Source organism: Akkermansia sp. UBA7090 (assembly GCF_002493465.1).
GTDB classification, from domain to species: domain Bacteria; phylum Verrucomicrobiota; class Verrucomicrobiia; order Verrucomicrobiales; family Akkermansiaceae; genus Akkermansia; species Akkermansia muciniphila_A.
Genome location: NZ_DKYW01000017.1, coordinates 91,703 through 149,373 on the forward strand (window position 1 = coordinate 91,703; position 57,671 = coordinate 149,373).

Sequence of the window (57,671 nt, forward strand, 5' to 3'; positions counted from 1 at the left end):
ACGATGAACCCGCCGGGGCACATGCAGAAGGAGTGGACGCCGCGGTCCTGAATGGTGGTCGTCACGGAATAACGGGCCGCCGGAAGCTGCTCCGGACGCTTCTGCTCCGGATTCAGGTGGTACTGACGCGCGTCCACAAACGCCTGGGGGTGCTCAATGCGTACCCCCACGGCAAAGGATTTCTGTTCCAGAGCCAGCCCCTCCGCCAGCATCATGCGGTACACGTCCCGTGCGCTGTGCCCGGTAGCCAGCAAAACGGAATCCGCCGCGAATTCCCGGCCATCCGCACAGGCCACGCCGCGTATGCGGCGGCCGTCCGCAGAACGGAGCAGATGCTCTACACGGGTATTGAAATGAACTTCCCCGCCCGCGCGAAGAATGGATTCCCTGATGGCTTTGACGACATTGGGCAGCAGGTTGGAGCCGATATGCGGATGAGCGTCCGTTAAAATTTCCCGTGGCGCCCCGTGGGCTACAAAAATCTCGTAAACCTCCCGCACGGGGCCTCTCTTGGTCGCGCGCGTAAACAGCTTTCCGTCGGAAAACGTGCCTGCCCCTCCCTCTCCAAAACAGTAATTGGAATCCTCCATCACCGTGCCGCGGCGCAGGATGGGAGCCAGGTCAAACCGGCGGGAAGAAACGTCCTTTCCCCGTTCCAGCACCACAGGCTTTATGCCCAGCTCCAAACAGCGGAGCGCGGCGAACATTCCGGCCGGTCCGAACCCGATGATCAGCGCCACAGGGGAGCCGGGACGGACGGGCGGATAGTCCCGGGAAGGAAGACGTTCCGGCGGCAGCTGTTCATCCACCCCGACCAGCAGGCGAAGCTGGAAGAGAATTTTTTTCTGCCGGGAATCAATAGATTCCTTCACCAGCCGCAAATCCCTGATACGGGAGGGGGAAATACCCAGCTTCCGCGCCACGGCGGCGCGGCGCGCGCGCTCGCTGCCGGCCTTTTCCATCGGCAGAATCACATCCACCGTTATTCCTTCCCCTCCGCTCACAGTCCCTCCTTCCCCGGCCGGGGCTGCTGCTGGGTGATGCAGTGGATGGCGCCGCCTTCCAGCACCAGCTTGCGGGCATCCACCCCTATTACCTGTTTTCCGCTGAAACACTCACGCAGAATTCCCAGGGCGCGATCGTCATTCCGGGGCTGGTTGAATACGGGAACAATGACGGCCTCATTCACAATGAGGAAATTGGCGTAACTGGCAGGAAGCTGGTCCAGCCGCCAGTCCTCCGCATGAAGGGGGTCCGGCATCGGCAGGGGGATCACCTCCACGCCGGAGCCGTCCACGCATCTCAAATCCTGAAGGCGTTCATTATTCTCCGCCAGAGCGCGGTAATGGGGAGAGGAAGAATCCGTCTCCACAATGGAAACTACGGCATCCCGGCACACAAAACGCACCATGTCGTCAATATGGCCGTCCGTATCATCCCCTTCAATGCCGGAACCGAGCCAGAAAACGGCTCTGACGCCCAGCATGCGCCTCAATTCCTCTTCAATCATGGCCCGGCTCCAATCCGGATTGCGGTTGGGATTCAGCAGCACGGACTCCGTCGTCACCAGCAAGCCGTCCCCATTGCCCTCAATCGCCCCCCCTTCCAGAATCATGGAAGAACTGCGCAAGGGAAGCCCCAGCGCCGCTCCAATCAGGGAGGGAACTCCGTTGTCCAGATCCCACGGAGCAAATTTGCCGCCCCATGCATTAAATTGCCAATCCGCCAGCATCAGGGAACCGTCCTTCACATCCTGAACGAAAACGGGGCCGTGGTCCCGGCACCACACGTCGTTGGTCGGGTGGTCGAACAGGCGGAATTGCTCCTCCCGCACTCCGGCAGCCTGCATCGCCCGCCTGATGCCGGGATGAAGGGGCGCCGCGGCATTCACGCACACAAGGGCATGCGGGGCAATGGCAGCGGCCACGCTCCCATAAGTCCTCTGCAATTCATCCAGCCCTCCTTGCCACAAATCCCTGCGGTGGGGCCAGGACAGCCAGACAGCATCCTGGGGCTCCCATTCAGCGGGCCAGCGTACATCGGGTTCCTTGTTCATGGCGGTATCGGGCGGTTTAACTGGGCTGGTCCTGAAATTCATAAGGCTCTTCAAAAGCTCTGCGGAAATTCATGAACCCCTTGAAATCATCCAGAGAGTCCTCCGGCTGTTTGGAAAAAACGTCTTCCTCAATCAGTAAAAAAACCATTTCCCCCACATTCTTTCCGTTCCTAATCCCCCATTCCTTCATCACGGTGGAAGCCATAGGCCCGAACTGGGCGAGAGCGTAATCCCGAAATCCTTCCAGCAGTTCCTGTCCGCTGACATGCCTCTGAGAGCCGTTTTCCCGCTCTTCAACACGCTGCATGGTAAAATCCAGCGCATCTTTCAGAAAGGAATACGCCCGTTCCGCAAAACGGGGATCCTTCCGTACAATACGGCTCACGGCATCTTCAAACGTAGGGGCGGTCATAGCGGCTCGCCGCTACCCTATACGGCTCCTTGTGAAAATCAAGATTTTTGGGAGCGCGCCGGCTTCAGAACCGCCCTCAGGGAAAGCATGGGAAAACGAAGGCGGCCGCACCTCCGCAGGAGCTGAAACGCCAGACGCCGCAGACGGAAAAACGCCCAGCCATGTTACAAAACCTTAAAAAACGCACGCGCCCGCATCCTGAATATCATGCTTTTGTACGGGATGCTCTCCGGCTGGCGGCAGATTTCACATGCTGATGCCGTCAAAAAGCCCTGTAAGCAGGAAGGAAACCTTGCCAGCTTCTGGTCCGTTTGTTATGAACGAAATACTTTATGTTCCGTTCCTCCATCATGCTTCTGGCAACCATGCTGTGCGTTTCCTGCGTATCGCACCGGCCTATCCAGGACAGCAGTTCCCCGCCCATTGACGCGGCCAATCCCCTGGACGGCACCCCCGTGGCGCTGGCGTGGAGTTCCGGAACGCAATTAATGATGGGCGTGGACACGGGAGCAGTCCAGACCTCCCTGCTTTTCTCCCCCGCAGTGGAATCCATCGGCGCCCGCCTTCGCGGCAGGGGAGCCATGCGCACGGCCAACGTGCCCGTTTCCCTGAAAGATGACGAAGAACCCATTTCCCGGAAACAGGACGTGGTGATGGCGGACCAGGCTCCGTATGACGGTTTGCTGGGCTGGGAATGCATCCGGAAATATGTGTGGAACATCAACTACCCCAAACGCTCCCACCGTTTTTTCAATAAACTTCCCTCCAGGATAAAAAACTGGAACAAGCTTTCCCTGATCCCCGGGTCCGACTACCCGCAAATCGCGGACAAGCACGGAAGACGCATCATTCTGGACACGGGAGCCCCCCACGCCGTCTATATCTCCAAAAAACGCTGGAACGCCATTAAGCAGGCCTATCCGGACGCGTTCGTCAGCGTCTATTCCGGCTACAGCCCCGCCGCCGGCGGTTTTTACGCCCATGAATGCATGCATGTAAGCTCCTTTCAGCTGGGCCCCCTGGAATTAAAAAACATCCTGCTCTGCGAAAGCTTCGCCAACCCGGAAGTAATGGGCATCCCCGATGACATCGACATTATCCTGGGCTACGGCGCTCTGGCCGCGCGCCAGTTCTGGCTGGACGGCCCGGGGAACGCCCTTTATTTCAGCTCCACCAGCCACCGGATGCCCGCCCCCGCCTCCTTCAACCTGATGGGAGGAACCTTCATCCAGGACCGCAACGGAAACGGCCCCATGAAAGCTTACGTGGCTGAATGGTCGCCCGCATGGGACGCCGGCCTCAGAACGGGGGACGTGCTTATTTCCATTAATGGAAGAAAGAATCCCTATCCGGACCTCGTAGAATACGTTACCACCCAGCGGGGGGCCCAGGCCAGCGTGGTGGTCCAGCGCAGGAACAGGCTGGTGCGCATCCAATGGGAAGTTCCGGCCGCCCCCCCCGCAGGGGACTATTACCCCACGCCCCAGGCCATTACGGAACAGGAATTCGAAAAACACGTCAGGCAGCAGGAAAAAAAAGAACAGACCCAGCCACCCGCAGACGGCCAGCAGCCCCCGGCTACAGCCGGAGAAACTCCGGATGAAGCCGCTCCCGCACCTGACGGGAAAACGGACAAAGCCTCCGCTGCCTGAGCCAGACCAGCAACCAGCCCTTTCTCCACACCGACATGAACAACGCGCAACACCAGAATATCCAGCCTTCCGCCGTCCCCGCCATTCCCTCCCCCTTCCAGAAAAAAACCTGCTGGCATGCCCTGACAGGCGCCTCCATTCTGGTGATGCTGTGCATCGCGGCTTTCGTCATTTTTGAAGTAGTGGAAGTTCTGGGGTTCCTGGAACCGGTGCTCCTGCCCATCCTGATTGCCGCCGTCGTGGCGTATCTGCTGGAACCTATCGTTTCCTGGCTGGTGCATTTCAAATTCTCCCGCCCCTGGGCCGTAGTCACGGTCATGTTTGCGGCTCTGGCTGTCCTGGTAGGCTTTGGAGCCACGATTCTTCCTCCCCTGATCAGGCAAACGGACGAACTGATCGACAACCGGATGGAGCTATGGAACAAAACCTCCGAACTGATTGACTCCACCATTGAAATACCTTTCATTTCCCGCACCATTGACAGTGTTTACAGAACCAGTCTGCGGGAACTGAATACCAGCCATTATACGGAGGCGGAAATCCATGACCTGAGAAACGCCCGGACCGCCCGGGAAAAACTGGGAGCCTACATGACCATCAATTCCTCCTTTTACCAGGACAAGCTGATGAGCTGGCTCACTTCCGGAGGGAGAGCCCTGTACAGCACCATAGGAATCATGGTCAGTATCCTGATCACGCCCATCTTCGCTTTTTATTTTCTGCTGGAGGCGGACAAAATCAAAGAAAAATGGCCCAGCATCCTGCCCCTGAAAGTCTCCAAATTCAGAAAAGACGTGGTGGAGACCATGGAGGAAATCAACGGCTACCTGATTTCCTTCTTCCGCGGACAGATGCTGGTGAGCATCATTGAAGGCATTCTGATCGCCATCTGCCTGAAACTGCTCGGTCTGCCATACGCCATCACCATCGGCGCCGCGGTCTGCGTGCTGGGCATTGTTCCCTACCTGGGCATTATCACCGCCTTTATCCCTGCGGTGCTGCTGGCCTGGTTCACATGGGGAGATTTCCAGCACGTGCTGATTGTTTCCGGCATCTTCCTGGCCGTCAACCAATTTGACGGATGGGTCATTCAGCCGAAAATCGTGGGGGATTCCGTAGAACTCCACCCGCTCACGGTCATGTTTTCCGTGCTGATCTGGACGCTCATTCTGGGCGGCCTGGTCGGCGCCCTGCTGGCTGTCCCCCTGACGGCAGCCATCAAGGTCCTCTACAAGCGGTACATCTGGCAGAATGCCAGCATGCGCCCCATGACGGAACCCGTGCTTCCGCCGGAACAGCCCGGCGAACAGCCTCCGGACAATCCCGAAGGTCCGGCCCGCGCCTGAACAGCCGCATCCTTCCAACCGCCTTTTCCAGAAAATATCATCACACACACCTGGCAACATGAATAAACCCGCATTACACCTGATGCTTGCCCTGGCAGCGGCGGCGGCCTGCCCGGCCGCAGTCACGCCCAAGGTCAAGCCTCCCAGGGCCATCGTCATGATTTACGCTGACGACCTTGGCTACGGAGACGTAGGCTGCTATGGAGCCAAAGGGATTCCCACCCCCTCTATCGACAGGCTTGCCGAGCAGGGCTGCCGCTTCACGGACGCCTATTCCACCACATCCGTCTGCACCCCTTCCCGCTATGCCCTGTTCACCGGGGAATACCCGTGGCGCAAGGAAGGCACGGGCATCCTGCCGGGAGACGCCGCCCTCATTATCGATACCAAGAAACCCACCCTGCCCAGGATGCTCCAATCCCACGGCTACAAAACCTACATGGTGGGCAAATGGCACCTGGGCCTGGGGGAAAAGGGGAAGAAAATTGACTGGAACAGGCATATCTCTCCCAGCCCGAACGAAATCGGATTTGACGAAAGCTTTATCTTCGCCGCTACGGGCGACCGCGTTCCCTGCGTGATTCTGGAAAACGGCAATGTCCGCAATCTGGACCCGAACGACCCCATTGAAGTATCCTACAAGCACAACTTCCCCGGGCTTCCCAATGGCAAGGACAATAAGGACCAGCTCAAACTCATGTGGAGCCACGGGCATAATCAGGCCATTATCAACGGAATTGGACGCATCGGCTTCATGAAGGGAGGCAAAAGCGCCTTGTGGAAGGATGAGGAAAACGCCGATGTAATTACGGATAAAGCCATTGAATACATCCAGAAGAGCGCCAAAGCCAAGGAACCGTTTTTCCTGATGTTCGCCACGCATGACATCCACGTGCCGCGCTGCCCGGAAAAACGCTTTGTAGGCAAAAGCCGGCACGGCGTGCGCGGTGACGTGACCGTGGAACTGGACGACTGCGTGCGCCGCATCACGGACGCTCTGCAACAGGCCGGTCTGGAAAAAGACGCCCTGGTGATCTTCTCCAGCGACAACGGCCCCGTGCTGGATGACGGCTACAGGGATTTCGCCGTCCGGGACAATGCCGCCCATTCCCCCGCCGGCCCCTTCCGCGCAGGCAAATACAGCATTCTGGAAGGAGGTTCCCGTATTCCGTTCATCGTCAAATGGCCCGACGTGGTCTCCCCCGGAACCACAAGCAAAGCCCTGCTCAACCAGATGGATCTGGGAGCTTCCCTGGAACAACTGCTGGCCCCCGGCAAGGCCAATTCCTTCCGTGACTCTGAAAACGTGATGCCCGCCCTTCTGGGCAAATCCGCCAAGGGCCGTGACTACCACGTCATCAACAGCACCGGCAAAGCGTTGGCGATCCGCCACGGCAAATGGAAGTTCATTCCCGCCGGCGTTGCCATCCGCGACGGCATCAACGGAGCCTCCGCGAAAATGAGCAAGTCCCCGGAAGGAGGAAGCCTCTTTGACCTGGAAAAAGACCCGAAGGAACTTGACAACGTAGCCGCCCGGCATCCGGACATTTGCGAGCAGATGAAAGCCAAGCTTGAGGAAATCCGCCAGAGACCCGAAACCAAGGCTGACCGGGAGGATCTGCTCCCCTTGGACGACTAACATCTATCCGAGCCAGACCATGAGAGAATCCGCCACATGCTCCCAATGCGGCCACGGGTACACCTACCCGGCCAGGCTGGACGCCAAAACCGGCATGCGCTGCACGGCGTGCGGCGTTCTGATTCACGTCACAACGGGGCTTCCCTTCGGGGAAGCCCCCTCTTCACTATCCGGCCGCAAACCGGAAAACGCCATGAAAACGCAGTCCTCCCTGCCTCCCGTCAAGAAAAAGCGGCCGTCCTTCTCCGGACGCGATACTGACGAGCGCGGCATCCGGCAGGAACGTCTGCCGCAGCTGCCACCCGCGGCCCCCGAAGGCCGGATTCCGCTGCATCATGGCTGGCGTGGGGGCTGTCCCTGATCGCGTTGATTCTGGCCTTTATCTTCCCCTCCTACGGGAACGATTCCACAGATCCGCTGTACATGCTTCAACTCCTGCCCTCCATGATCTTCGGCTGCTCTGCGGCCATCCTTTTCATCCAGGGCCTGGCGGCCTTGCGCCGCTGAAAAGAGGCAACACCTCTGAAATCATCCGGCTCAATACATCAGCGATCCATCCCTAAAACAGTCTGCCGGAACCCATACTTCTTTCCGCAAAACCGGGCTTTTAGACTTGCCTGTCAAATTGACAGATTTTAAGTTACGTTCCGGTAAACGTTATGGAACGGGAAACAGAGGCAAAGGAAAACCTGTGGAGAACCAGACTGGATGCCGTCCTGATGCACAGAATATGGGGGTCCCTTATTTTCCTGGGCATTGTTTATATTATTTTCTTTCTAAGCTTCGCTATCGGGGATCCGCTGGTCAGGCTCATCCAGACGGGCACCCAGCTGTTCAGCGTCTGGGCCTGCCGCATGCTGGAACCGTGGCCCCGCCTGCAATCCCTGCTGGGGGAAGGCGTGGTAGGCGGCGTGGGCGGAGTACTGGCCTTTCTGCCCAACGTGGTTCTCCTCTTCGGGGCCATTACTGTGTTGGAAAACAGCGGATACATGATGAGGGTTTCCCGCCTGATGGGCCGCATCATGAAAATCATGGGATTGAACGGCAGCAGCTTTGCCCCCCTCCTGCTGGGATTCGGCTGCTCGGTTCCCGCCATCCTGTCCACCAGGAGAATTGAAACGCGCAGCGACCGTCTGGTCACCATCGCCGTGCTGCCCATGATGAGCTGTGCGGGCCGCCTGCCGATCTACATGATGTTCGTCTCCGCCCTGTTTCCCTCCCGCCTGCAGGCCCCCGTTCTGTTCGGGATTTACGCCAGCGGCGTCCTGCTGGCGCTATGCTGCGCCCGGCTTCTGAAAAACACGCTTTTCAAGGCGCCCCAGAGGGATTCCCTCCACCACATGAAACGCCTGCGCCTCCCCTCCCTGCGGAAGGTGGGCATCCTGATGTGGTCGCGGGCCTTCATGTATGTCCGGAAAGCGGGCACCTTCATCCTTGGGGCCTCCATCATCCTGTGGTTCCTGAACACCTACCCCAGGCCGGAAGAAGACACGGCGCCGACAAACGCAGCGGCCATGGAACGTTCCTACGCCGGACAAATAGGCCATTGGATGGAACCCGTCACGCAGGTGGCCGGATTTGACTGGAAAATCAATTCCGCCCTGGTGGGAGCCTTTGCCGCCAAGGAAATCTTCGTCACCCAGATGGGCATCCTCTATGCGGTGGAAGACGGGAATTCGGGCCCGGCGGCCCAGCAGACATTGAACGCCCGCCTTAAAGCCAGCTACACCCCTCTCCAGGGCATCAGCATCATGATATTCTGCCTGATCGCCCTGCCTTGCATCGGCACCGTTACCGTCGCCAAAAGGGAAGCGGGCACCTGGTGGTTCGCTCTGGCGCAATTCGGCGGATTGACCCTCCTGGGTTTTGCAACGGCCACGATGATCTACCAGACAGGTCTCCTTCTGTAAGGGCCAGCCATAAAAAACCGGGAGCAGGACGCGCCGCTGGAACCTTCCCTGTTTTTGCAAGTCGCCCGGGTATCCTTTTCCGTTTCTCCCCGGGAATCCCTCAGGCAGCCCCGCACTCCTCCGCGGGCCGGAAGGACGGTATTCATTTCATCCCATAGCATAGCCGGCCTTTCACCGGGTCCTTCTCCGTCAATCACCGTACCGTATTCTTTCCTGTCCGTGGCAGCGTCCTCAATGTGGAAGATAACGTGGCCGCCTTTGGGGGCTGGATTGACATTGGAGGCTTGCCTCCCCCCCCTGTCCTGTTGATGGTTGGCCTCGTCATCTCCTGCCGCTGCCAGCTTTCAGACTCTTTAACCCCTAATTCACCCTATTTCAACCATACTGCCCCCTTTCATCATCACGGTTATCACTTCCACACATAAAAAAACCGGAGGGATTATTTTCCCTCCGGTTTGCGGATGCGATTGATGAAACCTCTTAAATGGTCTTAATCACGGAAGACTCGTCATCTTCCCTGTCCTCGGCAGAAGCGGCCTTCTTGGCGGGAACAGGCGTCTTCTTGACCTTTTCCAGAGCCTTTTCCACCGCCGTAATCACCTTGTCTTCCCCGGTTTTCTGGCTGGACAACTCATTATAAATCTTTTCCTTGGCCTCATAATCAGCCTTGGCGGCAGCATCGCCGGGGTTGGCCTTGAACTTGTCCTCCGCCTTGAACAAAGCTTCCTCCGCAGCCTGGAATTTTGGTTCCACCGCGTTTCTCTGATCTTCCGCCGTCTGCTTGATGCGGCCCAGCAGGCGAATCACGTACGGGCGGTTGCTGAGCCTCTTGAATGCGGAAACCAGAAACTGGCGGCGTTCGCTCGTTTTGGCATCCGCAATAAGGGGATCAAACAACTTGAGCGTGGCGTTGTCATCCCGGTCACGGTCCACGGAAAGTACGCGGAGAATGGAATCATGAGCCTGAGAACGCACCCGTTCATGCAGGGATTCGTCTTTCCATGCCTTGAACAGGTACGGCACGGCGTCATCCGTATTCCAGTCCCCCCAGGCCGTAATGATGGCAAGCGCCTTTTTGGGATCCTCCTTATAGCTCTGTTCCATCATGTCCAGCACCTTGGAATCCCCGGTGCGGGCCAGCAGCTTGTAGAGCATTTTAACATTTTCCTCCGGCATGTTTTTCTGATGCTGGAGCAGTTTGGAAGAAAGAGCCTTGCGCTTGGCCGGAGGAGCTCCGTCAATCAGGTAGCGGGCCGTACGGAAAGCGGAAGAAATCAAATCCGGGGAAGCATCCTTCTTCTGAAGGATTTCCATAACGTCGTCAAGGTCGTCCAGCTTCATGGCAAAACGCATGTATTTGAGCACTACGGCCTGCTTGTCCTGGATCTTCTTGTTCTTGCTGTTGCTGATGGAAGCGTACAGGTCTTTCAGCATATCGCGCATGGCGGGGCTGGAAGACTTGGCCAAGAGGGTCACCATCATGGAATATTTTTCCTTGCTGTACCTGCCGACATTTTTTTTCATGTCTTCCACCACCTGGCGGGCAATATTGTCATCCATCTGGGCCATGATGGAAACCAGGTGGGCGGCTCCGGGCCAGTTTTCCCTGTTGCCCTTGACTCCCCTCACATTGGCGAGCAGCAAAGCGGCATCCTCGGCATCGGGAACGACTTTCACATCCGGAACGCGGCTGAGATTCTTGGAATCAAACAGACGGCTGCGGCCCAGTTTCCCGCCTTCCACTACCAGCGCATTCAGTCGGGCGTTCTCTCCTTCCACCTTTTCTTTCTTGCTGTTGGTGCTCCAGGCATAAATTCCTACGCCGGCAGCGATGACAACCAGGGCGCATACCCCATAAATAACACCCCGCAGCAGGGACCTGGATTTATCCACGGAATCGGCCATATCCCGGGCAGATTCCGTTCCGGCGGGAGGCTGAATACCGCCGTCGCCCGCCAGAGGGGTGTCGGCGGCAGGGGAAACTTCTGCGGTATTGACAGGCTGGGGAACCGCGGCGGGAGACACGGAAGAAACGGGAGCGGCCCCCACAGGGGTTTTCAACACTTTCAACTTGGGAACGGCGCTTTCCGGAGCGGCTACTGGCGGTTTCTCCGCCGCAGCGGGAGCGGCGGCCGTCTTGAAAACTTTCAGTTTGGGAGCGGTGCCCGCTGGAGCGGGTTCCGGAACAGACGGTTCCGGAGTCTGCACAGCCGCGGGCGCTACCCCTGCGGCCTGGGACAGGGCAGCGGCCTGGGCCTCCGCCAGGGCTTTCTGGGCCTCCGCCACCTTGGCGAGGGCATCCTGAATCTGGGCATCCACGGACGGGTCAGGCAAGGGGGCGGAAACGGCTTCCTTTTTCTCCTGTTCCGCCGCAAGGCGCGCTCTTTCCTCTTCAGCGGCTACACGGGCTGCTTCCTTTTCCGCGGCAATGCGCGCGGCTTCGGCAGCCTCCTGTTCCGCCCTGATTCTGGCGGCTTCCTCCTCGGCAGCTATTCTTGCCGCCTCCTTTTCTGCGGCGATACGGGCGGCCTCCTGCTCGGCGGCCGCTTTTTCCGCAGCAATCCTGTCCGCCTCCGCCTGTTCCGCTGCACGGCGGGCGGCTTCCTCCTGTTCCTGAGCCAGCTTGGCCTGCAACTCAGGAGTGAGAAAACGCGGCTTGACAACCTCCACGCCTTCCGCGGCGGGAGAAACAAATTTTACCTTGGGCCCAGCTGCGGGGGCTGCCGTTACCAAACGGCGCCGCAGCTTGGGAGGTTCTGGCGAAGACGGAGTTCCTGTCTGATCGGTCATCATGATAAAATGGCTGGGAAATTGGGATGATTTTATACGATTCCGCTTCTCCCTGCAACCTCAAAATCCCGGCTGGAGAACGGGCGCGGGAACAGCGGCCGCATCCGGATCAACAGGAAAATTGCGGAAAAGGCTTCACCTGGGATATAACATGGAAACGCGTTTAAATATCCCTCAATTTCTCCTGCAAAATCATCAAAAAATCAATCCGTTAGCAATAAAAATCAGGAATAAAGTAAAGAGAACGCGACAGAACTTCAACAACATGCGCCCGTCACTTAAACATCCTCTTAAAAGATATTAAAATATATATACTTTTTTCTTGCCAGACCAAAAATAATTGGTTAAGTAAATAATCACTCGTCAACATCATGAATTCCAACGACAGTACCAAAAACAGGAGGCGCTACACGCCCGAAGAAAAACAATCCGTTCTTGATTTCATTGCTGAACGGAAAACTCAAAACAAAAGGGGCGCCCAGAAAGAAGCCTCCGAACGGTTCGGCATCAGCACGGTGACCATCTCAAGCTGGATGAAGGCATCCAAGGTCAAGCGCGGCCGCAAACCCGGCACCAAAAATACAGCCGCACCCAAAGCGCAGCCTCTCGCAGCCGCCCAGCCCGCCGACCTGCGCCGCCTGGCGGCCGTTCTGGAAGAAATCGCCGAACTTGAAGCCCAGACAGCCAAACTCGACACCCTGCGCGCTGAAGCGGAGGAACTCAGAAACAGGCTGACTGCCAAGCAGGCCTGATTGCTTTTACCGCTTTCTTTCTCCGGAAAACCGGCTTTCCCCAAAACGGGAAGCCGGTTATTTTCTTTATGGAGATCGCGCTTGCCCCCCCGGAACAATTCCTTTAATATCCGCCGTTGTGACTCAACCCGCCCACATCGTTCCCGCGAGTCAGTCTGTGGAAGGCATGTATGCCGACTACTTTCTGGATTACGCCTCGTACGTCATTCTGGAACGGGCCGTACCCAAGATTAATGACGGGTTTAAACCTGTGCAGCGCCGTATTCTGCACGCCATGGACCGCCTGGACGACGGGCGTTATAATAAAGTGGCTAACATCGTGGGAGACACGATGAAATTCCACCCGCACGGCGACCGTTCCATTGCAGACGCGCTGGTGGGGCTGGGACAAAAAGGGCTGCTTATCGACACGCAGGGAAACTGGGGCAATATTCTGACAGGAGACCCCGCAGCGGCCTCCCGCTATATTGAAGCCCGCTTCACCTCCTTTGCGCGTGACGTAGTATTCAGCCCCAAAGTCACGGAATGGCAGCTTTCCTACGACGGCAGGAACAAGGAACCGGTCAGCCTCCCCGTCAAATTCCCCCTCCTTCTCGCTCAGGGGGCGGAAGGCATTGCTGTGGGACTTTCCAGTAAAATTCTCCCCCACAATTTCAATGAACTGATTGAAGCCTCCATCGCCTACCTGCGCGGCCAGCCCTTCCAGCTTCTGCCGGACTTCCCGACCGGAGGCGTGATGGACGCCACCAACTACCGTGACGGGGAACGCGGCACGGGCCGCGTCCGCATCAGGGCGCGCATCCTTACGGAATCGAAAAAACTTCTCCGCATCACGGAAATCCCGTTCGGCGTCACCACGGAAATTTTAATTGATTCCATTGTCTCCGCTGCGGAAAAGGGAAAAATTAAAATCGCCCGCATTGAGGACAATACGGCCCAGCATGTGGACATTCTGGTCCATCTCCCGGCCGGGACGGACCCGGAGCAGACGAGGAAAGCCCTGTTCGCCTTCTCCGCCTGTGAAGTCAGCATCTCCCCGAATGCCTGCGTCATTGTGGAGGAAAAACCCAGGTTCATGTGCGTCAGCGACATCCTGCGCTACAACACGGACTCCACCAAGGAAATCCTGCGCCAGGAGCAGGAAATACGCCTCAGGGAACTGAACGAGGCGTGGCACCAGGCAAGCCTGGAAAAAATATTCATTGAAAACCGCATCTACCTCTCCATTGAAGATTCCGAAACGTGGGAAGACGTGCTCGGCACCATTGACCGGGAATTGCAGCCGTTTGCATCCCAACTGCGCGCGCCCATTACCAGGGATGACCTGGTAAGGCTGACGGAAATTAAAATCAAGCGCATTTCCAAATTTGACGCCTTCAAGGCGGACCAGCACATCCGCCAGCTTGAAGAGGACATCGAACAAACGCAGAAGAACCTCAACCAGCTTACCAAATTCACTATCCGCTGGTTTGAAGCCCTGCGTAAAAAATACGGCGCCGCCTATCCGCGGAAAACGGAAATTTCCTCCTTCGGTTCCGTAAACCGCGCACAGGTGGCCGTGGCCAATGAAACGTTGTATATTGATGAAGAAGGCTTCGCCGGCTACGGCGTCAAGAAGGGGAATCCCGTCTGCAAATGCTCTACGCTGGATGACGTGTTGATCATTGACAATGCAGGGGTGCTCAAAATCGTGCGGATTCAGGACAAATTTTTCGCCGGTAAAAATCCCCTTTATATTTCCGTCATCAAAAAAGGGGATGACCCCGTGTTCAACCTGATCTACCGGGACGGAAAAGACGGCCCCGTGTACGCCAAGCGCTTCCGCATAGGAGGGTTCACCAGGGACAAGGAATATCCGCTCACCCGGGGCGCGAAGGGAACGCGCATCTTCCATTTCTCCGTGCATGAAACGGAAGAAAACAGTTCCCAGATAAGCGTAAACGTTTACCTGAAAGCCGTTCTGAAACTCCGTAACCTGATCAGGCCCTTCCACTTCGCGGACCTGAGAATCAAGAACCGCGGAGCCCAGGGAAATATCATTACCAGGCATCCTGTGGAACGCGTCTCCCGCATCATGCCTCCGCCCAGATCCGGAAATGAGGAAACGGAGGGACAAACAACCGCTCCTTCCGCAACAGCGGAACGCCCGGAAAGCCCCCCCTCCACGGAAACGCTGCATACGGAAACAGCCCCCCATTTGGAGGAACCGCCAGCCGATCCGCCGCTGGAACAGGGCTCCCTGTTTGACTCCTGAAGCGTGGTGAATCGCTAAAATGGAGACATCCATGCCTGCCGATCCATTTTCGGCTTGCCACAACGGGCCATCTTCTGTAGATATGGGCACCTCATTACCATGCCGCTTTAGCTCAGTGGTAGAGCACCCGCCTTGTAAGCGGACGGTCGTCAGTTCAAATCTGACAAGCGGCTCCATCATAACCCGCTCAAGGTCAACCCTTGAGCGGGTTGCTTGTTGTCAGACGGGCGTCATTGGCCGTTCCCGCGAATTCCGGCGTGCCGCTTTTTAACGTTCATTATTCGTTAATATTTCCAGCGGAATGCAGCAGCCGACGGAAATAAAGCAGATGCAACATCTGACAAGAGCATCATTCCACTCACGGCCATATCCGTCAGCTTCCAGCAGCGAAGGGTCACTCCACTTTTGGAGCGGTAAGGAGGTTCCGTTGGCAACAACGCTGCCTCAGGAAGCCGTTTTCCCCCTTGAATACGCCTTTATTGCCGTTCCGCCCAACTGAAACCATGATTCGACCCAATGAACACTACAGAAAGAACCATGGCTGCGGCCACCCTGCGCCTGGAAGACGCCCGCGTCACCGGGCCGGATTCCCTGCGCGTTTCCCGCCTTCCCGCCGCCGACAAGGGCGGCAAGTGGGAGATTTGCGGCATTTGCGACGGCATTGAACCGGCCGCGTTTAACAGATTGAAGGCCCTGCTGGATGCCGGGAAACGTGAAGAGGCCTGGGAAGGTTGTCTCCAGTACGTGCTGGATAACACCGCCGCCGTGCGTTCCTGGCTGGGTTCCGACGCTTTTCCGGGCGTTGAATTCATCCTGCGGGATCATTTTTTCAATTCCGGGAGCAGGAATACCGGGAAGATTTTGCAGCGCGCTCTGAATGTCCACGGAGCCGGTCTCACGGTGGACGGAATTCCGGGAAAACAAACCCGTCAGATGTTGCAAACCGTTCTCGCCCGGACTGGAGAGTCCGCGTTTCTTTCCACTCTCTATGAACAGCGCAAGTCATTTTACCATTCTTGCAAACAGTTTCCCGTGTTCGGCACAGGCTGGCTGAACCGCAGCAATGAGGCGTACCGGTTCGCACAATCCCTGGTTTAGGGGGAACCTGCAAAAAACTCCCGGAAAAGGAGGGCAGGAGAATTCAATCATCGTTGCGGCAACCTGCTTCCATGACATCCGGGCAAGGAAAAGCCTCCGTGCGGACATCCGCACGGAGGCTTCCTTTTCATCAACAGGATCAGGAAAACGCCCCGCCTCCCACAAACGCTCCCAGCAGACGGCAGAACCGGGAAGCAGGCAATTTTACCAATCTACCGTCCCCCCGCTTGCCATGCTGGGTCAGAATCCAGGGCAGGGAAAAAATCTCCCGTTCATAAGCCAGCAACTCCCGTACATCTCCCGCCAGGAAATGGAGATGCCAGGCATCACACCGGCCCGGTTCAAACCGGAAGCGGACATCGACAATCTTTCCGAAAGGCGCGGAGGAATCCACCCTGCGCGCCATCAGGACAAGTTTGGGAGTACGGATATAGACATCCTGGAAGCGTCCGTCCTCCTCCATTTCCTCCACCTTCCGGCCTGCAGCCAAATAATAGGAGGCGGCGGCAAATAAAGCGTTCATAACCAGATTTTATGCCATCACATCCGCCCTGGGCGCTGAATTGATCCCCCCGGAACGGCTCCTGAAAAGCCGTTTTTCCTGAAAACGCCGGGGCAAAAGATCGGACGGCGCCTAGTCACTTGCCCTGCCGGACTTTCCAGATAACCGGAGGGATCTCCGTTTTCGGCTGTTTCTGGAAGTAGGACAGATGCCCCGGTTCCAGCACCAGGCAGGAGCCGTCCCCGCATATCCGCGCCCGCTCCGCAGTCACGTCTACGGTATGCCCGCAGCCGGAGAGGAGGGAGGACGCCGCATAAGCCGCTCCGGCCAGAACCACCCACAAGAGCCGTTCCCACCAGGTCAGTCCGGGGCGGGTTCCGCTTTTTTCATAAGCGTCTTTCATGCCCTGTTTTCCTGCTTCCAGAGCTGCTTTCTTTTGTTCTTCCGTCAAATTGAGTTTCATTTGAAAGAGGGGGTGAGAGGTTCCAGGAATTCTCGCGCGTATTGCGCCGCAACGACTCCGCGGGAGAAAACGGCGTCACGGCCGGACTGTTGATTGCTATTCATTTTGTTCATTTTTTTGTTCATTTCCCGGAAACGGGCCTTCGCCGGAATGGGGCCGGCCCAACGGCATCAGGCCGCTCCCGGACACAAACCATCCTTGCCCTCCCCCAGGGACGGGAGCAACACGCCTGACACGTCCGGAAACAGGAAATATTCCGCCAGATGCAAACGCCGGAATTTCCGCCGCGGATAATAAAATACCCTGTTGAAAACGGAACCGGTTCATGCTAGTCTCTTCCCTGCTATGGCAAAACCGGCTCTGGGGAAAGGCTTTGACGCCCTTATCAATCAAAATCTGTCTCGTGAATCCTTGGCGGCTCCCCAGGCGGGAGACGTTGTGCATCAGCTATCCCATGCCGCCATTATTCCCAGCTCCCTGCAGCCGCGCGCCATCTTCACGCCGGAGCAGCTGGCGGAACTTGTAGATTCCATCAAGGAACACGGCATTATCCAGCCTCTGATCGTCCGTGAAACGCAAAGCGGCAAATATGAACTGATTGCCGGAGAAAGGCGCTGGCGCGCCTCCGGCATCCTGGGGCTGTCCACCGTGCCCGCCATCATCCGGGAGGCTTCCGACAAAGACGTGCTGGAACTGGCCCTGATTGAAAACCTCCAGCGGGAAAACCTCAGCCCGCTGGAAGAAGCCGCCGGCTACATGCGCCTGAAAACGGAGTTCCGCATGAAACAGGGAGACATCGCCAAACGCGTAGGCAAATCCCGCGCCGCCGTGGCCAACAGCATGCGGCTGCTCGATTTGCCCCAGCCGGTTCAGGACATGCTGGGCAATACCTTTATCAGCGTAGGGCATGCCAAGGTGCTTCTCTCTCTTAAAAACAAGGATCAGCAAATCCAGCTTGGGCGCGACATCGTCAACAAGGGCTACACCGTCCGCCAGACGGAAAAAGCCATTCAGAAGATTCTCAACCCGCCGGAGCCGGCTCCCGCTAAAAAGCCGTCCTCCCCTCAGTACAAGAAAATTTCCGGCATTCTCGCCAAACAATTCGGAACTCCGGTGAACATCTCCGGCCAGGGTAGCCGGGGTTCCATCGAAATCACCTTCTCCAGCAAAGCGGAATTCATCCGCATTCTTGAGCTTTTGGGCCAGGACGAATGGCCTGATTCCAAGTAAATTTCCTTCCCCCTTTTTTCATGACGCCCCGCATCGGACTTATCCTGTTTACGGCCCTGCTGATGCAGTGCGAAAATCCCGTAAAAACGCCCCTGCCCGGCGCGGAAACCATTCCCGCGCAGATCCGGCAGACGGACTGTTTCAATGGAGGAAACGCTCTGTTCCACGCCGCGCGGATAACGGAAATGGGGAACCGCGCTTCAGGCACCCCCGGCTACCGCAGGCAGATAGACTACCTGAAGGAGGAACTGGCCAAATACGGCTGGACCTGCCGGGAACAGGGTTTTGAGAAGGAAACGCCCCAGGGTCCCGTCCGCTTCGTCAACCTGAGGGCCCGTTTTGGCAAGACGCCCAATTTCCTGGATCCGGTGCGGGGCCTGCTGACCTGCCACATTGACACCAAGCAGGGCATTGACGGATTCACCGGAGCCAATGACGGGGCCTCGGGAGCTGCGGCCATTCTGGAAACAGCCCGCATTCTGTCCGGAGAACCCGCACGCGCCGGAAATTTGGAGCTTGTGTTTTTTGACGGGGAAGAAAGTTTTGCGGAACATATGGACAGCGACGACGGGCTGTACGGTTCCAGGCATTACGCCTCCGCCATGCAACAGCCGCTCCCCAAATGGATGATCAATCTGGACATGGTGGGGCGGCAGGGTAAAAAGATACGCATCCCGTCCATGACGCCCCAATCCATGTACCGGGTTTATTCCCGCGCCATCCGTGACCTGGGTTATTCCACGGAGGAATGGGGGGTATCCGGCTATGCCATCCTGGATGACCACGTTCCCTTCATGGAACGCGGCGTGGATACGCTGAACCTGATTGACGATTTCCAGGACGGCAACTGGTGGCACACTTCCAAAGACAACATCGGCATTCTGGGAGAAAAATCCTTCCAGCAAACCGGGGAAATGACCCTTCATATCCTCCGGCAACTGCTGCCTGACCAGCCCGCCACCTGACCAGACAGCTCTGACCCTCCAATTATCCCTATCCCGCCATGTCCTTCAACTCTCCCTGGCTGCTGTGGGCTCTCTTTGCAGCCTCCATTCCCATCATCATCCACCTGGTCAACCGGTGGCGGCATCGTTCCATCCCCTGGGCGGCCATGGAATTTCTGCTTCGGGCGGCCAGGGAAACACGCGGAACGAAAAAACTGCTGCACTACCTGATTCTGGCGCTGCGCGTGATGGCCGCAGCTGCACTGGTGACGGCTTTTGCGCGGCCCCTGCTTGGAAGCTTCTTCGGCTGGGGAAGCTCCGGCTTGAACGAAGTCCTGCTGGTTCTGGATCGTTCCGCCTCCATGGATGCCCGTCCGGATAAAACCAGCTCCCTGCGGGATGCCATCCCCCCTCTGGTGGAAACCACTTTCGCGCAGCTCGGTCACTGCCGCCTTTCCCTGCTTGATTCCGCCACCGGAACCGTTACCCAGATTCCCGCTCCGGAAGCCCTGGCGGACCTGACTGTAAGCAAGACGACGGATGGCGGCGCAGATATTCCGGCACTTCTGCAAAAAGCCATCCCGTACCTGGAAGAATCAGGCTCCGGAAAAACGGAAATCTGGATTGCCTCGGACATGCAGGCCTCTTCCTGGAAGCCGGACTCCCCACTCTGGCCCGGTGTGCGCCAGAGGCTGGCCGCTCTGCCTCTGCCCCCCTCCGTCCGCATCATGGCCCTCCGCGACAGGCCGGCAAGCAACCGCGGCATCAGAGTCCGTCAGGCTCAGGTGAACAACGGAAAACTGGTGCTGGACCTGGAAGTGCTGCGCCAAGGGTTCAACCCCAACCAGCCGGAGAACGTGCCGGTGCAACTCTCCGTGGACAACTCATCCGCCTCCTCCACGCTGCAACTGGCAGGGGAAAGCGCCTCCATCCGGAAAGAGATCCCCCTGCCGCAGGGCAAGGAATCCGGCTTCGGCTTCGTTGCGCTGCCTCATGACGACTTCACCAGGGATGACATTTCCTTCTTCACCTTCGCCCCCAGGCCTCTCGCCAACATCCTGATTTTCGGCCCTTCGGGAGAAGTGGGGAAAACCCTTTCCCTGATGTCCGCCCCTCCCGGCCTTACCAACAGGAAAGCCACGATGCCCGGCAATACGCGGGAGGCTCAGTCTCATCTGGCCACCCAGTCCATGGTCGTCTGGCATGGGCCGCCTCCGCGCGCGGAAATGGAGAAAAAACTTCAGACCTTCATTGAAGAAGGAGGAATAGCCCTTTTCCTGCCTGACGACACGGAACACGGAACACGGCATTCCTTCCTGGGCGTTTCCTGGGGCGCAACGGAGACGGCTGCGCCCGAACAATACTACCGTCTGGAAACGTGGGACCGGCAAAGGGGATTCCTCCGCGACGGTTCCGATCAAACGCCCATCCCCGCCAACCGTCTCCGCGCCGTGCGCAGGAAGCCCCTGCTGGGCAAATACCGTACCCTGGCCTCCTGGGATGACGGTTCCTGCGCCCTGGCCCAGGTCAGGGCCGGGACAGGTTCCGCCCTGTTCCTGGGGACGCTGCCCAGATATTCCTGGTCCAACCTGGCGGACGGCCACCTGCTGCTCCCCCTGCTCCAGCGTATGGCGGACCGGGGGGCGGAACGCTTTTCCACCTCCATTTCCCTCCGGGTGAATGACGCATCCCTGCCGCAATCCGCCACAGACACCCCCGTGCGCCTGGATAATGCCCAGGGGAGCCGCCCCTCCGGCTCTCCGGCCGATACGGCGGGCGTGTACCGCCTGGGAGCGCAGACCTACGCCGTGAACCGCCCCTGGACGGAAGACATGCCTGACCAGATTACGGATGAAAAACTCCACCTCCTTCTGCCGGAAGCTTCCATCAATTCCATGCAGAGTGCGGCGGAAGCCCCCTCCCTGGTGCAGGAAGCATGGAAGCTCTTCCTGTTCTTCTCCCTCGCCTGCCTGCTGCTGGAAGCCCTCCTGTGCCTGCCCGGGCAGACGTCCAAACGCCCCTCCCCCACCACCCGCCCATGAACCTGAGCCTTCACCCTACCGCATCAAGCGTCATCCTGACCGTCCTGGTTATGGCGGCCGGCATCTGGATAAGCCATATCGCCTGCAAACGCAACCGCCGGCCGCTGACATTCAAACTGGAAATCCTTCGCCTGGCAATCCTTGGCTTCATCTGCTTCCTGCTCTTCCAGCCGGAATGGGTCATCACCTCCGCCCCGCAGGAAAAACCCAAGGTTTCCATTCTGGAGGACCGCTCCGGCTCCATGGAAACGCAGGATGTGGAAATATCCCCCCAGCATGTCGTCACACGCACGGCCTACGTGCAGGAACTGCTCAAGGGCAACAGTACGGAATCCCTTAACGACACACATGTAGTGGAATACGCTACCTTCAGCGCATCTCCCTCTCCGGACTCCCCGGATTACGCCATGGCCGGTACAGACCTGGCCAAACCGCTGGAGGACGCCATGCAATCCTCCGACAATCTCCGGGCGGTCATCATGTTCACGGACGGCAGCCACAACACATCATCCTCCGTGCTGACGCAGGCCCAGCGCATGCGCACCAGGGGCGTCCCCCTGTTCATCATTCCCGCAGGCAGCCCATCCCCCCTGCCGGACCTGGCCCTCCAGGACGTGAAAGCCCCCACCTACGGCATCATTGGGGAAACAGTGCAAATACCCTTTACCATTAAAAGCACGCTGGGCAAGGAAACGCGCGCCACGCTTGCCATGACTTCCAGGGATACAGGAAAAACCGTCACCCGCACGGTCACTATTCCGGCCCAGGGGGAGGTGTCCGACGCCGTTCTGTGGAAAATAGAAAAAGAAGGGGCGGAAACGCTGGAACTCAAACTCCCCGTCCAGCCCCAGGAACGGATGCACAATAATAACGCCTCCTCCTTCAGCATCTCCGGCAGGAGGGAATCCATCAAAGCGCTGGTCATCGACACCCTGCCGCGCTGGGAATACCGCTTCATCCGGAACGCCCTGTACCGGGATCCCGGCGTGGACGTGCATACCCTGCTCTTTCATCCGGGACTGGAAGAAATGGGGGAAGGCCCCGGGTACCTGGTCAAATTCCCGGACAAGATGGAAGACCTGGCCCGGTATGACGTCATCTTCATCGGCGACGTGGGGCTGGGCTCCAAAGGTTTGACGGCAGAACAGGCCTCCCTGCTCAAAGGCATGGTAAAAAACCAGGCCTGCGGCATCGTCTTCCTTCCCGGCTATCAGGGCAGGCAAATGGAACTCCTGAAATCCGAGCTGGGAGACCTGATACCCGTTACATTCCTTAACGCCAAACCGGAGGGGACAACCCAGCCCTCTCCCTCCCCTCTCATCCTGACGCCGGAAGGCCGCGGCTCCCTGCTCACCATGCTGGCGGATACGGAGGACGAAAACGAAGAAGTATGGCGCAATCTGCCGGGCTTCAACTGGTACGCCCCCGTGGAACGGCCCAAAGCGGGAAGCACTGTCCTGGCCGTGCATGCGGCGGATAAGAATGCCTATGGCCGCATTCCCCTTATTGTCACCCAGTCTTACGGCCACGGGAAAGTCCTCTTCATGGGCACGGATTCCGCCTGGCGATGGCGGCGCGGGGTGGAGGACAAATACCATTACCGTTTCTGGAGCCAGGTAGCCCGCTGGATGAGTTACCAGCGCAACATGGCCGCCGGGGAAAGAATACGTCTGATTCCCACCCCGGAACGCCCCCGGCCGGGAGACACGCTGACCGTCACCGCCATGGTTTCCGACAAACTGGGGGCCCCCCTCCAGAATGGAGAGGTTTTCCTGGACATTACGGCTCCGGAAGGGAGCTCCAGCCGCGTGCAAATGGACACGATGGACCATACATGGGGCTCCTTTACCGCCTCCGTTAAAATCAATCGCCCCGGCACCTGGAAACTCACCGCTTCATCTTCTGCGGAACCGGATAAATCCGTTACGCTTTCCGTCATCACCATGAGTGAAACGCTGGAAAAAATCGGCAGCCCCGTCAATACCGCGCTCATGGAGGAAATGGCCTCCATCACACGCGGGCGCATGGTGAAAGCTGAGGAAATACAGCGGCTCATTAAGGAAATCAGGGATCTCCCGGTGCCGCCGCCCATGGAAACGCGCATCCTGCTCTGGTGCAGCCCGTATACGCTCTTCACCCTTCTCCTTCTGCTTACCCTGTTCTGGATAGGGAGAAAACTCAACGGCACCATTTGAACCGCAGGTTTCCCGCATCTGCCCGGCAGGGGTTTTCCCCTTCCTTTCCCGTCATTTTTCCGCGGACTTCCCGTCCGCGGCAGCAGAAGCCGGCTGAGAAAATATCAGCCTCAATCCCATTTTTTTCCAAGCGGCCGCCATTTCCCCCTGTACCTCTTCCGGAGTTTTGCCATCCAGCAAAACAGCACGCGCCTTTCCGCCGCCCTCCGCATCACGGACCTTCAAATAGCTTCTGAGGCGCTCCGCCTTTCCGTTCCCTTCCAGATGGCTCCAATAAACCATCCATAACAAATCGGCCCAATACTGAAGCTTTCCTTCCCTGGTGGGAACGCCATGCTCCGCGGCGGAATGCGCGGCATCCCTGTCCAGCATGTCCGCCAGGGCCGGCAAAGCCTCTCTGCCCGTGCGGACGGCGCGCGGAACCCTCGTGGCCAGCCTTTCCGGAATCTTCCGGAATACCAGCGCTTCCTTCTCCATGGGAAGAAAAGCCATGTACGCGGAAAAGCCGTCCACCAGCCAGTGGTCCCAATCCATGGACTGCGCCGCCCAGTGCGTGGCGGCAAAGCGCGGATCCAGTTCATCCGGTTTCAGCAGCCTTCCCTTTTTATCGCGCAACAACAGGGCCGTAAAACTGGTAGGGGAAAACTTGAGATGCCCGTTCCGCAGGCCCGGCGCCCCGTTGAAATCCTCTTCCCGGAAACATACCCTCACCAGATACTTGCGGGAAGGCCGGCGGGCCACCGCCAGGTTCAACGGAACAGACGCCAGGGCAGACAGAACGGTTTCAAAGCGCCGGGCCAGGGCCATACGCTCCGCTTCCGGCAGCTTTCCGGGAGACTCTATAATGAAATGATCCGTTTCATACACGCTCAATTCCTCCGTCTCCTGTACGGTTTTCACCAGCAGGAAACCGGGAACGGCCACCCTCTCCGGCCAGGGAACATCCCAATTCGGCTCCAGAGGAACGTATCGGCTGCCGGAATCTCCCTGCGCAGGAGGGTTCTCCGCCCCTGCATCCGTATCCGGAAGCGTCCCGTCAGACTTTGCCCATTCCAGAATATATTCCTGATCGGCTCCGGAAAAAATATTCCGGGGAACAACCACCACGCGCCCGTCCTGAAGCTTCAAATCCACCTCCGCATCACGGACGGCCACCAGCACGGCTACGACGGTAGCGCCCCGGTCATTCGTCCAAATACGCGCCCGGGCGCTTCCAGCCAGGCTCAGCCCCGCCAATACGGACAGTATCTTTACAGGTACGGTCATAGGGTTCCCTTTGCCCGCACAAGCTATCACATTGTCCCGCAGACGCAACCCTTTTTCCATCCCCCTCTCTTCCGGAACCTGTTCCTTGAAAAGAATATGGGAAAGGAATCCTCCGCAGCCTGTCCCCCGGAGGGGTTGACACGCTCCGGCAAAACCCATAATCTTAGGGAAGGAAGGAAAAGAAAGCATGCATATCAGTCCCCTCAGAAAAAATATTCCGTTGACTGTCGTCACCCTGGCGGCCCTGGGCATCATGTTTTTCCTGTTCTTCATGCATCCCGCCTCTACGGAAGAATCACTGGAATTCTATGCGCCGGACGGCAACATCGCAGGCTCCTTCCGGGTGGAAATCACGCATGCGCCTTCCAACCCCGCCTATACGGAAGTAACAATCATCCCGGAAGATATGGAATCCTTCCAGCGGTTTTTGACCCAGTTCCGCAATAAACCCGTTACCGCAAAAATTCCTTCCTGCGGCAGCCACATCATTGTTCCGGGCCGGGACATGCAATACGACGGCGTCCTGCGCCTGACCGGACATTGAGAGGGCGGGCAGACAAAGGCCCTCTTAAAGTTGTTCCCCTTTTCCCACATCCTTCGCCCACTTCCGGGCCAGGAAGGAACAGACCATTAACTGGAGTTGGTGGAACACCATGATGGGAATCACCAGCAGTCCGATGGGGGCTCCGGCAAAAATCACGTTCATCATCGGAATGCCGGTAGCCAGGCTCTTTTTGGAGCCGCAGAAAATAATCGCAATGCGGTCCTCGCGGGGAAAATGAAGCCTGCGGGAAAGGAAAGCCGTCAGCCACAGGGCCGCGGCCAGAAGGAGGCCGCAAAAAGCCAAGACCTCCACCAGGGAAAGCCAGGGCAGATTTTTCCATACGCCGTTAATCATCGCATGGCTGAATGCCGTGTAAATAACCAGCCAGATGGTGCTGTGGTCTGTCCAGGAAGTAAGGTTCCGGTGCGCGACCACCCATTTGCCGATCCAGCGCTGGGCGAACTGGCCGGCCACAAAAGGCACCAGAATAATATAGCAGATGTTCAGGAAAGTGGAAAAATCCACGCCTCCTTCCCCTCCGCGGGACCACACCAGCCCCACCAGCAAGGGGGTGAGGAACACCCCCAGCAGGCTGGAAACGGAGGCGGAGCAAATGGCCGCGGCCACATTGCCGCCCGCCATGGAAGTGAACGCTATGCTGGACTGCACGGTGGAAGGCAGCATGCACACGTACAGCATGCCCATGCACAAATCCGGCCCCAGCACACGACTCCACAAGGGCATGCTGACCATGCCCAGCAGGGGGAAAATGACAAAGGTGCTCGCAGCCACCAGCCCCTGAAGGCGCCAGTGCATCAACCCTTCCCATACGGAACGGCGGGAAAGCTTGGCCCCGTACAGGAAAAAAAGCAGAATGATGGCTGCATCGCTCAAGCGGCTGAACACTGTATCCCATACTCCGGAACAGGGAACCAGAATCCCCGCGCCCACACTGACGATGAGGCCGATAGTGAAGCGATCCAATTTGGCAAGGAATCCCGGCATGGAAAAGGGAAAAAGGTCAATGCCGCCTCCGGCGTTCTATTTGAAACGCACAGCATGCTTCTTGCTCAGGCGCAGGACGCTGCCCGGAGCCAGTTCCAAAACGGCGGAGGGATCTGTCATTTTCACATCATTCAACTGGATGGCGCCGGGCGCGAAATGCTCCTTGCGGAGAACACCATTGGATTTTTTCACCTGGAAAACGTTCTCAAACAGGAAGGAGACCAGGGCCAGGGCATTCATGCCGGCAGGCAGGACGGCAATCTCCACTTCCGGCAAATCCGCGGCGGCCAGATCCCTCTTGGAAAAACGGGTTTCCCAGTCAGAACGCGCGGCATCCGCAGCGGCGGAATCATGATAGCGGGCCGTGATTTTCCAGGCCAGGAGCTTTTTGGCTTCCATCGGATGCAATCCCATGTCCCGCTTCTCGCCCAGCAGCACCAGGTAATAGCGGTCCATCAGTTCGTCACTGGCGCTCATCATCTTGCCGAACATCATCTCCGGCGCCTCATCCACGCCCACGTAATTCCCGTAGGACTTGGACATCTTCCGCACGCCGTCCAGACCTTCCAGAAGAGGCATCGTCATGGCGATCTGCGGCAGCATGCCTTCCTCCTTCTGAAGGTCGCGGCCCACCAGAATGTTGAAAAGCTGGTCCGTCCCGCCCAGTTCCACATCCGCGCGGATTTCCACGGAATCCCAGCCCTGCATAATCGGATACTGCATCTCATGCAGACGTACCTCCCTGCCGCTCTCCACACGGGCCTTGAAATCCTCCCGGGCCAGCATCTGCTGCATGGTCACGCGGGAATTAAGCCTCAGCACCTCCTCATACGTCATCTTGCGGAACCAGTCCCCATTGTACACGATCTCCGTTTTGTCACGGTCCAGAATCTTGAACGCCTGCTTGGTATATGTCTCCGCATTCTCCAGCACCTGTTCACGGGAAAGGGGGGGGCGGGTCACGGAACGTCCGGAGGGGTCGCCGATCGTGGCGGTGAAATCCCCGATGAGCAAAACAGCCTGGTGGCCAAGTTCCTGGAACTGGCGCAATTTCTCAATAGCCACGGTATGGCCCAAATGGATGTCCGGAGCAGTAGGGTCCACGCCCAGCTTCACGCGCAGGGGGCGGCCCAGCTTGAGGCGCTCCTTCAGCTCTTCGCGGCTGATCACGACGGCGGTACCGCCCATCAATATGTCTAATTGCTCATCTATAGTCATTGATCTGGCGCATAGAGTGCCGGGGGCGCCGCGCCTTTTCAAGCCTATATCCTGTGCACGGCTCATCGAACGCGATCAGGGAGTTCCCGCCACCGGTCCCGACAGGAGGAAAAAGGAACGGAAGAACAGGAGCGGATTCCACCCCGGAGAGCGGAATAAACGACACCCCGGTGCAGGATTTTTCCCCGCGCGGCCCTCCCGCCTGTTCCATATCACAAGAATGATACCCGGCCTCCTTCCTGCTGCGGAAACTCCCCGCAAACTCTACAGAAGCTGGTACAGGCGGGGATAGGAAGCGTGGTTGGCGGTTATGTAATGCGGGCGCGGCTTGGGAACCGGCCTTGTCCGCCCGTGATTCCATCCGTCACGATCATGATGATCATGGCGCGGCGGCCCGGAACGGTAATAATCATGCTCGTGGTGGCGGTGGTGGCAGCCTGCGGCCAGAACGATTGAGGCCGCCGCGGCAAAAACAGGAATTATGTTCATCTTCATCTTTCTTCATGGTAAGACAGCCCGGCGACGGGAATGCGAACGGAAAAAGTCTGTCACCCGAGCAAACGCTCCCTGTTAACGAAGAAAACGGCCCCCAAGACACATAAAAACGCCCACAGGTAATCCCACTTCCATTTTTCTCCGATGTAGAACAGGGCGAAAGGAATAAACACGCACAGGGTAATCACCTCCTGCATAATCTTGAGCTGGGCCACGTTAAGCCCGCCCGCACTGCCCAGGCGGTTGGCGGGAATCATGAAGCAATATTCAAAAAACGCCAATCCCCAGCTCATCAAAATAATCATCAGCAGGGGCTTGTCATCCGCCCCGGAACCCTTCTTCAGATGGCCGTACCACGCCCACGTCATAAAAACGTTGGAGACCACCAGCATGGAAATCGTTAACGCAATCTTCATGATTTTTACTTAAAAATATCAATCCCTGGAGGACTTGGGATCCAGGGCGTCCCGCAGTCCGTCCCCCAGGAAATTCAGCGCCAGCAGGGTAGCTGAAAACAGGAGCGCCGGGAACAGAAGCAATTCCGGACTAACCTCCATGCGGTCCGCACCTTCCTTAATCAGCGTTCCCCATGAGGAATTGGGAGCCTTCACGCCCAGCCCCAGAAAGGACAGAACGGCTTCCAGCAGCATGATGCCGGGAACAGCCAGCGTCGTGTACACGATGACGGTTCCGAACAAATTCGGAGCAATATGGCGGAACAGAATTTTCATGTGACCAATGCCCAGGGAGCGGGCGGCTTCCACGAACTCCTGCCCTTTCAGCTCCATCGTCTGCGTGCGGACAATGCGCGCCAGCGTCAGCCAGCCCAAAGCGCCGATGGCGATGAACAGGGGAATTAGCCCGGTCATGGGGCTCACCATTTCCACAGACCAGCCCGTCATGCCGGAAACCCACTGCGTCAGCCTCCGGGCCGGCTCCTCCACGGATAGGGAAAAAATAATCACCAGCACAATGAACGGCAGGGCAAAAAGCACATCCACCAGGCGCATCATCAGGGCGTCCAGCCTACCTCCGGCATAACCGGAAACCAGTCCGTACGCCACGCCGATCACCAGGGAAACGCCCGTGGCGACCACGCCCACCAGCAGGGAAATGCGGCCGCCGTACAACACGCGCGCCAGCAGGTCCCGCCCAAGCTGGTCCGTGCCGAACCAATGCCCCCAGGAAGGACTTTCCGCAATCCGGGACAAATCCTGCACATTAGGATGCGGAAGCCACGGCAGCAGGGGCCCCAGAAAACAGGCCGCCGCAATCAGCGCCAGCGCCAGCAGGGAAAACATGGCCGCCCGGTTGCGGGAAAGACGCAGAAAGGCGTCCTTCCACAGGGAGGAACCCTGTTCCTCCGTCCTGTTCCATCCTCTTCTTCTCATGATTCTTTTCTCAATCTCGGGTTGACGGCCATTTGCGCCAGGTCCACACCCAGATTGGCCGCGACGATCAGAATACCGTAAAACAGAACAAGGCCCTGGATGAGAAAATAATCCCGGTCCGTTGTCGCGTTCACGAAATGCTGGCCCATGCCGGGAACCTGGAAGCAGGTCTCCACCACAAAAGAACCGGTAATCATGGCGGCAAAAGCAGGCCCCAGATAGGAAAGGGCCGGAATCAGGCCGCCTCGCAAAGCGTGCTTCCAAACCGTACGGAAAGGCCCCGCCCCCTTGGCCCGAGCCGTCCGGATAAAATCCTGCCCCAGCACTTCAAGCATGCCGCCGCGCGTCAGGCGCGCCAGATATGCGGCATTCACCAGACCCAGCGTCAAAGCCGGAAGCACCACGCAACCGGGAGAATCCCATCCGGCCACGCTCAAGCCGGGCACATGCATGCCCAGAGCTACGCCCAGCACCGGAGCCACGACAAAGGCGGGAATGCAGATGCCGGCCATGGAAACCAGCATCACCCACCAGTCCATCCACCGGTTCTTGTACAGAGCCGCCACGATTCCGGCGGGAATCCCTGCCAGAATGGAAATAGCCATGCCTATGACGCCAAGCTGAAGGGAAACAGGAAATGACTGGCCGATCATATCCGCCACGCTGACGCCTTCCTTCACCAAAGACGGTCCCAGGTCGCCATGCGCCAGCATATTCCACCAGTAACGCCCGTATTGAACCAGGGAGGGCTGATCCAGCCCGTAACTGGCCTGGAGCTGCTGGAGGACATGCTCCGGCAGCTTCTTTTCCCCCATGAAGGGGTGCCCCGGCAACAGGCGTATCAGGAAAAACGTCACGGTCTCCAGCACCAGCAGGACCAGAAGCCCCTGCCCCAGGCGTTTCAGAATCATCCTGGTCAAGGCGCGGCCTCCTTCCCATGTTCCCGGTCGGCGTCCAGGCTGATATCCTCAAACAAATGGTTGTCCAGCAGCAGGGGACGCCACCCACGCACCTCCGGCCTCTTCAAATAGGACCGTTTGGCCCAATACAGGGGAATCACCGGGGATTCGGAAAGCATCAGCGCTTCCGCACGGGCCAGCAGGGCCATGCGCTTCTCCTGGTCTCCCGTGGCGCGGCTCTCCGCCAGCAGGCGTTCATACTCCGGATGAGACCAGCCCGTATTATTGTTCCCGGAGGCGGAACCCCACAAATCCAGAAAACTGGAAGGGTCCAGATAATCCCCGGACCATGAGGAGGAACTAAAATCATACTGCATGGAATTCTGCGCGAACTTGTAGGCCGTCCACTCACAGGAACGGATATCCACATGAATCCCCAGATGCTTTTTCCACATGCCCTGGATGGCTTCCGCCATCGTCTTCTGAACTTCGCGGGATGTAGTCATCAGCTCCAGCCGGGGAAACCCCTTCCCGCCGGGAAAACCGGCCTGGGCCAGCAGGGAACGCGCTTTCTCCGGATTGAACTCCACCCCATGCGGCGTCTTGTATCCGGCGCCGTCCGGCGTAAAGCCGAAGCACGGCTGGCCGCCGCCGCACACCACATCCCGCACCAGGGCCTCCCGGTCCACCGCCAGGGAAAGGGCCCGCCTGACCCGGGCGTCATCCAGAGGCGCACGCGACGTATTCAGACGGTAAAAAATAGTCACGTAATAATCATCCTGGCAAAAATCATCGCCGCCGCGCTCCCGGGCGTAAGCCGTCATCTCCGGAGGCACGTTGTTGGTGACATGAAGCTTGCCGTTGAAAAACATGCGGGTTTCTGTAAAGCCGTTCACGGTAGGAAGAAAACGGACTCCATTCAGCCGGACGGCGGAAGCGTTCCGGTACCGGGGATTGCGGCGCACCTCCACATAATCATTGAACCGGTGCTCCGCCATGAGAAAAGGTCCGTTCCCTACGGCCGCTCCGGGCCGCATCCATCCCCCCGTCCTGTCCAGCATGCCGCCGCGGGCTTCCACGGCATGGCGGGGAACCGGGAACCAGGTGCAGTGAAGCAGCAGCAGGGGAAGCTGGGGCATCGGGGAACGCAGCTCCATCTCCAGGGTATAATCATCCGCGGCGCGCACGCCTACGCGGGCTTCCTCCCATAAATCCGGCTTTCCGGCCCGGACATCCTCCAACATCCGCGCCGCAATCTTCCGCGCTCCTTCCTCCGGCATCCCGGCCGGCCACTCCATCAGGGAAGGATTATCCCGCAGAGCCTCCAGCTCACCGGCTCCCATGCCGTCCAGCCTCTCCCAATCCACCCCGGCCAACACTTTCTCATCCAACCCCTCTTCCCCGGCCAGCCGGGAACCGGGACCGCACAGCAGCAGGCTGCGCCTGTTCCGGTTATAGGCTTCCGCATTCTTCAGCGGATAAAGCATGTCCGCGTACCTCCCGCCAAACCCCGGATGAAGCAGGCGATGATAGGCATACACGAAATCATGAGCCGTCACAGGAACGCCGTCGCTCCACACGGTTCCCTTCCGCAGGGCAAAACGCCACTTGTCCGCCTCCGGACTGTGCGTCCACGACTCCGCCACAGCGGGATGAAAAACGGCGTCATCCCTGGAATCCCCGCGCAGCAGTCCCTCCATGACGGCATTGATCATCTTGAAATCGGAAACGGAAGTGGCGATGTGAGGGTCAAAACTCTGGGGTTCCGCATTATTGCCCACGATGAGCACCCCAGCCTCCTGCGCCCGTTCCACGCTGGAGCGCGTATCGCATCCGGCGAGCAAAAGCATCACACAGAACATCATGAACAGGCGCATGGCGGGATTCTGTCAGGTTTCCTTCCCATGCGCAAGGCTTCACGTCAAGAAATACGGCGGCAAATCCACAACGGCCGGAGCGCCCGACCAGGAGCGGAAGGCCCCCCGGAACCTTTATCCCGCCCGGCTCTCAGTTCTGCGGCTTAACAATATATTTTCTTTCGTACGATCATCATACACATAAAATTTCACGGAAAGAAAGAAGCCCCTCTTCCTTGTTGGTCTTTTATAAAACGGGGGGGTTTATCCTGTTCCCCCGGTTATTCCTCCTCTAAATCTTTCCCATGTTTAAATTCAAACACCGAACATCCCGTATCTTGACCGTACTCGTGGGGATAATCTCCATTCAGGCAGGAAATGCCGTCACCGCCTCGTGGCTCAGACCTTATATTAATGGTGAAGAAATAGTCGGAACTACGCTGGAAAGCCGTTACAGCGCGCCTGACGGAGAATCCGCCAATCCCGTAATCCGGTGGGAAAAAGCAGATGTCCGGGACGGAAAAACCGTAGTGGTTCAGCAGGGCCGTGATGCGGAATCCTACACCCTGACGGACAAGGATGCAGGAAAATATTTCCGGATTATTGTGGGCTGCGGAACCAAAGACGCGGCTGCCAGCCAGTGGATCGGCCCGGTCATCACGGAAAAACAGGCGGAAAGCATCAATAACCGTTTCCATCCCGGCAGGAGCTACCGGGAAAATGTGGACGAGCTTCAAAAAGAACTATCTGAAAAACTCCGAAACGCCGTATACTTTACCGTAAATACGGACAAGCTGCATGGAGCTCCCTGCGCGATGGCCGGAAATAAACGAATCCCTCTGCCCGAAGATATCAGACCTTTCCGGGAAAACGGGAAAATCTATATCAGCCAACCCTTTGTACAGGCCGTTTTCAACAGGGAACTGCCCGATGAAATCATGGAGGAAGCAGCCGGACAGAAAGCTTATGAAATAAATAATGTGGCCAGGGTTCTGCAACTCAACCTCTGGCTGGGAGACAAGGCAAAATCTCCCGTACCAAACTTTCGCATGCAGCCCATGGCGGAAGGGCTGGTGATTCTCTCTCCTGAAAAAGACATCTTCTCTCCAGTAGAAGACCGTGACCTGATTAATGAAGCCGTCAACGGACTCTTCGATTTCAAGGCCGATAATAAACAGTTAAAATGGTTTCGGGATGCCAAATTCGGCTTGTTTGTTCACTGGAACCCTTCTTCCCTGCTGGAACGGGAAATAAGCTGGGAACGCAATGCTGCGCGTCCCAAAGACAGCGCCAGCGGCCATAAAAATACTGTAGACTTTGAGTACGACTCCGCCCACCGCCGCTTCACCCCCAAGCAATATGACCCCAGAAAATGGATGTCCGTCGCCAAAAAAAGCGGTATGAAATATGCCGTGCTGACCACCAAGCATCACGACGGCTTCTCTAACTTCCCCTCCGACTACGACACATTCACCATTGCCGCCACTCCCTACGGCAAAGACATCGTGGAACAATTCGCGGCGGCAGTTCATGCGGCCGGGCTCAGACTGGGATTTTATTATTCTGGACGAGACTGGTACAATCCCTACTACCTGACCGACCAGCACTACCGCTATCTGGAATACTACTTCGGTCAGGTCAGCGAACTGCTCACCCGCTACGGCCAAGTGGATGTGCTCTGGTTCGACAGCCTGGGCAATAGCTCCCTCAACCAGTGGGATCCCCGCACCATGATGCGCCGCATCAAGCAGTACCAGCCGGACATTCTGATCAACAACCGCATGAACAGCACCCGCGGAGGCAATAAGGAACCGCTGCCCGACGACCTGAAAGGGGATTTCCTGACGCCGGAATGCAAGCTAGGCCCCTTCAATACTCAAACGCCCTGGGAAAGCTGCATGACCGTAGCGGATATCCCCGGCACCCGCTGGACGGGCAACTGGTCCTACACCTCCAAGGCAATACCCAAGCCCGTCGAAACCTCTATCAGATTCCTGATCAATAACATTGTCAAGGACGGCAACCTGCTTTACAACATCGGCCCCACTCCACTGGGAACATTTGATCCGAAACAGACTGAAACTTTCCTGTCCATGGGAAAATGGATTGCTCTCTACAGGGAGGCTATTTACAACACCCGAGGAGGCCCCTACAGGGACCAGCCATGGGGAGGCAGCTGCTACAAGGCGGATCACAACGGCAAAAAAACCGTTTATCTTCACGTCAGCCCGCTGATTGCCCGACAAGGAAAAGAGCTAAAGGGAAATACCTCCCTGTTCATCAAAGATATCGGGGAAAAATTCACGAGAGCGACCCTCATTGTGGACGGCATCGGAAACGGAAAAGCCGTCAGGCTTGAAAAGGAAGGAAACCAGTACAAAATCACTTTGCCAGAGGGTATCACCTGGGACAGGTTGGACACCGTCATCAAACTTCAATAACCCAACAGCATGCTATTCCCGCACTCTCTCCTGGACCGGATTTTTAATGCCGGAGAAGAGTGTTGCCGCCACACGACACTCTTGCTTAGCCCATATACCCGACCTGACGGAAGCGACAGCGAATCCTGCCTTTCATCACTCCCGCAGCAGGATGCGCCGGCAACACGCGCCGCAGGAAAACAGCGGCCTTCATAAGCCACCATGCCTCCTTTCCGTCATCCCTTTTGAGTAACCGGAGAAACAGAGGGAAAGCAAAAACCCCGCAACGGCAGAAAACCGTTGCGGGGCCGATTCCCAAATCAGGGGAAAGGAAAAAGCAGCTTTAATTATTTGCTCTGCGCTTTTTTGGCGGCGTCAATCTGGGCCTTGATCTTATCCTTGTTGGCAAGAACGCCGGCCTTGATGCGAGGGGCCTGCATCCCGACTTCCGTTCCCGGCTTCAATTCGGCCACCTTATCCAGAATCAAAACGGCGCCGTCCACATCACCGGTGGAATTCAGATAGGTTCCGAACTCCATCATCAGCAACTGCTGCTGTGTTTCCGGCAGAAGCTTGTCACGGTCGGGATACGCCTTAACCACCTGAAGGGCTTCCGCAGGCGTCGTCTTGTCCGTCAGCTTGCCGGCAAGATAATTCTGCACGTCCTTCTGTTCCTTTTTAAGCAGGTCAGCATGGGCGTCTGCGGCTTTCAAGCCGGACTTGTCCTCTTTGTCCAGCCTCTTGATTTCCGCTTTCACGTCACCATAAAAATTGTCCACATATTCCTGAGGAGCCAGCTTGAGCACTTCCATCAGAGCGGCAACCTTCGCTTCATCCGTAGCAGCCTTGGCGACATTCGCTTCCGCGGCGCTTAGCGCTTCCTTGTTCTTCAGGGCATCCTGCATGGCTTTCATCACATCATCCCCGGAACGCCCTCCAACAAATCCCCCAAAAGGCTTGCCGGAAGCGTCCGCAAACACAACGGTCGGGAATCCCCGCACGCCGTACTGCTGGGCAAGCTTTTCATTGGCGGCTTTCATTTCCTTGGACTGTTCCTTGCCGCGCGGATAATCCAGCTCCACCAAAACGAAATTTTTCTGTGCTTCCTTCTGGAAGTCCGGCTTGCTGAATACGTTGGCGCGGAGCTGCATGCAGGGAGGGCACCAGTCGGAACCGGTGAACTCGATCATTAAATCCTTTTTCTGTTCGGCGGCCTGTTTTTTGGCGGCATCCATATCGGTAATCCACCCTTCCGCGGCAAAACAGGGAGCGACGCAGGCGGCAACAACTACTGGCAGAATTTGTCTAATCATATCTACAATTTGATATTGTAAAATCGGACAGCCCGCGTCAATCCCTTGTTCAATAATTTTTGGAAAATTCCAGACGGAAAGCATTTCCCGGGAAAAAATGCTTTCCGGAAACCAAAGTCACAGCCGGGCCGAACCGAAGGGAAAAGGGTATTGTCACACAAAATCAGGGGTTGCCTTTCAGCCTGTTTTCACTTATGTACTGAACCTATCATGAATACGGTTTTAATCATTGGAGCAGGCGGCGTTGGACATGTGGTAGCCAATAAATGCGCCCAGCTGCCGGACATTTTTCAAAGCATTCATCTGGCCTCCCGCACGAAAAGCAAATGCGATGCCGTTGCGGAGGACGTACGCTCCAGAACGGGCGTCAGCATCACTACCCATTCCGTAGATGCGGACGACGTGCCCGCCACCGTGGCCCTCATCCGGGAAATCAAGCCGCAGCTGCTGATCAACGTGGCCCTGCCCTACCAGGACCTCACCCTGATGGAAGCCTGCCTGGAAACCGGAGTCAACTACCTGGATACCGCCAACTATGAACCCCGTGACGTAGCCAAATTCGAATACTCCTGGCAATGGGCGTACCAGGAGCAATTCCGCAACGCCGGGCTTTTCGCCCTGCTGGGTTCCGGCTTTGACCCCGGCGTCACCAATGTCTTTACGGCATGGGCCCTCAAGCATCACTTTGACGAAATCCATACGCTGGACATCATTGACGTCAATGGCGGCAATCATGGCAAGGCTTTCGCCACCAACTTCAACCCGGAAATCAACATCCGGGAAGTAACGGCGCCCTGCCGCCACTGGGAAGACGGAGCCTTCCGGGAAACCGCCCCCATGAGCATGCACCGGAGTTTCGCCTGTCCGCAGGAAGTGGGCACCTATGAAATCTACCGCATGTACCATGAAGAAATGGAAAGCCTGGTCAAGCACATCCCCACCATCCGCCGGGCGCAATTCTGGATGTCCTTCTCACCGAACTACCTCAAGCACCTGGAAGTGCTTCAGAACGTAGGCATGACCCGCATTGACCCGGTCATGTACAACGGAATTGAAATCATCCCGCTGCAATTCCTCAAGGCCGTACTGCCGGACCCCGGGGACCTGGGCAAGACGACCAGGGGAAAAACCTGCATCGGCAACGTCATCACCGGAATCAAGGACGGCCAATTCAAGGCTGTGTACATTTACAACATTTGCGACCATGAACAATGTTTTGAAGAAGTAGGTTCCCAGGCCATTTCCTATACTACGGGGGTTCCGGCCATGATCGGCGCGGAAATGATCCTTACGGGCAAATGGACTGGCGCGGGAGTCTTCAATATGGAACAAAATGATCCGGATCCCTTCATGGACGAGCTCAACAGGCGCGGCCTCCCCTGGCACTGCGTTGAGCTCACGGAAGAACAGGCCAAAATACTGAAGGTCAACCAGCAATAAATTTCAGCCAGCGTTATAGGCATCATCAAAGCCGGACATTGAATTTCCAATGTCCGGCTTTTCCGTTTTCAGCGGGGAACAGAATTCCCCAGGACAGCACGTCAACGCCTGCCTCCGGGCAAAAGAAAAAGCCCCGGACGGCATCTTTCCGCCTTAGTCATAATTTTCTGGCGGGAAGAGCAGGCAGGTTGTAAAAATCCAGTGCCATGAAATATCTTGCGTTATTTCTCATGTTCCTGCTTCAGCCGGCACTGGCGGAAGATACAGCCCCATGGAAAATCGCGATCATCGGCGATACGCACGACTCCCCCAAGCGCATGGAAGGAAGCGAGGGAGTAGCAGTCAACTTCATCAAAACCCTCTATGGGGAAATCCTGAAACACAACGTGGACATGGTCGTCCAGGTAGGGGACATGGCGGATATTGAAGGAAGCGCCCCCGTCAAGGGTCTGTCCAAACGCAAGGAACTCAACAACATTCTGAGGGAAAAAGGCATCCCCTTTTACGCCGTGCGCGGCAATCATGACTCCCTTCCTTTCCGGGCGGAACAATTCCGGGAACTCTTCCTGCCTACGCGGAAGCAGGGCGCCCAAGGGCTGGCCACCAGAAAACTGAACTACGGCATCCGCCATAAAAACGCTTCCCTGTATTTCATGGATATTGACCTCACCCCTGACCAGCTCGTGGACTTCAGCGCATGGGTCAAACGCAACAGAAGCAAGGCCAACACCGTTCCGCGGCACTGCCTGGTTTTCACCCACCGCACCCTGCAAACGCCCATGCAATTCCGGGAATGCCTGTGGGGCCGTTACAATGACAGCGCGGCGGAACAGCAAAATATCTTTTACCGTAATCTCCGGAATGCCGGAGTGCGCTTCGTCGTCACCGGGCACCTGCACGCCCATGACCTGTATATAATTACCTCCCCGGACGGGAAAAACACCCTTACCTCCCTGATCTGCGCCCCCGCGGGAAACAAGGTGCTCCCCATTCCCTTTTTGCCGCCGGCAAAATCCCGGGTAAAAACCCTGCAATACCGCTCCGGCATCACGGCCTACTATATCCTGACCATTTACCCGGATTCCATGACCCTGGACACCTACGCCGCCCCCAACAACGGCATTACCGACGAAGGCCCCCAAAGCGGAGAGTTCCACAAATTGAACTCCTACGCAATTCCCATGGATTAGAACATACAGCTTCCCCTGTTTCTTCCATAACGCGGCATCCCGGAATCTGCCTGTTCCCGTCTGCCATGCCCCCTGGCGTCCCTGGTAAAACAATGAAATTTCCGGGAAGTTCCCAATCCTCCATGTTATTTCATATGCCCGGAGCCACGGGACTTGATCTTTCTATCGTGCTGGCGCCCCCAGCCGCCCTTATATAAAAACTCCGTTTTTCCATCGCGGCCTACAGTCCGGTCAATCAGGTCTCCGATTTCCTGATCAGCGTACCCGGCCTTTTTAAGATATTTGACCACTTCACCAGCCTGCCCCGGATAAAAGCGGACCAGCATCTCCACAAACGCAGGCTCCAATCTCTTTTCCAAATGATACTTACCATTGTCATTGCTGTCTTCATTACGGTATCCTGATCCACACAGCAGCCGAATTTGGAAATCGTCACGAGATGGCATCGCTGCGGCCCCCAGATGTCCTGCCTGTAAAATGCCGAAAAACTGAAATGGCACCGAACTTCCATGATTTCGCGGCCGTCAAGACGTTCCGTTCCCTCTCCCCCTTCTCCATCATGGATGCGCCATGAACATATCCAGTCCCACGACTGGGGGAAAACGGGCATGTTCCACGTCTGCGGCAACAACCGTACAGGAAAACCATGCGACCTATTAAAAGGATTCTTATATTGTTAACAACAGTCACCATCAGACGCAGATGATATCCCATTGCCATTTCCCATTATTTCATAGCAAAAAGCTCTAACATCCCGCAGCCTTTGCCTGCTACAAGATTCTGATGCTCTTCACGCCATAATACATTGCCGCGCCTCTGTTGACGTAGTCTTCCGGGTTTTGAGACAGGTCCACCCAGAAAATGAAAGAGCACCACGGGGAGGGAGGAGAGAGGGGAGGAACAATGATTTCCTGTATGCTGGCCATTTTCTGCTCCAGAATCAGGCGGACGCGCTTTTCATGCTGCCCGAACAGAAGCAGATGATCATGAATGGTTGAAAAAACACATATCCCGGACAACGCCAGAAAAACAGCCACAGTTATCTGCGGACGGGGCACGGCACCGGGGATGCCGTACCACATACGAAGAAGGGCCAGCACGCCGATACCGAACAGCAGGGTGGCGGAGAACATGGCATGATCCGCCGGAATGACGGCGGCGGCGAAAGAAAGAGCCATGGCATAAGACGCCAGAATATATGCCGCCGATATTCCAAGGGAAATTTTCCATGCCCGGAAAGAGTTCCGGTCTCTATGGAATTTTTTCCAGAGAACCCAGGCAGCCGCCACGCCCAGCAACACCGGAAGAGCCAGGTATTCATGCATCCGGAGCAGGAGCGAAGGGAGAGCTTCCCATCTGCTCCAAAAACCGGAAAGGGGTTCCGCGCAGCCGGGAGTGGCGGAATGCATCCGGGCGGAAATGCCGGGCGCAAGCAGCATGCACAGGGAACCTGCCACCTGAAACGCAAGACCCGCATAAAACCACAGGGGAAGTTTTTTCTTCCGCACCAGGCGGACAAAGACGAACAAGGCTCCCAGCAACAGCCAGGTTCCCGGAATATTGTTTTCATTGGTCATGCCCGCCGGAAATCCCAGAACAGCCGCAGCGGCAAACTTTCCCCAGCTATTGTTTCTTCCGGAATCTCCCTTTCTCCCGGATTCCGCGTCTTCCAGCAAACCGCGGTACAGACACAGAAAGCCCAGCCAGACGGCGGCGCCCCAGGAATAGTTGGTGGCTCCGGAGAGCCAGTAAATCGTGACGCCGGGCCGGGCCGTGCACGTGAACAGCAGGAGAAGCCCCAATCCGAACAGACGCACGTCCGGCCAGGAACGGGGATCCACCCTGCGCCCGGAAGCCAGATAAAACATCATCAGCGCAAGACCGACCTGCACAAAGGGGTTGAGCAGCATGAAGAGCCATTTTCCCGCCGTCGCTACGGCAAAGGCCAGGTATTCCCCTATTCTGGGATTCCAGGTCATGTAGGAGGCTACGCAGCGCTCCCAGACCAGGCTGAAAGAGAAGCAGTGCTCTATGCCCGTCAGGGCATGATGGTACGTATCGGAAGTGAGAGGACTCCACCAGCTGAGGAGCGCCGTATACAATAAGGCGGCTGCGGTCAGCGCCCAAAACCACACCCTGGACGTGCGGGGGGACATCATCAGCTCGGATCCGGTTTCCTTTTCCGCAGTGCGGGAGGCAGATCCAGGTCTTCCCCATCAAGAATGAGGGGGCGCACACGGGCAAAAAGGCCGTGGCCCGCACGCTCTTCTTCTCCTTCCTCCGGAGGCAATCCTTCCTCCAGCTCCTTGATGTCAGGCATCGGGACTGACTCCAATTCCGGCTCCGCCTCCGTTTCGGAAATTTGCGCAACAGACGCGGACTCCCGGAGCGTTTCCCCTTCATCCGGAATATCGGAGACAGGCCTTACGGGCACCAGTTCCTCTTCCAATTCACGTTCATCCCTCCTGGAGACGGCAACAGGGGCGGGAAGATCCGGCTCCGGATGCCGTTCCGGTTCGTCAACCGGGGCAGGAGGAGCAGGCTGAATAATGGTTTTCCCCTCTCCGAGGAAAGATTTTTCCTCCGGCACAAGCACTGTCTGCGGCTCCGCTTCCCGCTGAAGCACAACAGACGGGGAAACAGAGGTCTCTGCCACAGGCACGGCGCCCAGCACGGTCAGGGACAGGCGGTCTTCCGGCTGCTGCTCCACGGAAGCGCCAATGTGGAGGCGCACTCCCCTTCCCAGAATTTCCGCCACACCGTCCACCAGGTCTTCCAGACGCTGCAGCGTCAGGGAACCTCCGCCGCGCACCAGAACCAGGACATCGTCCACTTCTCCCAAACGTTTTTCCAGAAAAAGCGGGGAATGCCGGACCTGGTTCAATATATCCGCCACGGAAGCATCCGCAGACGCTTCACCCACGCCAAAGGAGCAAATCCCTTTTCCCGTTCCGGCTACGCTGAGCAGGTCGTCCAATCCCACCCGGAGCAGGTTTCCGGAAGAATTCAACAGAGACGGCACAATAAGCACGGCGCGGGCAATAAGGGCATTAACCACGGAAAAGGCTTCCAGCACCCCCTTGTCGGGATCTATGAGGCTTTCCATGGCGTCATTATCAAACCGCAGCACCATGTCGGAATACAGGGCAAGCCGGGCCAAAGCTTCATCCGCCTGGGCAGAGCGCCGTTCCCCCTCAAACCTGAAGGGGCGGATGACAACGCTGACGACATAAGCCCCCTGTTCCTTGGCCAGACGGGCCGCTTCCGGAGCTACGCCGGATCCCGTTCCCCCTCCCAGCCCGGCGGCAAGGACAGCCAACGCGCTGCCTTCCAGCGCACGGAGAATGGAAGACTCGCTTTCACAGGCCGCCTGGGCTCCTACGGAGGCGTCTCCGCCGGAACCGAGGCCCCTGGTAAGCCTGGCGCCCAGATGAATCTTGCACGGAACGGATGAAGCGTTCAATAGGCGGGCATCAAGATTCATGGCGCAAACGGAAGCTGACTGGGGAGCCAGCAGCAGCACTTCCTCCATTACCTTGGTTCCTGCGGCCCCAATGCCGCACAGGCAGATTTTTCCGGGCAGGCCGGACGGCCCCTGGGGAGAGATTTCCAGCATGGTTGTTAATTTGGATAAAGGTTGATCAGGAGGTCTTCTTTCCGAAGAAGCCCAGCATCCGTCCCAGCCAGCTGCGCTGCTGCGGCAGTTCGGCATCCAGAATCTGGGCATACCGTATCAGGCCTATGGCCGTGCAGTAGCGCGGATCATCCAGGTAGGAAGGCGCACCGTTTTTAACCAGCGTAGGCCGGCTGATGGCCACGCCGAACACGTGGGAGGCCAGTTCCCCCACGCCGCGCATCAGGCTGGCGCCCCCGCACAGGTAAACGCCGTGGCAGCGGTTGCCCTTGAAAGTATCCTTGGGCAGGGAAGATTTGACCAGGTTGAAAATTTCCAGCAGGCGGGAACGGATGATTTCATTCAGCACGTTGCGTTCAATGGCGGCATCCTTCATATGCCCCTCTCCGCGCACGCGCACCATCTCGTTGGTTTTCCCGGAAAAGCTGTTGGCGTCCCCTTCCGTCTTCTTGAGCAGTTCCGCCTGGGCCAGAGGAATGCCGGTCATCAGCGTGATGTCATTGGAAATGTGGTCGCCGCCCAGCGGCACACATCCGGAGGCCACAAGCTGGCCGTCCAGGTAAAGCACATAGTCCGTCGTGCCCGCACCCATGTCAATAAGCAGAGCGCCCGCCTGCTTGACCTGCCTGTTGAGCACAAACTGGGCCGTGGCAATGGGGGCGAAAACCACATCCGCAATATCCAGCGGGACTTCCCGCACGCAACGGAAGGAGTTGGTGATGCGGGATTTGATTCCGTGGATGATATGGCAGTCGATGTCCAGGGTTCTTCCGGTCAATCCGGCGGGATTGGTCAGGTTCTCCTGCCCGTCCACGGAAAAGAGACCGGGCACGCGGTGCAGGACGAATTGTTCCGGCCCCAGGGCGACGTCCCGGGCGATTTCCGTCACCTCGTCCATATGCTCCTGGGAAATAATGCTTTCATCCGGGGGAAGACGGAACGTTCCCCGGTTGTTCTGCCCCACAATATGGGCGCCTGTCACGGACAGATAGACGGTCATGATATCCACGTCCGCATGGTCCTGGGCCATATTCCAGGCATCGTAAATGCACTGGATGACCTTGGAAGTGTCTTCAATCTCTCCGCGAACCACGCCCTCGCTAGGAACCTCACCCACGCCGATGATTGTCACGGTCGCATCGGGCTTCACTTCGCCCACGACCATGCAAGTCTTGCTTGTCCCTATCTCAAGCCCTACGTGAATTTTTGTCTTAGCCATGAAAATCAAGGAACTATCAACGTCCTCGCACCTGATAGCACATTACTTTCCATTATTCAAGAAAGCCTGCGCGAACATACGCAGAAAACGCGGTTTTCCTCCGCGCTGCCCCGGTTCAAAGGCCTGTGGGATGGCGCACCAGGAAGTGCCTGGTATTGCGGCCGTCCACTCTCCAACGAGGGCCTTCGCCGCGGCGCCCGCTTCCCGTAGTGTCAAACCGGAGGCCGCAGATGACCATGAAGACGTGTCCATTCTTGGCATAAATGGAAATCCAGTCCCCGGCGCCTTTCTGCCCGTAATTCAGGAAAAGCCTGGAATGGCGGGTGGACGTAAGAAGGCCGGCTTCCTTCAGCACAAAGGAAGTGCTGCCGGAACAGTCATAATGGGTATCATGATGCCTCCTGTGCCCCCCGCCCAGCCGGTACGGCTTGTTGACCAGGGAATTGGCCGCCGCAATGGCGCGCTTGACCTGCGAAGGGGCATTTCTGGGGGGAATGGCTTTCCCGTTGTGAAGCACGGCCGTCTTGCCGGGCACAAAGTGGTAGGCGGGAAGACGCGCAGGAGCTTCAACTTGTTGCTGGGAGGAGCAGGAAGAGAGAAAAAGGCCGGCCAAAAGGGCGCCAGCCACGGAGAGAGTTTTGTGGGCCGCAAATGTCATGAGAATTATAAACTGCGGAATTCCCGCCTCCTTGGCAAGAAAATAAATTTCCCCCGTCCACATTACATGGTAGACGGGGGAAAGAAATCAGCAATATTTAGCCATTGGAACGGCTGTGGGCATCTTTTTCCACGGCCGTCCACAGGGAATCCAGGGAAGCCTGGACTTTCGCCAATGCTTCCTTCACAGGATCGCCCGGTTTCCCGTGCCCGAAGAGGTAGTATTTAATCTTGGGTTCCGTCCCGGAGGGGCGCACCGCAAAACTGCGGCCGTCCGCCAGATCTACGAATATCATTTTTTCCGCCGGAATAGGATCGCCTTCCGCATCCACCATGTCGCCCTTGGAAAAGTCCCGGATGCCGCTGACGGCTACGCCGTCCACTTCCGTGGGAGGATTGGAGGAATAGGAAGCGGCAAGGGCGGCGATTCTGGCCGCGCCGTCCGCGCCTTCCATAACCAGCGATTTTCCCATTTCCAAATACACACCAAACTGCTCAAAGAGTTCATGCAGCAGTTCCAGAAGGCTCTTGCCGATGCTTTCCGCATACGCGGCCAGTTCCGCAAAGATGATGGCGGCGGAGTTGGCGTCCTTGTCCCGCACGAAGTCCTGGGCCAGGTAGCCGTAGCTTTCCTCCCCGCCGAAGACAAAGTAACGGCTGTATTCCAGACGCAGGGCGCGCGTCTGTTCTTCGCTCATCTTGCGGTAGCCCTCCCGTTTTTCCGCCGGAATGGCCTGTTCATATTTACCGAGTTTCTGGGCAATATACTTGAACCCCGTGAGGACGTTGACCACTTCATAACCGAAGTGGTGGCCGATGGCGTCCTGAAGCCCCGTCGTCACAAAGGTTTTCACCATCACGGCGCGGGAACGGTTGGAGTCATTGATGATGCCAAGATCGGACATGCTCATGCAGCGGTACCACGCCAGCAGGGAGCCGATCTGGTTGCCGGTCAGCAGGTGCATCTTTCCGTCTTCCCCGCGCACGGCCACCCCCATGCGGTCCGCATCCGGGTCCGTGGCGATGACGATGTCCGCTCCGGAAGCATCCGCCTGTTCAATAGCCAGGGCCAGAGCCGGCGGATTTTCCGGGTTGGGGGAAGCAACCGTCGGGAAACGTCCGTCCTGAACATCCTGCGCCGCCACGGTCTGCACGTTGCAGCCCAGTTCCTTCAACAGGGGCACGATGATATGGCCGCCCGTCCCGTGGAGGTTGGAGTAAACGATTTTAGCTCCCCCCTTGTTGAAAAGTTCCGGACGGAGCAGCACCGTTTTCAAGCGGTCCATGTAAATGCGGTCAAAGGAGGAATCCAGCACATGAAGGGTTCCGCGCCGGTCTTCCGGCAACGGTTCATATTCTTCGGAAGTCAGGGAATTGACCTCCCTGATCACGGCCTTGTCATGCGGAGGCACCAGCTGGGCTCCATCATTGAAGTAAGCCTTGAAACCGTTGTCATGGGAGGGGTTGTGGCTGGCGGTCAGCACCACGCCGGAATCCGCATGAAGCTCCCGGATAGCAAAGGAGATTTCAGGAGTGGCGCGAGGACTGTCAAACAGGTAAATGTCACATCCCAGGTCCGTGCCGATTTTTGCGCAGAATTCGGCAAAATCACGGGAAAAGTGGCGCGTGTCGTGTCCGATGACCAGGCGGGGCTTCCTGCCCGGGTCCGTAGCCTCCACATGCTTGTTCACATAAATAATCAGGCCACGCATGGCCCGCCCCACATTGAAGTAGTTCATGCAGGCGGTTCCCACGCAGGGATATTCCGGGCGGCCGTTCACGCCGCCGTTCCCCTGCTCGGCCCGGGTGACGATGCTGCCGATGGTACGTCCCCGCAGCCCCCCTGTGCCGAAGGCCAGCGTTTTGTAAAAACGGTCGTTCAGCTCCTGCCATTCCCCGGCGGCAGCCAATTCTTCTACGGCCTCGCGCGCTATGGGGGATTTGGTACCATCCAGCAGAAGGCGGATATTGGTCCGGGAAGACTCCAAAAGCTTCCCTTCTTTAACGGCATTCATCAGGGATTCGTCCAGTGTATTCATGCTGGCGGAATAGTACATCATGCCCCTTGTTTGACAATAGCTCTTTCCATCATGGCCTGAGAAAAAACGCCATATTCATCCCGGTGCGGGTGCGGGAAATGCTTTCCTCCCCGTCCCCTTGTTATTTAAAGGGACTGGCGGTCATACAGCTCCCGGTACAACGGGCAAGAGGCATAAAGCTCTGCATGGGAACCGTCCCCGACGATGCGCCCGCCCTCAAACACCAGAATGCGCGTCGCCACGCGGATGGAACTGAAACGGTGGGCCACAATAAGCGCCGTCCTTCCCTCCACCAGCCGGTCCAGTTCCTGCTGGATCAGGGCCTCGCTTTCCGCATCCAGGGACGCGGTGGCTTCATCCAGAATCAGGATGGGAGCATCCTTCAGGAAAGCGCGGGCAATCGCTACACGCTGCCGCTGGCCGCCGGACAATCCGCTGCCTCCGTCGCCAAGCATGGTTTGATAGCCGTCCGGCATGCCCATGATGAAACCGTCCGCAGCCGCGGCGCGCGCCGCGGCCACCACCTCATCATCCGTAGCATCCTGACGTCCCAAACGGATATTTTCCATAATGGTGCCGTGGAACAGGACGGGGTGCTGGGAGACGAAGGCGATATTCTTGCGCACATCATGCAGGGAAGCGTCCCTCACATCCACGCCATCCACGCGCAGGGCTCCGGAACTAACGTCATAAAACCTGGGAAGGAGGCTGGCAAATGTCGTCTTTCCGGCGCCGCTGGGCCCTACCAGCCCCACTACTTCCCCGGGGCGGATATGCACGTTGATGCCGTCCAGCACCTTGCGGGCGCCGTCATAGGAAAAGGAAACGCCGTCATAATCCAGGCGGCCGGCGGCGCGGCCCATAGGAACGGGATCAACGGCCTCCGGCATGGTATCCGGTTCTTTCAGGAGGTAATTGATGCGCTCCAGGGAAGCATAAGCGCTCTTCAAATTGGTGAGCGTCACGCCCAGCCGTTTGAGAGGGTCGTAACACATGAACAGGGCGGCGGCCAAAGCAGTGAAATCAGCCTTGGTGATGCCCATTTCATGTCCCCTTACCAGCAAAACGCCCAGGCCCAGCGCCGTCACCATTTCCAGCACGGGAACCAGGAAGTGCCTGTACTTCACCGTTCTGAGATTGATTTTGAAAAAACGCTGAATCAGCCCCAGGAAAAGTTTTACCTGCTGTTCCTGCATTCCGTAGGAACGGATTTCACGCTGGGAGGCCAAATTCTCCTGGGCGGCGGCCGTAATATTGCCCAGTTCGTCCTGAGCCTGTTTGGACTTCTTCATCACGCGGCGGCCGAAAAAGCGAATGGGCCATATGGCCAGCGCAATCAGCCCCAGATTCATCAGGACCAAAGCCGTATTCGGATCAACAAATACCTTGTACACCAGGAAGGCAAGGGCGGTCAGCAGAGTCAGGGGCTGCTTGATGATGTCATTGGCCGCAACCACCAGCCCCCCCTGCACATTGGCGGCGTCATTGATAAGCCGGCTGATCAGGTCCCCCCGTTTCTGACGGTCAATGAAGGAAAGGGGCAGCGTCTGCAATTTGGAAAAGGCGTCCAGCCTGATTGCCTCCAGCACTTTCATGCTGACGATGCTGATCCAGTACACGTTGAAGAACGTGCCTATGCCCCGGACGGCGAAGACCAGAGGCAGCAGGGAGCATACGGCCAGCAGCACCGCCATGCGCATGTGTTCCGGGGCCACCAGCCGGGCGATCATGTCCTGAAGCTCCGGGGGAATCTGTGTATTGTCGAATACCACCGGAAATACTTTGGCAATCATCAGCGGAAAGCCGAAACCGCTGGCGGCGGCTGCCAGGGCCCCGGCAGCCAGAGCGGCAATGAACAGCTTCATCACGGGCTTCAAATACCGCGCATATTCAAAAAACTGTCTTAACATGAGGCGCCTCCTTCCTCCTCCGCAATCATCTGCTGCTTATTGTAAAGTTCCCGGTACAGGGGAGAAGAAGCCATCAGCTCTTCATGCGTGCCGTCCGCAACCACGCTTCCCTTCTCCAGCACCAGAATGCGGTCCGCCATCCGGATGGTGCTGAAACGGTGGGCAATAATGAACGTCGTGCGGCCGGAAGCCAGTTTCTCAATCTCCTTCTGAATCTGTTCCTCGCTCTTCATATCTAGGGAAGCCGTGGCTTCATCCAGCACCAGGATGGGAGCGTTTTTCAGAAAGGCCCTCGCCAGGGAAACGCGCTGCCGCTGACCGCCGGAAAGCCCTTCCCCCATTTCCCCGATCATGCGGGAATACCCTTCCCCCGTCTCATGGATAAAACTGTCCACGGCGGACATGCGCCCGGCTTCTTCCACTTCCGCGTCGGAAGCGTCCGGACGGCCGATGCGAATATTGTCCGCCACGGAGCCGCGGAACAGAACGGGATACTGGGAAACCAGCGCTATGTGGGAAAGAAGATCCTTTTTACCCATCTCCCGCACATCGATGCCGTCCACCTTCACGCTGCCGGAAAGGACATCATAAAAACGGCACAGCAAATTAATGAATGTCGTCTTCCCTGCTCCGCTGGGCCCGACCAGGGCCACCACCTGTCCGGACGGAATGCGGAGATCAATGTTCCTCATGACGGGGGAGTCCTGCTGATAACCGAAGCAAACGTTGCGGAACTCCACTTCCCCCTTCCATGCCTCCGGGCTTCTTGGATTTTCCGGTTCGGGCACGTCATCCGGAGCATTCAGCACGTGGTTGATGCGTTCCAGACCGGCATTAAGGGTTTCCGCCTTGTTATGGACGGAACCCAGCTTCTTGACCGGCTCATAGCAAAGATACATGGCCGTGGCCAGCGCGGCAAAATCCCCCATGTTCATGCCGTTCATATTGCCAACCAGCAGGGTGGCGGCCATGGCTATGGCGCTGACGAACTCAATCAAGGGGGTCAGCAGGCTCTGCCACCTGACCGCGCCGATAGACGCCTGGATATAACGGCGGATTCTGTCTCTGAACAGCCCTATCTGCTGCTGTTCCAGTTCAAAGGCCCGGATATCCCGCTGGGAAGAAAAATTCTCCTGAAGCGTGGAGGAAAGATCCCCCTGGCTGGATTGCACCACCCGGGCGCGGGCAAGCATTTTCTTGCCGATGTACCGAATGGGAATCACGCAAACGCCTACCAGGAGCATATTCGCCAGCAGAATAAGAAACTGCTGGCTGACGGAAGCCCTGTAAATCAGAAACCCTAACGCGGCCAAAAGAGTCAGGGGCTGGATAATGAGGTCATTGGCAATCTGCACCAGGCCTCCCTGGAGAAACTGGGTATCCTGCATCAGGCGGCTCAGCAGGTCCCCCTTCTGCTGCCGGTCGTGAAAAGCCAGGGACAAATCCTGATACTTTCGGTAAACCTTGAGCCGCAACGTTTCCAGCACTCCCAGCCCTATTTTGGAAAGCAAATAGACATTGACAAAAGATGACAGGCCGCGCACCACCACTACCAGCGGGAGCATGGCCGTCGTGGCCCACACCGTCACCAGGGGCAGGTTTTCCGGGCTCACATACCACAAGAGCACGCGTTCCGCCCAGGGGGGCAGCGGTTTCCCGTCAAAAATCACGGGAAACATCTCCTGTAAAATCACCGGAATGCCGAAACCGCTGGCAACAGCGGCCACCACGCCTCCGACCACAGCCCACGCCAGCGTGCCCCTATAAGGAAGAAGATACTCGCGCCACAATGCCCTGGCGCGCTGGATGGAGGATTCCTGCCCCTCTGTTGACTGTTTCCTCATAAGTATTCCGAATAGCCGCGCCCGGGAACGGACGGCGCGCAATCGGCAGGGATCATACCATGAAGACCGTGAATGACAAGCTCCTTGAAATAAAAACTGCATGAGTAAACGCCTGGGGGCGGACCTCCGGTCATCCCGGCTTGCCCGCCGCCCCGTAATGGTCTACCTTTCCGTCGCATGCTGAAGACAGGATTCATCCAACCGGAAACCATTCCCGGCCACTTTCCCCGAAACCTCAGAACCATCGTGGAACTATACCGCTCCTGCCTGGACGCAGGCGCGGAGCTCGTCCTCTGTCCGCCGCTGGCCCTCAGCGGCGTGCATACCGGTGAACTGGCTTTGCGCAGCGGCTTCCGGGCCCAGCACCGGGCGGCCCTGGCCTACCTGGCACGGGAAATAGCGGACGTCCCCCTGCTGCTGGGAGCGGCGGACGCGGAAGGAATCCGATTCCATCTGTTGAGGAACGGCCTTTCCTTTCCCCGGCAGGCCGTTATCCCTCCCGCCCCGCATGGGAACGAACACGTCCCTGTCTTTGGCATCCGGAGAACGGAGGATGAAGCCGTTTTTTCCATCGCCCCGTGGGAAGAAAGTCCTCCGCCGCACGTTTCCTCCACATGCCTGCTGCTCCGCACGCCTGCCCATGCATGGCATGAGGGGCTGCTGGAACAGGATGAGGCAGAAGCCCGCCGTACGGCGCGGGAAACAGGTCTCCCCGTATTGACGGCCCGCCTGGCCGGGGGAGAAGGTCCGTTTCTGCTGCCCGGCGCATCTTCCGTATGGTCCGGCAACGGACATCTTCTCAAACGGCTGCGTCTTTTTGAACGGGACTCCGCCGTCATTTCACCGGGAAACTCCACAGGAACGGACTCCCCCCTGCCCTCCCCGGAAAAACAGCTCCGGCACGCCCTACGCAAAGGGATGGAAGACTTCATTTTGAAAAGCGGGTATGGGGCCGTCTGCCTGAATTTGCTGGAAAATTCCGCTTCCCTTCTGTTAGCGGAACTATTGAAGGAAATGCGGCCCTCTCTGGCAGTAACGGGGTTTATCCCCTCCCTGCCCGGCATTCCGGAAGAGACAAGGGAAAAGGTTCAAGCCTTCGCCGGCGCGGCTGGCATTGGCGTACGGACGGTTTCTTCCCCTAATAAAGCCTCAGGGCTGGACGAAAGAGCCACGGCCGCATGGCTCATGCGCCAATGGGCGGAAGAAGAAGGAGCCCTGCCGCTCTCTTCTCTGACGGGAACGGATATCATGACGGAGCCCCGCTTCCTTCCTGCCGCTTTAGCCGCGGATTTCATGCCGCTGGGGGATTTATACGAGACGGAACTGGCAAACCTGTTCCCCGGTTTCATTTCCCCAGCTCCGGAGGCCGCCATGCGTGACGGATTTCTCATCCGCCTGCACCGGAAACATGAATCCGCCACGGAGCTGGCGAACCGGTTTCCGGAATCGGAAAGGGAAATACGCCGTTTGCAGCGGCAGGCCCGCGCATCCGAATGGACGCGCCTGAAACTGCCGCCCCGCCTCATGCTGCGCTCCATCCCCGGAACGCAGGAAACGCCTTATATCCATCGGCTGGCAGACTGACGCGGAACCTTCCTTTTCCTCCCGTGGCATACATTGCGCTTGCTCTTGAAGCGGAAGAAATGATTAGTAGAAGCCATGCAATTCCATATAGCAACCATGATCGGCCGCGCCGCTTTAAGGCTGGTTGACCGGTTGGGGTCAATCGGATTGCTGCTTTATCAAGTGGCTTCATGCATGTGGTCCGGCCAGTTCCGGATGCGCGTGCTTGTGGAGCAAATTGCAAAAATAGGGGTGCAATCCCAGCCGGTGGTCATCATCACCGGCGCGTTCACCGGCGCGGTGCTGGAAGCCCAGACACTGTTCCAGCTTCAAACGGTGAGAATGGAAACCATGGGCGGGGCCGTCGTCGCCGTGGGCATGTTCCGGGAGCTGGGGCCCGTCATCACCGGGCTGATGCTTGCGGGGCGCGTCGGGTCCGCCATGGCCGCGGAAATCGGCACCATGAAAGTCACGGAACAGGTGGATGCCCTCAACTCCATGAATGTGGATCCGGTAGACTACCTGGTGAAGCCGCGGATACAGGCCATGCTTATTTCCATGCCCATTCTGATGATGGAAGCCGTTCTGGTGGGCATCGCCTCCGCATACATCGTCAGCGTCACCGCTTTTAACGTAGACCAGGCCTACTGGATGCACTTCATGAGCAAATTCGTCACTATGGGGGACATCATCGTCGCCCTGGTCAAGGCTCTTGCTTTCGGCCTCATCATTTCCATCATCTCCTGCCGGGAGGGGCTGAACACCACAAACGGCGCCGTGGGCGTAGGCAAATCCACCATGCAGGCCATGGTGTACGCTTCCGTGGCCCTGCTCATCGCCAACTTTATCCTGACCATGATCCTCAACTCGTTCTTCCCCATGGGATTCATGAGATAGCCTTTCCCCGCCGCCATGCAGCCATTCATCCGCGTCCACCAGCTCAGACAAAGCTTCGGCACCCAGGAAGTGCTGAAAGGCGTAAGCTTTGACGTGGGCAAAGGAGAACTGATGGCTTTAATAGGAGGTTCCGGAGCCGGGAAAAGCGTCATTCTGAAACATCTGGACGGCCTGATGGACCCCTTGGACGGCTATGTGGAAATAGACGGCAGGCGCATCAGCGCCGCGCCGGAAAAAATCAAAAAGCAAATCCGCAGCAAAATCGGATTCATGTTCCAGCAGGGAGCCTTATTCGATTCCTTGAGTGTGGGAGAAAACGTAGCCTTCCCCTTGCGGGAGGCGGGGATCAGGGATGAAAACGAACTGGACACCCGTATTTCAGCCGCTTTGGATTCCGTAGGGCTTCTGGGACAGCAGGAAAAAATGCCGGCCAGCCTCTCCGGCGGCATGATCAAGCGCGTCGCCGTAGCCAGGGCAATCATTACCACTCCGGAATGCCTGCTCTATGACGAGCCCACCGCGGGCCTGGACCCCATCGTCACGGACAGCATCAGCTTCCTCATCCGGCAAATCTGCAAGGACAAAGGCATCACCACCGTCATTGTCTCCCATGACATGCCCAGCGTGATCCGCATCGCAGACAAAATCGTCTATCTCAGAAACGGTGAGGTTTACTGGACGGGAACCCCGGAAGAACTGCTGCACTCCAAAGACGAAATCCTGCAAAAATTCCTGTACGGGGACTCCGGGGAAAACTGGGCAGCCCTGTCCGGCAAAAATGAAAATTTCCAACGGGTTCTGCTGGAACGGGCGGAACGGGAACGCAAACAATAACCATCTTGCCACAGAGCCATGAAACAGAAACTTAAACCGGAAACATGGGTAGGCCTCTTTCTGATCGCCGGAATTCTGATGATTATCGGAGTCATCCTGGGATTCGGCAACATCAAAACCTCCAAGGAGCAAACCTACCCCATCAACATCATTTTCAAAGATGCGGCGGGACTCATCAAGGACTCACAAATCCGCCTGGGCGGCGTCACGGTGGGGAAAGTCACCAAAGCCCCTGAACTCCTGCCTTCCGGCAATGAAGTCATGCTGGAAGCCAGCATCCAGAGCGACGTAAAAATCCAGCAAGGATCCGTCTTCCGGGTGGACATGCAGAACATCCTGGGCGACAAATACATCGATATCGTCCCTCCGGCCCAGCCCACGCATGAATACATCCTTCCCCATGCCACCATCATCGGTCAGCCGGAGAGCGATTTCAGCAAAATCAAAAACAATGCCGTGGGAGCCACAGAGGAAATCCTGAAAATCCTCAAGCAAATCGAGAAAAATTCGGACAACATTGACGACGCCATCCTCAATATCGGAGAGGCGGCCAAAGGGCTGGCCCAGACGACCAGGCTGATCAATGAGGGTATCCTGAACCGGGAGAACCTCCAAAACCTCGGCAGCGTACTGTCTCAAATAAACCGGGCCGGAGAACAACTCCCCGGTCTCATGGAAGAAACGCGCTCCTCGGTCGCGGCCATGAAAGATACCGTCCGGGATGCCCGCAAACTCATTGCCGGAGCCGAAGAAAAATTCAGCACTCTGGACCCCGCCATCAAGGAAATCCCCCCCACGCTGGCCGCACTGCGGAAAGCATCTGAACAAATCTCCTCCATCACGGCTGACGCACGTAAAAACCAGGGCTTTCTGGGGTTGCTCATGTACGACGCGCGCTTCCGGGCCAACGCTCAGGAATTCATCCGTAACCTGAGGGATTACGGCATTCTGCGGTACCGGAATCCTAACGAACCCCAAGTCAAACCGGACCCCCGCGGCGGTTTTTCAGGAAGCCGCCGCTGACAGGCCGCACAATTCCGGGTGAAGCCGCTTTACACACTTGCCAATAGTGGGAAGCGTGCTAAATAATTTCCAATGTGAGAGGCGAAAACATGTAAGCCGACATGTTTTTCAACAGAAACCAACCCTTAATACTCTAATCAACCATGCAAGACAACCAAACCGAACTTGAAACGACCGCAGCAGCAAATGACACCTCCTGCTCCTGCCCTTCCGCCCGCGAGCTTGCCGTCACCAGATTCCAGCAGGCCAGGGCTTTCGCCGCGGCTAAAGTAAATCAAATCCGCAAGGCGGCTACGGAACAGGCCAGCACCATCTGCGACTACGCCCAGGAAAAGGGAGAAGTCATCCGTGACAAGGCCAAGAAGTTTCACGAAGCGGGCGAAGAATACGTGAAGGAAAAACCCACCCAGTCCGTGCTGATTGCCATGGGCGTGGGCCTTCTCATCGGCCTGCTTATCCGCCGTCGTTAACCCTCTCCTTTCATTCCGCGCCATGCGCGCCGCGCGCATGGCGTCCTCCCCTCATCAAACCGAACCATGGGACTGATTGACAAACTCAAGCGAACCTTCGTCACCCCCCTTGTGGAGGAAAAGGAAGAAGGAATGGCCATGGTCCGGTCCCTCCGGGAAACCGGGACGGCAGCCCTGGCCCATGCGGAAGCCCTGGCCGCACTGCTCAAACTGGAACTGAAGGAAGCGTCCAAACGGCTGGGCAAAAAAACGGCCCTTCTCCTGATGGGGGCTTTCATGGCCTTCTTCGGCTATCTTTTTCTGTGGTGCCTGCTGACCGTGGTCATGGCGTACTTCTGGGGATTCATCGCCGGGCTTGCCGTCACCACGGGGCTTCATCTCCTGGCGGCCGCCACGGCGTTCATCCTTTTCAGCCGAACCCATGTAACGCCTATCGCTCCTGCGACGGCGGAAGAACTTAAAACGGATTTATCATGTCTGCAAATGGCTCTCAAGAAAAGCTCGCACTCCTGATGCGGGTGGCTTCCTCCCGGCTGGATATCGTTAATGAAGCGGACAGCCTGGCGCAAAAGACGCAGCAGCAGGCCGACCACTTCCGTAAATTGAAAAAAAAGGCCATGTCCCTGCCTGTGATCGGCTCTATTGTCGGTACGGTGGGTGGCGTTCTTCTTATCCGCATGTTTACGGGGAAAAAAAGAAGAAATCCGGCCCCATCCCCGCAGCCGCCCGCTTCCGGAAGCTGGGTTCATTCCTCCATCTTCCGTTTCATCGTTGAAATCCTGATCACTCTGGCTTTTCCTTCCCTGAAAAAAATGGGGCTCGGCCTGGCCGGCAAAAAATTCCTCAGCCTGTTTAAATAACAGGATTTTCCGGCTAAGACAGCGGGCTTTTTGCCGCCTCTTGAAAAAGGTTCGGGAATGCCGTCGTCGCAAAAAAAACAGAGGCATTCCCCTGCGGCGTTAAAGAAAAACCGTCCCCCCTCCCTGTCTTCCAAGGAACGCCAAACCAGGCCCGGAGGGAAAAAGACAATCTCCCGCGCCGCTCCCCTGTGTCATCCTCCTTCCCTTTCCCGGAAACAAACGTCCGCGGATCTTCCGCAAAGCCCCCTTTCTCAAAATTCTGCATCTGTCGCGGAACGGCGCGAAGCCGCTTTTACAGAAATCGGTTCCCGAATATTTTTTGCTGGTCAAAAAAGCTCTGTTTTCGTTAGTATGCAGCTTTATCAGTTTGCTGCATTCACAACATGAGCGAATACATTTTGCCCCACGTCGACGGATATCTCAAACTTGGACAGGATTACGACTGTTCCGATATCCACCTTGCCGTCAACAGCCGTCCCACCTGGCGCCGGTTCGGCCAGCTTCTCCCCATCTGGGAGGAAGCGCCCAATCTCACGCCCCAGGACACGGAAGTGCTGGCGAGGGGCTTTCTGGAAGACCCGGAATGGAACCGCCTTCAGCAACGGGGGGACGTGGACTTCGCCTACGCCAATGACTTTGGCCGTTACCGCGCATCCGTGGTTAAACAGCGCCTGGGTTATGACATCTGCTTCCGCATCATCAACACGCGGGTGCGCACCATGGAGGAAATAGGCCTGCCGACGGAATACGTGGTGCCCCTCACCCGCTACACCAACGGCCTCATTTTAGTCACGGGTTCCGTAGGTTCCGGTAAATCCACCACGCTGGCCTCCATCGTGGATTTCATCAACCAGGACCGCCACGACCACATCATCACGCTTGAAGACCCCATCGAATACCTGATTCCCTCCAAAAACTGCCACGTCAACCAGCGTGAAGTGCATAAACACACGGAATCCTTCGCCCGGGCGCTCCGCGGCGCCCTCCGTGAAGACCCTGACGTCATCATGGTGGGGGAAATGCGCGACCTGGAAACCATCTCCCTGGCGCTCACGGCGGCTGAAACCGGCCACCTGGTGCTCGGCACCCTGCACACGGGTTCCGCTGCCCGTACGGTGGACCGCGTGCTGGACGTCTTCCCGGTGGAGCAACGCGACCAGATCCGTATCATGGTCAGCGAATCCCTGCGCGGCATCATCTCCCAGCAGCTGGTTCCCAGAGCGGACGGCAACGGCCGCGCTCTGGCCATTGAAATGCTGGTTAATACGCCCGCCATCGCCAACTGCATCCGCGAAGGCAAGACATTCATGATTCCCGGCTGCATTCAGACCGGGAAAGCCCAGGGCATGATCCTGATGGACGACTCGCTCCGGGCCCTGCACCAGGCGGGCCTCATCACCACGGAAGACTGCATCTTCCGCGCGGAAGACAAAACCATCATGAAATCCTTCCTGGGAATCAAGTAACCTTTAATTTTGAAACATTCCTGTTATGGCAGTCATCGACCAATACTTCAAATATCTCGTAGAAGCGGGCGGCTCCGACCTTCACCTCAGCGAAGGCCAGCCTCCCAAAATCCGCGTCAACGGGACTATCTCCGCCATTTCCGACGAAAACCTGGAAGGCCAGGCGTTCAAAAACCTCCTTGCGGAAATATGCGATCCCCAGGCTTTTCAGAAATATCTGGAAGAAGGGGACCTGGACTTTGCCTATGAAATGGATGAAACATCCCGTTTCCGCTGCAACTACTTCAAGCAGCAGCACGGCCTGGGGGCTGTTTTCCGTCTTATTCCCACCAAAATAGCCACGCTGGAAGAACTGGGCGTGCCTACGGTCGTCAAGGAATTCGCCCACATGAGATCCGGCCTTGTGCTGGTCACGGGACCCACCGGCTCCGGTAAATCCACCACGCTGGCCGCCATCATCGACTACATCAACAGCAACCAGGCGCGGCACATCATCACCGTGGAAGAACCTATTGAATTCGTCCATCCCAATAAAAAATCCATCGTCACCCAGAGGGAAGTGCCTCTCCAGACGCCTTCCTTCGCAGACGGCCTCCGGGCTTCCCTTCGTGAAGACTCCGACATCGTGCTGGTGGGTGAAATGCGTGACCTGGAAACCATCTCCCTGGCGCTCACGGCGGCTGAAACCGGTCTTCTGGTATTCGGCACCCTGCACACGAACAACGCCAGCAAAACCATTGACCGTATCATTGACGTATTCCCGTCTGACCAGCAATCCCAGGTGCGCACCATGCTTGCGGGCTCCCTCCGCGGCGTTGTGGCGCAGCTCCTGATGAAGCGCAGCGACAAACCGGGACGCGTAGCCGTCAACGAAATTCTCTTTGCCACGCCGGCCGTGGCGGCCATCATCCGTGAAGGCGCCACGCAGAAAAT

Annotated in this window: 50 protein-coding genes and 1 tRNA gene (1 of these 51 cut by a window edge); 28 read left to right on the top strand and 23 right to left on the bottom strand. The window is 57.4% G+C overall.

The annotated features are described in order from the left end of the window. The 3 genes from B3075_RS06365 to B3075_RS06375 all read right to left on the bottom strand — a co-directional run. Positions 1 to 1,004, bottom strand: a 1,004-nt coding sequence (locus tag B3075_RS06365) for an NAD(P)/FAD-dependent oxidoreductase (RefSeq protein WP_290492051.1), incomplete at its 3' end; no start/stop codon positions are given. Then, positions 1,001 to 2,056 (bottom strand): agmatine deiminase family protein, encoded by a 1,056-nt coding sequence (locus B3075_RS06370; RefSeq protein ID WP_290487646.1) that lies wholly within the window; start codon positions 2,054 to 2,056, stop codon positions 1,001 to 1,003. The genes B3075_RS06365 and B3075_RS06370, both read right to left, overlap by 4 nt. Positions 2,057 to 2,072: 16 nt before the next feature. Next, positions 2,073 to 2,468: a Minf_1886 family protein gene (locus tag B3075_RS06375; RefSeq protein WP_094135683.1), complete on the bottom strand. Its 396-nt coding sequence runs from the start codon at positions 2,466 to 2,468 to the stop codon at positions 2,073 to 2,075. 350 nt (positions 2,469 to 2,818) lie between these two features. On the opposite strand from B3075_RS06375, the gene B3075_RS06380 reads away from it, so the two are divergent. The 6 genes from B3075_RS06380 (at position 2,819) to B3075_RS06405 (ending at position 9,015) form a co-directional block, all read left to right on the top strand. After that, positions 2,819 to 4,120 (top strand): PDZ domain-containing protein, encoded by a 1,302-nt coding sequence (locus tag B3075_RS06380; protein WP_143247168.1) that lies wholly within the window; start codon positions 2,819 to 2,821, stop codon positions 4,118 to 4,120. A gap of 35 nt (positions 4,121 to 4,155) precedes the next feature. Further along, a complete protein-coding gene (locus tag B3075_RS06385; protein WP_290487648.1) occupies positions 4,156 to 5,466 on the top strand; it encodes an AI-2E family transporter in 1,311 nt (436 codons plus the stop codon). Between the two features lie 58 nt (positions 5,467 to 5,524). Continuing rightward, complete coding sequence (locus tag B3075_RS06390; RefSeq protein ID WP_290487649.1) at positions 5,525 to 7,105, top strand: sulfatase family protein; 1,581 nt, start codon at positions 5,525 to 5,527, stop codon at positions 7,103 to 7,105. A 19-nt stretch (positions 7,106 to 7,124) separates the two neighbouring features. After that, entirely contained in the window at positions 7,125 to 7,466 is a 342-nt protein-coding gene (locus B3075_RS06395) for a hypothetical protein (protein ID WP_290487650.1), read from the top strand. A gap of 5 nt (positions 7,467 to 7,471) precedes the next feature. Further along, on the top strand, positions 7,472 to 7,612 hold the full coding sequence (locus B3075_RS06400; RefSeq protein ID WP_290487651.1) for a hypothetical protein: 141 nt from the start codon (positions 7,472 to 7,474) through the stop codon (positions 7,610 to 7,612). A gap of 152 nt (positions 7,613 to 7,764) precedes the next feature. Continuing rightward, positions 7,765 to 9,015, top strand: a complete 1,251-nt coding sequence (locus B3075_RS06405; protein WP_290487653.1) for a ferrous iron transporter B — start codon at positions 7,765 to 7,767, stop codon at positions 9,013 to 9,015. A gap of 480 nt (positions 9,016 to 9,495) precedes the next feature. On the opposite strand, the gene B3075_RS06410 is transcribed toward B3075_RS06405, so the two are convergent. Then, the gene (locus B3075_RS06410) at positions 9,496 to 11,808 is read right to left on the bottom strand and encodes a hypothetical protein (protein ID WP_290487655.1); all 2,313 of its coding nucleotides are present in this window, start codon (positions 11,806 to 11,808) and stop codon (positions 9,496 to 9,498) included. On the opposite strand from B3075_RS06410, the gene B3075_RS06415 reads away from it, so the two are divergent. From B3075_RS06415 to B3075_RS06435, 5 genes are all read left to right on the top strand, one after another. Next, on the top strand, positions 11,807 to 12,109 hold the full coding sequence (locus B3075_RS06415; RefSeq protein WP_290487657.1) for a hypothetical protein: 303 nt from the start codon (positions 11,807 to 11,809) through the stop codon (positions 12,107 to 12,109). The genes B3075_RS06410 and B3075_RS06415 overlap by 2 nt on opposite strands. Before the next feature lie 67 nt (positions 12,110 to 12,176). Beyond that, entirely contained in the window at positions 12,177 to 12,557 is a 381-nt protein-coding gene (locus B3075_RS06420; RefSeq protein ID WP_094135669.1) for a hypothetical protein, read from the top strand. Positions 12,558 to 12,675: 118 nt separating this feature from the next. Continuing rightward, complete coding sequence (locus B3075_RS06425; RefSeq protein WP_290487659.1) at positions 12,676 to 14,811, top strand: DNA gyrase/topoisomerase IV subunit A; 2,136 nt, start codon at positions 12,676 to 12,678, stop codon at positions 14,809 to 14,811. Positions 14,812 to 14,912: 101 nt separating this feature from the next. After that, a tRNA-Thr gene (locus B3075_RS06430) sits at positions 14,913 to 14,987 on the top strand. 340 nt (positions 14,988 to 15,327) lie between these two features. Continuing rightward, the gene (locus tag B3075_RS06435) at positions 15,328 to 15,909 is read left to right on the top strand and encodes a putative peptidoglycan-binding domain-containing protein (RefSeq protein WP_290487661.1); all 582 of its coding nucleotides are present in this window, start codon (positions 15,328 to 15,330) and stop codon (positions 15,907 to 15,909) included. Positions 15,910 to 16,048: 139 nt separating this feature from the next. On the opposite strand, the gene B3075_RS06440 is transcribed toward B3075_RS06435, so the two are convergent. After that, the gene (locus tag B3075_RS06440) at positions 16,049 to 16,432 is read right to left on the bottom strand and encodes a hypothetical protein (RefSeq protein WP_290487663.1); all 384 of its coding nucleotides are present in this window, start codon (positions 16,430 to 16,432) and stop codon (positions 16,049 to 16,051) included. Between the two features lie 115 nt (positions 16,433 to 16,547). Then, a complete protein-coding gene (locus B3075_RS06445; protein ID WP_290487664.1) occupies positions 16,548 to 16,874 on the bottom strand; it encodes a hypothetical protein in 327 nt (108 codons plus the stop codon). A 345-nt stretch (positions 16,875 to 17,219) separates the two neighbouring features. On the opposite strand from B3075_RS06445, the gene B3075_RS06450 reads away from it, so the two are divergent. The 4 genes from B3075_RS06450 to B3075_RS06465 are packed head-to-tail and all read left to right on the top strand — an operon-like array spanning position 17,220 to position 23,285. Beyond that, on the top strand, positions 17,220 to 18,104 hold the full coding sequence (locus tag B3075_RS06450; RefSeq protein ID WP_290487665.1) for a ParB/RepB/Spo0J family partition protein: 885 nt from the start codon (positions 17,220 to 17,222) through the stop codon (positions 18,102 to 18,104). 20 nt (positions 18,105 to 18,124) lie between these two features. After that, the gene (locus tag B3075_RS06455) at positions 18,125 to 19,069 is read left to right on the top strand and encodes a M28 family peptidase (RefSeq protein WP_102748987.1); all 945 of its coding nucleotides are present in this window, start codon (positions 18,125 to 18,127) and stop codon (positions 19,067 to 19,069) included. 38 nt (positions 19,070 to 19,107) lie between these two features. Next, positions 19,108 to 21,090: a vWA domain-containing protein gene (locus B3075_RS06460; RefSeq protein WP_290487667.1), complete on the top strand. Its 1,983-nt coding sequence runs from the start codon at positions 19,108 to 19,110 to the stop codon at positions 21,088 to 21,090. Continuing rightward, the gene (locus B3075_RS06465; RefSeq protein WP_290487668.1) at positions 21,087 to 23,285 is read left to right on the top strand and encodes a hypothetical protein; all 2,199 of its coding nucleotides are present in this window, start codon (positions 21,087 to 21,089) and stop codon (positions 23,283 to 23,285) included. The genes B3075_RS06460 and B3075_RS06465 overlap by 4 nt, the downstream gene beginning before the upstream one ends. Before the next feature lie 51 nt (positions 23,286 to 23,336). On the opposite strand, the gene B3075_RS06470 is transcribed toward B3075_RS06465, so the two are convergent. Beyond that, positions 23,337 to 24,551 carry a hypothetical protein gene (locus tag B3075_RS06470; protein WP_290487669.1) on the bottom strand — a complete coding sequence of 405 codons (1,215 nt, stop codon included), beginning with the start codon at positions 24,549 to 24,551 and terminating at the stop codon, positions 23,337 to 23,339. A 187-nt stretch (positions 24,552 to 24,738) separates the two neighbouring features. Here B3075_RS06470 and B3075_RS06475 point away from each other — a divergent pair, with 187 nt between their 5' ends. Beyond that, positions 24,739 to 25,095, top strand: a complete 357-nt coding sequence (locus B3075_RS06475; protein ID WP_094135651.1) for a hypothetical protein — start codon at positions 24,739 to 24,741, stop codon at positions 25,093 to 25,095. A gap of 24 nt (positions 25,096 to 25,119) precedes the next feature. Here B3075_RS06475 and B3075_RS06480 read toward each other — a convergent pair whose 3' ends face one another. The 7 genes from B3075_RS06480 to B3075_RS06510 all read right to left on the bottom strand — a co-directional run bounded on the left by B3075_RS06480 (position 25,120) and on the right by B3075_RS06510 (position 31,980). Further along, positions 25,120 to 26,100: a bile acid:sodium symporter family protein gene (locus B3075_RS06480; protein ID WP_290487671.1), complete on the bottom strand. Its 981-nt coding sequence runs from the start codon at positions 26,098 to 26,100 to the stop codon at positions 25,120 to 25,122. Positions 26,101 to 26,136: 36 nt separating this feature from the next. Continuing rightward, the gene (gene tyrS / locus B3075_RS06485; protein ID WP_094135647.1) at positions 26,137 to 27,318 is read right to left on the bottom strand and encodes a tyrosine--tRNA ligase; all 1,182 of its coding nucleotides are present in this window, start codon (positions 27,316 to 27,318) and stop codon (positions 26,137 to 26,139) included. A 264-nt stretch (positions 27,319 to 27,582) separates the two neighbouring features. Next, the gene (locus tag B3075_RS06490) at positions 27,583 to 27,807 is read right to left on the bottom strand and encodes a hypothetical protein (RefSeq protein WP_128804681.1); all 225 of its coding nucleotides are present in this window, start codon (positions 27,805 to 27,807) and stop codon (positions 27,583 to 27,585) included. 59 nt (positions 27,808 to 27,866) lie between these two features. Then, positions 27,867 to 28,232 carry a DMT family protein gene (locus tag B3075_RS06495; RefSeq protein ID WP_164917489.1) on the bottom strand — a complete coding sequence of 122 codons (366 nt, stop codon included), beginning with the start codon at positions 28,230 to 28,232 and terminating at the stop codon, positions 27,867 to 27,869. A 15-nt stretch (positions 28,233 to 28,247) separates the two neighbouring features. Beyond that, positions 28,248 to 29,204 (bottom strand): ABC transporter permease, encoded by a 957-nt coding sequence (locus B3075_RS06500; RefSeq protein ID WP_094139822.1) that lies wholly within the window; start codon positions 29,202 to 29,204, stop codon positions 28,248 to 28,250. Next, the gene (locus tag B3075_RS06505) at positions 29,201 to 30,115 is read right to left on the bottom strand and encodes an ABC transporter permease (RefSeq protein WP_290487722.1); all 915 of its coding nucleotides are present in this window, start codon (positions 30,113 to 30,115) and stop codon (positions 29,201 to 29,203) included. The genes B3075_RS06500 and B3075_RS06505 overlap by 4 nt, the downstream gene beginning before the upstream one ends. A gap of 5 nt (positions 30,116 to 30,120) precedes the next feature. After that, entirely contained in the window at positions 30,121 to 31,980 is a 1,860-nt protein-coding gene (locus tag B3075_RS06510; protein WP_290487675.1) for a peptide ABC transporter substrate-binding protein, read from the bottom strand. Positions 31,981 to 32,297: 317 nt separating this feature from the next. Between B3075_RS06510 and B3075_RS06515 the strand changes: the two genes are divergently transcribed. Then, positions 32,298 to 34,400, top strand: a complete 2,103-nt coding sequence (locus B3075_RS06515; protein ID WP_290487677.1) for an alpha-L-fucosidase — start codon at positions 32,298 to 32,300, stop codon at positions 34,398 to 34,400. A gap of 326 nt (positions 34,401 to 34,726) precedes the next feature. Here B3075_RS06515 and B3075_RS06520 read toward each other — a convergent pair whose 3' ends face one another. Next, positions 34,727 to 35,692 (bottom strand): thioredoxin family protein, encoded by a 966-nt coding sequence (locus B3075_RS06520; RefSeq protein WP_287161786.1) that lies wholly within the window; start codon positions 35,690 to 35,692, stop codon positions 34,727 to 34,729. A 210-nt stretch (positions 35,693 to 35,902) separates the two neighbouring features. On the opposite strand from B3075_RS06520, the gene B3075_RS06525 reads away from it, so the two are divergent. Both B3075_RS06525 and B3075_RS06530 read left to right on the top strand, forming a co-directional pair. After that, positions 35,903 to 37,132: a saccharopine dehydrogenase family protein gene (locus B3075_RS06525; protein WP_290487680.1), complete on the top strand. Its 1,230-nt coding sequence runs from the start codon at positions 35,903 to 35,905 to the stop codon at positions 37,130 to 37,132. A 206-nt stretch (positions 37,133 to 37,338) separates the two neighbouring features. Next, positions 37,339 to 38,322, top strand: coding sequence for a metallophosphoesterase family protein (locus B3075_RS06530; RefSeq protein ID WP_290487682.1), 984 nt, complete (start codon positions 37,339 to 37,341; stop codon positions 38,320 to 38,322). A 125-nt stretch (positions 38,323 to 38,447) separates the two neighbouring features. Here the strand turns inward: B3075_RS06530 and B3075_RS06535 are convergent, their stop codons facing one another. The 8 genes from B3075_RS06535 to B3075_RS06570 form a co-directional block, all read right to left on the bottom strand. Continuing rightward, positions 38,448 to 38,822, bottom strand: a complete 375-nt coding sequence (locus tag B3075_RS06535) for a hypothetical protein (protein ID WP_290487684.1) — start codon at positions 38,820 to 38,822, stop codon at positions 38,448 to 38,450. Positions 38,823 to 39,092: 270 nt separating this feature from the next. Next, a complete protein-coding gene (locus B3075_RS06540) occupies positions 39,093 to 40,481 on the bottom strand; it encodes a DUF6056 family protein (protein WP_290487685.1) in 1,389 nt (462 codons plus the stop codon). After that, the gene (locus tag B3075_RS06545) at positions 40,481 to 41,938 is read right to left on the bottom strand and encodes a cell division protein FtsZ (protein ID WP_046435928.1); all 1,458 of its coding nucleotides are present in this window, start codon (positions 41,936 to 41,938) and stop codon (positions 40,481 to 40,483) included. The genes B3075_RS06540 and B3075_RS06545 overlap by 1 nt, the downstream gene beginning before the upstream one ends. A 25-nt stretch (positions 41,939 to 41,963) precedes the next feature. Next, positions 41,964 to 43,175: a cell division protein FtsA gene (gene ftsA / locus B3075_RS06550; RefSeq protein WP_046436134.1), complete on the bottom strand. Its 1,212-nt coding sequence runs from the start codon at positions 43,173 to 43,175 to the stop codon at positions 41,964 to 41,966. 115 nt (positions 43,176 to 43,290) lie between these two features. Continuing rightward, entirely contained in the window at positions 43,291 to 43,803 is a 513-nt protein-coding gene (locus B3075_RS06555; RefSeq protein WP_046436133.1) for a hypothetical protein, read from the bottom strand. 127 nt (positions 43,804 to 43,930) lie between these two features. Further along, positions 43,931 to 45,871 carry a phospho-sugar mutase gene (locus B3075_RS06560; protein WP_257227615.1) on the bottom strand — a complete coding sequence of 647 codons (1,941 nt, stop codon included), beginning with the start codon at positions 45,869 to 45,871 and terminating at the stop codon, positions 43,931 to 43,933. A gap of 125 nt (positions 45,872 to 45,996) precedes the next feature. Continuing rightward, positions 45,997 to 47,781, bottom strand: coding sequence for an ABC transporter ATP-binding protein (locus B3075_RS06565; RefSeq protein ID WP_094135614.1), 1,785 nt, complete (start codon positions 47,779 to 47,781; stop codon positions 45,997 to 45,999). Then, a complete protein-coding gene (locus B3075_RS06570; RefSeq protein WP_290487707.1) occupies positions 47,775 to 49,625 on the bottom strand; it encodes an ABC transporter ATP-binding protein in 1,851 nt (616 codons plus the stop codon). Before B3075_RS06570 ends, B3075_RS06565 begins: the two co-directional genes overlap by 7 nt. Positions 49,626 to 49,802: 177 nt before the next feature. On the opposite strand from B3075_RS06570, the gene B3075_RS06575 reads away from it, so the two are divergent. From B3075_RS06575 to B3075_RS06615, 9 genes are all read left to right on the top strand, one after another. Then, positions 49,803 to 51,209: a hypothetical protein gene (locus B3075_RS06575; protein WP_290487709.1), complete on the top strand. Its 1,407-nt coding sequence runs from the start codon at positions 49,803 to 49,805 to the stop codon at positions 51,207 to 51,209. Positions 51,210 to 51,284: 75 nt separating this feature from the next. Then, positions 51,285 to 52,085: an MlaE family ABC transporter permease gene (locus tag B3075_RS06580; protein ID WP_290487711.1), complete on the top strand. Its 801-nt coding sequence runs from the start codon at positions 51,285 to 51,287 to the stop codon at positions 52,083 to 52,085. A gap of 15 nt (positions 52,086 to 52,100) precedes the next feature. After that, a complete protein-coding gene (locus B3075_RS06585) occupies positions 52,101 to 52,919 on the top strand; it encodes an ABC transporter ATP-binding protein (protein WP_290487713.1) in 819 nt (272 codons plus the stop codon). Positions 52,920 to 52,937: 18 nt separating this feature from the next. After that, positions 52,938 to 53,942, top strand: coding sequence for an MlaD family protein (locus B3075_RS06590; RefSeq protein ID WP_290487715.1), 1,005 nt, complete (start codon positions 52,938 to 52,940; stop codon positions 53,940 to 53,942). A gap of 143 nt (positions 53,943 to 54,085) precedes the next feature. After that, positions 54,086 to 54,412, top strand: coding sequence for a DUF883 family protein (locus tag B3075_RS06595; protein ID WP_012419221.1), 327 nt, complete (start codon positions 54,086 to 54,088; stop codon positions 54,410 to 54,412). Between the two features lie 66 nt (positions 54,413 to 54,478). Further along, positions 54,479 to 54,925, top strand: a complete 447-nt coding sequence (locus B3075_RS06600) for a phage holin family protein (protein ID WP_290487720.1) — start codon at positions 54,479 to 54,481, stop codon at positions 54,923 to 54,925. Further along, positions 54,886 to 55,272: a hypothetical protein gene (locus B3075_RS06605; RefSeq protein ID WP_290487721.1), complete on the top strand. Its 387-nt coding sequence runs from the start codon at positions 54,886 to 54,888 to the stop codon at positions 55,270 to 55,272. The genes B3075_RS06600 and B3075_RS06605 overlap by 40 nt, the downstream gene beginning before the upstream one ends. A gap of 383 nt (positions 55,273 to 55,655) precedes the next feature. After that, entirely contained in the window at positions 55,656 to 56,738 is a 1,083-nt protein-coding gene (locus B3075_RS06610; protein WP_012419224.1) for a type IV pilus twitching motility protein PilT, read from the top strand. Positions 56,739 to 56,763: 25 nt separating this feature from the next. Beyond that, on the top strand, positions 56,764 to 57,671 hold the 5' portion of the coding sequence (locus tag B3075_RS06615; RefSeq protein ID WP_094135599.1) for a type IV pilus twitching motility protein PilT. Its footprint extends 187 nt past the window's final position; only the first 908 of its 1,095 coding nucleotides appear in the window; it begins with the start codon at positions 56,764 to 56,766; its stop codon lies off the right edge, out of view.

Bases quoted from the DNA above. Each gene is read 5' to 3' on its own strand.
- B3075_RS06370 (WP_290487646.1), bottom strand. From the start codon at position 2,056: ATGAACAAGGAACCCGATGTACGCTGGCCCGCTGAATGGGAGCCCCAG.
- B3075_RS06375 (WP_094135683.1), bottom strand. From the start codon at position 2,468: ATGACCGCCCCTACGTTTGAAGATGCCGTGAGCCGTATTGTACGGAAG.
- B3075_RS06380 (WP_143247168.1), top strand. From the start codon at position 2,819: ATGCTTCTGGCAACCATGCTGTGCGTTTCCTGCGTATCGCACCGGCCT.
- B3075_RS06385 (WP_290487648.1), top strand. From the start codon at position 4,156: ATGAACAACGCGCAACACCAGAATATCCAGCCTTCCGCCGTCCCCGCC.
- B3075_RS06390 (WP_290487649.1), top strand. From the start codon at position 5,525: ATGAATAAACCCGCATTACACCTGATGCTTGCCCTGGCAGCGGCGGCG.
- B3075_RS06395 (WP_290487650.1), top strand. From the start codon at position 7,125: ATGAGAGAATCCGCCACATGCTCCCAATGCGGCCACGGGTACACCTAC.
- B3075_RS06405 (WP_290487653.1), top strand. From the start codon at position 7,765: ATGGAACGGGAAACAGAGGCAAAGGAAAACCTGTGGAGAACCAGACTG.
- B3075_RS06415 (WP_290487657.1), top strand. From the start codon at position 11,807: ATGATAAAATGGCTGGGAAATTGGGATGATTTTATACGATTCCGCTTC.
- B3075_RS06410 (WP_290487655.1), bottom strand. From the start codon at position 11,808: ATGATGACCGATCAGACAGGAACTCCGTCTTCGCCAGAACCTCCCAAG.
- B3075_RS06420 (WP_094135669.1), top strand. From the start codon at position 12,177: ATGAATTCCAACGACAGTACCAAAAACAGGAGGCGCTACACGCCCGAA.
- B3075_RS06435 (WP_290487661.1), top strand. From the start codon at position 15,328: ATGAACACTACAGAAAGAACCATGGCTGCGGCCACCCTGCGCCTGGAA.
- B3075_RS06440 (WP_290487663.1), bottom strand. From the start codon at position 16,432: ATGAACGCTTTATTTGCCGCCGCCTCCTATTATTTGGCTGCAGGCCGG.
- B3075_RS06445 (WP_290487664.1), bottom strand. From the start codon at position 16,874: ATGAAACTCAATTTGACGGAAGAACAAAAGAAAGCAGCTCTGGAAGCA.
- B3075_RS06450 (WP_290487665.1), top strand. From the start codon at position 17,220: ATGGCAAAACCGGCTCTGGGGAAAGGCTTTGACGCCCTTATCAATCAA.
- B3075_RS06455 (WP_102748987.1), top strand. From the start codon at position 18,125: ATGACGCCCCGCATCGGACTTATCCTGTTTACGGCCCTGCTGATGCAG.
- B3075_RS06460 (WP_290487667.1), top strand. From the start codon at position 19,108: ATGTCCTTCAACTCTCCCTGGCTGCTGTGGGCTCTCTTTGCAGCCTCC.
- B3075_RS06465 (WP_290487668.1), top strand. From the start codon at position 21,087: ATGAACCTGAGCCTTCACCCTACCGCATCAAGCGTCATCCTGACCGTC.
- B3075_RS06470 (WP_290487669.1), bottom strand. From the start codon at position 24,551: ATGACCGTACCTGTAAAGATACTGTCCGTATTGGCGGGGCTGAGCCTG.
- B3075_RS06475 (WP_094135651.1), top strand. From the start codon at position 24,739: ATGCATATCAGTCCCCTCAGAAAAAATATTCCGTTGACTGTCGTCACC.
- B3075_RS06480 (WP_290487671.1), bottom strand. From the start codon at position 26,100: ATGCCGGGATTCCTTGCCAAATTGGATCGCTTCACTATCGGCCTCATC.
- tyrS (WP_094135647.1), bottom strand. From the start codon at position 27,318: ATGACTATAGATGAGCAATTAGACATATTGATGGGCGGTACCGCCGTC.
- B3075_RS06490 (WP_128804681.1), bottom strand. From the start codon at position 27,807: ATGAACATAATTCCTGTTTTTGCCGCGGCGGCCTCAATCGTTCTGGCC.
- B3075_RS06500 (WP_094139822.1), bottom strand. From the start codon at position 29,204: ATGAGAAGAAGAGGATGGAACAGGACGGAGGAACAGGGTTCCTCCCTG.
- B3075_RS06505 (WP_290487722.1), bottom strand. From the start codon at position 30,115: ATGATTCTGAAACGCCTGGGGCAGGGGCTTCTGGTCCTGCTGGTGCTG.
- B3075_RS06510 (WP_290487675.1), bottom strand. From the start codon at position 31,980: ATGCGCCTGTTCATGATGTTCTGTGTGATGCTTTTGCTCGCCGGATGC.
- B3075_RS06520 (WP_287161786.1), bottom strand. From the start codon at position 35,692: ATGATTAGACAAATTCTGCCAGTAGTTGTTGCCGCCTGCGTCGCTCCC.
- B3075_RS06525 (WP_290487680.1), top strand. From the start codon at position 35,903: ATGAATACGGTTTTAATCATTGGAGCAGGCGGCGTTGGACATGTGGTA.
- B3075_RS06530 (WP_290487682.1), top strand. From the start codon at position 37,339: ATGAAATATCTTGCGTTATTTCTCATGTTCCTGCTTCAGCCGGCACTG.
- B3075_RS06540 (WP_290487685.1), bottom strand. From the start codon at position 40,481: ATGATGTCCCCCCGCACGTCCAGGGTGTGGTTTTGGGCGCTGACCGCA.
- B3075_RS06545 (WP_046435928.1), bottom strand. From the start codon at position 41,938: ATGCTGGAAATCTCTCCCCAGGGGCCGTCCGGCCTGCCCGGAAAAATC.
- ftsA (WP_046436134.1), bottom strand. From the start codon at position 43,175: ATGGCTAAGACAAAAATTCACGTAGGGCTTGAGATAGGGACAAGCAAG.
- B3075_RS06560 (WP_257227615.1), bottom strand. From the start codon at position 45,871: ATGAATACACTGGACGAATCCCTGATGAATGCCGTTAAAGAAGGGAAG.
- B3075_RS06565 (WP_094135614.1), bottom strand. From the start codon at position 47,781: ATGTTAAGACAGTTTTTTGAATATGCGCGGTATTTGAAGCCCGTGATG.
- B3075_RS06570 (WP_290487707.1), bottom strand. From the start codon at position 49,625: ATGAGGAAACAGTCAACAGAGGGGCAGGAATCCTCCATCCAGCGCGCC.
- B3075_RS06575 (WP_290487709.1), top strand. From the start codon at position 49,803: ATGCTGAAGACAGGATTCATCCAACCGGAAACCATTCCCGGCCACTTT.
- B3075_RS06580 (WP_290487711.1), top strand. From the start codon at position 51,285: ATGCAATTCCATATAGCAACCATGATCGGCCGCGCCGCTTTAAGGCTG.
- B3075_RS06585 (WP_290487713.1), top strand. From the start codon at position 52,101: ATGCAGCCATTCATCCGCGTCCACCAGCTCAGACAAAGCTTCGGCACC.
- B3075_RS06590 (WP_290487715.1), top strand. From the start codon at position 52,938: ATGAAACAGAAACTTAAACCGGAAACATGGGTAGGCCTCTTTCTGATC.
- B3075_RS06595 (WP_012419221.1), top strand. From the start codon at position 54,086: ATGCAAGACAACCAAACCGAACTTGAAACGACCGCAGCAGCAAATGAC.
- B3075_RS06600 (WP_290487720.1), top strand. From the start codon at position 54,479: ATGGGACTGATTGACAAACTCAAGCGAACCTTCGTCACCCCCCTTGTG.
- B3075_RS06605 (WP_290487721.1), top strand. From the start codon at position 54,886: ATGTCTGCAAATGGCTCTCAAGAAAAGCTCGCACTCCTGATGCGGGTG.
- B3075_RS06610 (WP_012419224.1), top strand. From the start codon at position 55,656: ATGAGCGAATACATTTTGCCCCACGTCGACGGATATCTCAAACTTGGA.